This is a genomic window from Geodermatophilus sp. SYSU D01036 (genome assembly GCF_054050435.1).
Genome location: NZ_JBJGZJ010000017.1, coordinates 57,672 through 100,213, shown reverse-complemented (window position 1 = coordinate 100,213; position 42,542 = coordinate 57,672). Strand labels below are relative to the sequence as shown.

General features: G+C 75.6%; 35 protein-coding genes (1 of these 35 only partly in view). 19 read left to right on the top strand and 16 right to left on the bottom strand.

What is annotated here, in order from left to right:
• Positions 1–115: 115 nt before the first annotated feature.
• Positions 116–805 (top strand): hypothetical protein, encoded by a 690-nt coding sequence (locus ACI8AR_RS16800; RefSeq protein ID WP_457052037.1) that lies wholly within the window; start codon positions 116–118, stop codon positions 803–805.
• Positions 806–838: 33 nt separating this feature from the next.
• Here the strand turns inward: ACI8AR_RS16800 and amaB are convergent, their stop codons facing one another.
• The 3 genes from amaB to ACI8AR_RS16785 form a co-directional block, all read right to left on the bottom strand.
• A complete protein-coding gene (amaB, locus tag ACI8AR_RS16795; protein WP_457052036.1) occupies positions 839–2,368 on the bottom strand; it encodes an L-piperidine-6-carboxylate dehydrogenase in 1,530 nt (509 codons plus the stop codon).
• Between the two features lie 135 nt (positions 2,369–2,503).
• Positions 2,504–3,661 (bottom strand): NAD(P)/FAD-dependent oxidoreductase, encoded by a 1,158-nt coding sequence (locus ACI8AR_RS16790; RefSeq protein ID WP_457052035.1) that lies wholly within the window; start codon positions 3,659–3,661, stop codon positions 2,504–2,506.
• Between the two features lie 86 nt (positions 3,662–3,747).
• On the bottom strand, positions 3,748–4,584 hold the full coding sequence (locus ACI8AR_RS16785; RefSeq protein WP_457052034.1) for an HpcH/HpaI aldolase/citrate lyase family protein: 837 nt from the start codon (positions 4,582–4,584) through the stop codon (positions 3,748–3,750).
• 133 nt (positions 4,585–4,717) lie between these two features.
• Here ACI8AR_RS16785 and ACI8AR_RS16780 point away from each other — a divergent pair, with 133 nt between their 5' ends.
• The 3 genes from ACI8AR_RS16780 to ACI8AR_RS16770 all read left to right on the top strand — a co-directional run bounded on the left by ACI8AR_RS16780 (position 4,718) and on the right by ACI8AR_RS16770 (position 7,998).
• Positions 4,718–5,317 (top strand): TetR/AcrR family transcriptional regulator, encoded by a 600-nt coding sequence (locus ACI8AR_RS16780; RefSeq protein ID WP_457052033.1) that lies wholly within the window; start codon positions 4,718–4,720, stop codon positions 5,315–5,317.
• Between the two features lie 6 nt (positions 5,318–5,323).
• Positions 5,324–7,507 carry an MMPL family transporter gene (locus ACI8AR_RS16775; RefSeq protein ID WP_457052032.1) on the top strand — a complete coding sequence of 728 codons (2,184 nt, stop codon included), beginning with the start codon at positions 5,324–5,326 and terminating at the stop codon, positions 7,505–7,507.
• Between the two features lie 62 nt (positions 7,508–7,569).
• Positions 7,570–7,998: a PhzF family phenazine biosynthesis protein gene (locus ACI8AR_RS16770; protein ID WP_457052031.1), complete on the top strand. Its 429-nt coding sequence runs from the start codon at positions 7,570–7,572 to the stop codon at positions 7,996–7,998.
• 6 nt (positions 7,999–8,004) lie between these two features.
• On the opposite strand, the gene ACI8AR_RS16765 is transcribed toward ACI8AR_RS16770, so the two are convergent.
• Both ACI8AR_RS16765 and gdhA read right to left on the bottom strand, forming a co-directional pair.
• Positions 8,005–8,400 carry a VOC family protein gene (locus ACI8AR_RS16765; RefSeq protein ID WP_457052030.1) on the bottom strand — a complete coding sequence of 132 codons (396 nt, stop codon included), beginning with the start codon at positions 8,398–8,400 and terminating at the stop codon, positions 8,005–8,007.
• Positions 8,401–8,521: 121 nt separating this feature from the next.
• Positions 8,522–11,098: an NADP-specific glutamate dehydrogenase gene (gene gdhA / locus ACI8AR_RS16760; RefSeq protein ID WP_457052029.1), complete on the bottom strand. Its 2,577-nt coding sequence runs from the start codon at positions 11,096–11,098 to the stop codon at positions 8,522–8,524.
• A gap of 65 nt (positions 11,099–11,163) precedes the next feature.
• Here gdhA and ACI8AR_RS16755 point away from each other — a divergent pair, with 65 nt between their 5' ends.
• Together ACI8AR_RS16755 and ACI8AR_RS16750 are read left to right on the top strand one after the other, a co-directional pair.
• Positions 11,164–11,754: a helix-turn-helix domain-containing protein gene (locus tag ACI8AR_RS16755; RefSeq protein ID WP_457052028.1), complete on the top strand. Its 591-nt coding sequence runs from the start codon at positions 11,164–11,166 to the stop codon at positions 11,752–11,754.
• Positions 11,751–12,479: a B3/B4 domain-containing protein gene (locus tag ACI8AR_RS16750; RefSeq protein WP_457052027.1), complete on the top strand. Its 729-nt coding sequence runs from the start codon at positions 11,751–11,753 to the stop codon at positions 12,477–12,479. The genes ACI8AR_RS16755 and ACI8AR_RS16750 overlap by 4 nt, the downstream gene beginning before the upstream one ends.
• On the opposite strand, the gene ACI8AR_RS16745 is transcribed toward ACI8AR_RS16750, so the two are convergent.
• Complete coding sequence (locus tag ACI8AR_RS16745; protein ID WP_457052026.1) at positions 12,458–13,651, bottom strand: NAD(P)/FAD-dependent oxidoreductase; 1,194 nt, start codon at positions 13,649–13,651, stop codon at positions 12,458–12,460. The genes ACI8AR_RS16750 and ACI8AR_RS16745 overlap by 22 nt on opposite strands.
• A 59-nt stretch (positions 13,652–13,710) precedes the next feature.
• Positions 13,711–13,932 (bottom strand): hypothetical protein, encoded by a 222-nt coding sequence (locus ACI8AR_RS16740; RefSeq protein ID WP_457052025.1) that lies wholly within the window; start codon positions 13,930–13,932, stop codon positions 13,711–13,713.
• Here ACI8AR_RS16740 and ACI8AR_RS16735 point away from each other — a divergent pair.
• The gene (locus ACI8AR_RS16735; RefSeq protein WP_457052024.1) at positions 13,904–14,221 is read left to right on the top strand and encodes a hypothetical protein; all 318 of its coding nucleotides are present in this window, start codon (positions 13,904–13,906) and stop codon (positions 14,219–14,221) included. The genes ACI8AR_RS16740 and ACI8AR_RS16735 overlap by 29 nt on opposite strands.
• A gap of 133 nt (positions 14,222–14,354) precedes the next feature.
• Positions 14,355–16,355: an alpha/beta-hydrolase family protein gene (locus tag ACI8AR_RS16730; RefSeq protein ID WP_457052023.1), complete on the top strand. Its 2,001-nt coding sequence runs from the start codon at positions 14,355–14,357 to the stop codon at positions 16,353–16,355.
• Between the two features lie 48 nt (positions 16,356–16,403).
• On the opposite strand, the gene ctaD is transcribed toward ACI8AR_RS16730, so the two are convergent.
• The 5 genes from ctaD to ACI8AR_RS16705 form a co-directional block, all read right to left on the bottom strand.
• Positions 16,404–18,161 (bottom strand): aa3-type cytochrome oxidase subunit I, encoded by a 1,758-nt coding sequence (gene ctaD, locus ACI8AR_RS16725; protein ID WP_457052022.1) that lies wholly within the window; start codon positions 18,159–18,161, stop codon positions 16,404–16,406.
• 220 nt (positions 18,162–18,381) lie between these two features.
• On the bottom strand, positions 18,382–18,819 hold the full coding sequence (locus ACI8AR_RS16720; protein WP_456928483.1) for an ATP-binding protein: 438 nt from the start codon (positions 18,817–18,819) through the stop codon (positions 18,382–18,384).
• A gap of 346 nt (positions 18,820–19,165) precedes the next feature.
• Positions 19,166–20,428, bottom strand: coding sequence for a DUF4032 domain-containing protein (locus ACI8AR_RS16715; RefSeq protein WP_457052021.1), 1,263 nt, complete (start codon positions 20,426–20,428; stop codon positions 19,166–19,168).
• 117 nt (positions 20,429–20,545) lie between these two features.
• Complete coding sequence (locus tag ACI8AR_RS16710) at positions 20,546–22,186, bottom strand: FAD-dependent oxidoreductase (RefSeq protein WP_457052020.1); 1,641 nt, start codon at positions 22,184–22,186, stop codon at positions 20,546–20,548.
• A 607-nt stretch (positions 22,187–22,793) separates the two neighbouring features.
• On the bottom strand, positions 22,794–23,531 hold the full coding sequence (locus ACI8AR_RS16705) for a response regulator transcription factor (RefSeq protein ID WP_457052019.1): 738 nt from the start codon (positions 23,529–23,531) through the stop codon (positions 22,794–22,796).
• A gap of 759 nt (positions 23,532–24,290) precedes the next feature.
• Between ACI8AR_RS16705 and ACI8AR_RS16700 the strand changes: the two genes are divergently transcribed.
• From ACI8AR_RS16700 to ACI8AR_RS16685, 4 genes are all read left to right on the top strand, one after another.
• Positions 24,291–24,728 carry a hypothetical protein gene (locus ACI8AR_RS16700; protein ID WP_457052018.1) on the top strand — a complete coding sequence of 146 codons (438 nt, stop codon included), beginning with the start codon at positions 24,291–24,293 and terminating at the stop codon, positions 24,726–24,728.
• A gap of 1,254 nt (positions 24,729–25,982) precedes the next feature.
• Entirely contained in the window at positions 25,983–26,582 is a 600-nt protein-coding gene (locus ACI8AR_RS16695; RefSeq protein WP_457052017.1) for a DUF5994 family protein, read from the top strand.
• Between the two features lie 729 nt (positions 26,583–27,311).
• Entirely contained in the window at positions 27,312–27,575 is a 264-nt protein-coding gene (locus ACI8AR_RS16690) for a hypothetical protein (RefSeq protein ID WP_457052016.1), read from the top strand.
• Between the two features lie 827 nt (positions 27,576–28,402).
• The gene (locus ACI8AR_RS16685) at positions 28,403–28,771 is read left to right on the top strand and encodes a hypothetical protein (protein ID WP_457052015.1); all 369 of its coding nucleotides are present in this window, start codon (positions 28,403–28,405) and stop codon (positions 28,769–28,771) included.
• Between the two features lie 887 nt (positions 28,772–29,658).
• Here the strand turns inward: ACI8AR_RS16685 and ACI8AR_RS16680 are convergent.
• Positions 29,659–30,438 carry an ANTAR domain-containing protein gene (locus ACI8AR_RS16680; protein ID WP_457052014.1) on the bottom strand — a complete coding sequence of 260 codons (780 nt, stop codon included), beginning with the start codon at positions 30,436–30,438 and terminating at the stop codon, positions 29,659–29,661.
• Between the two features lie 522 nt (positions 30,439–30,960).
• Positions 30,961–32,667, bottom strand: a complete 1,707-nt coding sequence (locus ACI8AR_RS16675) for a SpoIIE family protein phosphatase (protein ID WP_457052013.1) — start codon at positions 32,665–32,667, stop codon at positions 30,961–30,963.
• A 378-nt stretch (positions 32,668–33,045) separates the two neighbouring features.
• Here ACI8AR_RS16675 and ACI8AR_RS16670 point away from each other — a divergent pair, with 378 nt between their 5' ends.
• The 7 genes from ACI8AR_RS16670 (at position 33,046) to ACI8AR_RS16640 (ending at position 40,779) form a co-directional block, all read left to right on the top strand.
• A complete protein-coding gene (locus tag ACI8AR_RS16670; RefSeq protein WP_457052012.1) occupies positions 33,046–33,417 on the top strand; it encodes an STAS domain-containing protein in 372 nt (123 codons plus the stop codon).
• Between the two features lie 517 nt (positions 33,418–33,934).
• Positions 33,935–34,093: a hypothetical protein gene (locus ACI8AR_RS16665; protein ID WP_457052011.1), complete on the top strand. Its 159-nt coding sequence runs from the start codon at positions 33,935–33,937 to the stop codon at positions 34,091–34,093.
• 666 nt (positions 34,094–34,759) lie between these two features.
• Positions 34,760–37,519: a LuxR C-terminal-related transcriptional regulator gene (locus ACI8AR_RS16660; protein WP_457052010.1), complete on the top strand. Its 2,760-nt coding sequence runs from the start codon at positions 34,760–34,762 to the stop codon at positions 37,517–37,519.
• Positions 37,520–37,754: 235 nt separating this feature from the next.
• Positions 37,755–38,507 carry a DUF4389 domain-containing protein gene (locus ACI8AR_RS16655; RefSeq protein ID WP_457052009.1) on the top strand — a complete coding sequence of 251 codons (753 nt, stop codon included), beginning with the start codon at positions 37,755–37,757 and terminating at the stop codon, positions 38,505–38,507.
• A gap of 164 nt (positions 38,508–38,671) precedes the next feature.
• Positions 38,672–38,908 (top strand): hypothetical protein, encoded by a 237-nt coding sequence (locus ACI8AR_RS16650; protein WP_457052008.1) that lies wholly within the window; start codon positions 38,672–38,674, stop codon positions 38,906–38,908.
• Positions 38,909–38,952: 44 nt separating this feature from the next.
• The gene (locus tag ACI8AR_RS16645) at positions 38,953–39,714 is read left to right on the top strand and encodes a DUF4386 domain-containing protein (RefSeq protein WP_457052007.1); all 762 of its coding nucleotides are present in this window, start codon (positions 38,953–38,955) and stop codon (positions 39,712–39,714) included.
• A gap of 87 nt (positions 39,715–39,801) precedes the next feature.
• Positions 39,802–40,779, top strand: coding sequence for an NAD(P)-dependent alcohol dehydrogenase (locus tag ACI8AR_RS16640; RefSeq protein WP_457052006.1), 978 nt, complete (start codon positions 39,802–39,804; stop codon positions 40,777–40,779).
• Between the two features lie 165 nt (positions 40,780–40,944).
• On the opposite strand, the gene ACI8AR_RS16635 is transcribed toward ACI8AR_RS16640, so the two are convergent.
• Positions 40,945–41,652 (bottom strand): DUF6544 family protein, encoded by a 708-nt coding sequence (locus ACI8AR_RS16635; protein WP_457052005.1) that lies wholly within the window; start codon positions 41,650–41,652, stop codon positions 40,945–40,947.
• A gap of 94 nt (positions 41,653–41,746) precedes the next feature.
• On the bottom strand, positions 41,747–42,542 hold the 3' portion of the coding sequence (locus ACI8AR_RS16630; RefSeq protein WP_457052004.1) for a hypothetical protein. 122 nt of this gene lie beyond the right edge of the window; 796 of the gene's 918 nt are visible here — the last part of the coding sequence; its start codon lies off the right edge, out of view; it ends in the stop codon at positions 41,747–41,749.

Sequence of the window (42,542 nt, the reverse complement as noted above, 5' to 3'; positions counted from 1 at the left end):
CGCAACAGAGCGAAGATGGCGCCGCCCCCCCCCCCCCCCCCCGCCCCCCCCCCCCCCCCCCCCCCCCCCCCCCCCCCCCCCCCCCCCCCCCCCCCCCCCGACCGGAGGTCCCCAGGTGTGCGGTGCGTGCGGTGCCGGCCCGGCCGAGGACTGGGCCTCCCCCGTCCTCGGCTCCTCCGCGGCGCGGTCGGCGGTGGCCGCGGTGGTCGGGGCCGCCGCTCCCCGCGGCGTCCGCGTGCGGCCGGTCCCCGGTGGGTGGACGGTCGCCCGTCCCACCGGCGGGGCCACCGTGGCCGGCACGGTCACCCGGCTGGTCGAGGCCGTCGCGGCCGATCCCGGCGCGGAGGTCGACCTGCCGCCCGCGCCCGGCGACCACCTGCCGACGTGCGGGCGCCGTCCGGTGACGCTGGTGCACGGCGACACCGTCCCCGGCGCGGTCGACACCGCGGACGCGGACTGGCCGCACCGGGTGACCGGAGCCGGGACCGCGGTCGTGCTGACCGCCCGCGAGCGACCGGAGGCGGTGCTGGACCTGCTCCTGGCCGACCCCCTCCGCCGCTCCGTCCGGGTCACCCGCCTGGTGAGCGCCACGCTCCCGGGGTGGCGCGGCCCGACCGCCCGGCTCCCCGGGATCCCCGCGGCGGTCCCCCGCGACCGGGTGCCCGCGCTCACCGCCCTGCTCGCCCTGCGGCTGGCCGGCCGCGGGCCGCACGAGCGGACCCGCACCCGGGTGGCGGTCGACGGGACACGACTGACCCTCGACGCCCTCGGCCCGCGGGTGCTCGCCCTCCACGGCGAGGGGTGACCCGGGCGGCCGGCCCGGGTCACCCCGCCGCCGTCAGATGGGGAACTCCACCCCCTGCGCGAGCGGCAGCTCACCGGAGAAGTTGATCGTGTTGGTGGCCCGGCGCATGTAGCCCTTCCACGCGTCCGAGCCGGACTCGCGGCCGCCGCCGGTGTGCTTCTCCCCGCCGAACGCGCCGCCGATCTCCGCCCCCGAGGTGCCGATGTTGACGTTGGCGATGCCGCAGTCGGAGCCGTCGGCGGCGAGGAAGCGCTCGGCCTCGGCCTGGTCGGAGGTGAAGATGCTCGACGACAGCCCCTGCGGGACGTCGTTGTTGAGCGCCACCGCCTCCTCCAGCGTGCGGTAGGGCAGCACGTAGAGGATCGGCGCGAACGTCTCCTGCCGGACGATGTCGGTCTGCCCGGGCATCCGGACCAGCGCGGGCTCGGCGTAGTACGCGTCCGGTGCCTCGTCGGCCAGCCGCCGTCCCCCGCCGGCCAGCACCTCCCCGCCCTGCTGCCGGGCGGCCTCGAGCGCGTCCTGCATCGCCTTGAACGCGGCGTCGTGGATGAGCGGCCCGACCAGCGTGCCCGGCTCCAGCGGCGACCCGATCGGCAGCCGGCGGTAGGCGGCCGCGACCCGCTCGGTGAGGGCGTCGACGACGTCGACGTGCGCGATCAGCCGGCGCATCGTGGTGCAGCGCTGCCCGGCGGTGCCGGCGGCGGAGAAGACGATCCCGCGGGTGGCGAGGTCGAGGTCGGCCGACGGCGTGACGATCGCGGCGTTGTTGCCGCCGAGCTCCAGCAGCGACCGGCCGAAGCGGTCGGCCACCCGCGGCCCGACCAGCCGGCCCATCCGCGTCGACCCGGTCGCCGACAGCAGCGCCACCCCCGGCGACTCGACCAGCGCCTCGCCGACGTCGGCACCGCCGAGCACGACCTGGCTCAGCCCCTCCGGCGCGCCGGTCTCCGCGATGGCCCGGTCCAGCAGCGCCGCGGAGGCCAGCGCGGACAGCGGCGCGAGCTCCGAGGGCTTCCAGACGACGGGATCGCCGCAGACCAGCGCGAGCGCGGTGTTCCACGACCAGACGGCGACCGGGAAGTTGAACGCGCTGATGACGCCGACGACGCCGAGCGGGTGCCAGGTCTCCATCAGCCGGTGGCCGGGGCGCTCGGAGCTGATCGTGCGGCCGTACAGCTGCCGGGAGAGGCCGACGGCGAACTCGCAGATGTCGATCATCTCCTGGACCTCGCCGGCCGCCTCGGAGGTGATCTTCCCGACCTCGACGCTGACCAGCGTGGCGAGGTCGGCCTTGTGCTCGCGCAGCAGCTCGCCGAACCGGCGGACCAGCGCGCCGCGCACCGGCGCCGGGACCGTCCGCCAGGTGCGGAACGCCTCGTTCGCGCGCTCGACGGCGGCCGAGACGTCGGCCGCGGTGTCCCGGCGCAGCGCGGCGACCCGCTGCCCGTTCACGGGGGAGGTCACCGGGAAGTCGCCCGCGATCGCGTCGAGGTCGACGCCGCAGCGGCCGGCGGCGTCGGCCGCCAGGCGCGCGAGGTCCTCGGCGGTGGGCAGGGTGGTCACAGGGCACTCCTCAGGGTGGGTGTGGTTGCCATCGTGCAGTCTCCCGCCGGCGGCCCCGTCCAGAGGCTCGCCGCGAGCTTGCGAGCGGTGAGGGGGACGGGGTCCTTCATCGAGCGGTGGGGGGCAGAGGGGTCCTCACACGATGTTGAGCTCGGGGCGGACGCCGGCGCCGGCGAACCGGCGGACGTCGAACCCGGAGACGTCGACGAACGGCTGCGCGCCGACGTACAGGTCACGCACCACCTCCCCGACCGCCGGCCCCATGAGGAAGCCGTGGCCGGAGAAGCCGGTGGCGTACAGGAACCCCTCGACGTCGGCGGCGCGGCCGATGAGGGCGTTGTGGTCCGGCGTCATCTCGTACAGGCCCGCCCACCCGCTGGCGACGCCGACGCCGGCCAGCGCGGGCGCCCGCCGCTCGATCGCCGCGCCCAGCCGCGGCAGCCAGGCGTCGGAGCGGGTGAGCCGGAAGCCGGGGGTCTCGTCGGGGTCGGACATGCCCAGGAGCAGGCCCTCGCCCTCCCGGTGGAAGTAGAACGAGGTGCCGAAGTCGATGGTGAACGGCGTGTGCGGGTCCAGGCCGGGCACCGGCTCGGTGACCAGGATCTGCCGGCGCAGCGGGCTCACCGGCAGGTCGACGCCGGCCCACGCGCCGACCTGCGCCGACCAGGGGCCGGCCGCGCAGACCACGGCCTCGGTCTCGATCGTGCCCGCCGCCGTGGCGACCGCGGCGACCCGCCCGTCGCGGACGTCGATCCCGGTGGCCGGGCAGTGCGGCAGCACGGCGACCCCGGCCCGCCGCGCGGCGGAGGCGTAGCCGAGCACGACCGACTCGGGCGTGCAGTGTCCGTCGGTCGGCGACCACGCGGCGGCCAGCAGCCCGTCCGGGTCGACCATCGGGGACAGCCGCACCGCCTCGGCGACGTCGACCATCCGGCTGGGCACGCCGAGGTCGTTCTGCAGCGCGACCGCCGCCTCGAAGTCCGCGACGGCCGCGGCGTCGTCCAGGAGGAAGAGGTAGCCGACCGGGGCGAAGTCGATCTCCTGGCCGAAGCGGGCCGGGAAGTCGCGGAAGGTCTCCAGGCTGCGGGCGCCGAGGGCGACGTTCACCGGGTCGGAGAACATCGCCCGCACGCCCCCGGCGGCCCGGCAGGTCGAGCCCGACCCGAGGGCGTCCCGCTCGAGCAGGACGACGTCGGGCACCCCGGCCAGGGCGAGCTCGTAGGCGGTGGCCAGCCCGACGACCCCGCCGCCGACGACGACGACCGAGGCCGAGCGGGGCAGCTGCCGGGTCATGGGACCTCCTGCTCAGGACGGGACGGGATCCCCATCCTGGGCCCTGGAGGCCCCCGGCACCACGACCCGGCCGCCGCGTGGCCCGATCAGGCGGGCTGCACCCCGAACGTCTCGGCCAGCCGCTGGATCTTGCGGGCCCGGCCCAGCCGGGGCAGGTCGCTGCCGTCGCGGATGACCTGGCCGCGGGCCTCGAAGTCGGCGAGGAAGTCCAGCGCCCACGCGACGTCGGACGGCGCGGGGCTGATCACCTCGTTGATGACCGGCGCCTGCTCGGGGTCCAGGCACAGCTTGCCGGTGAGGCCGAGGGTCACGGTGACCGCCGACTGCTCGCGCAGCACCGGGTGGCTGGTGCTCACCGTGGGGCCGTCGATCGGGCCGGGCAGGCCGCCGATCCGGCTGGCCACGACCAGCCGGGAGCGCGGGTAGGCCATCGCCAGGTCGTCGGCGCTGGTGCCGGTGTCACGGCGGTAGTCGCCGCTGCCGAAGGCGAGCCGGAAGGCGCCGCGGGCGCGGGCGATGCCCACCGCCTCCTCGATGCCCAGCGCCGACTCCACCAGCGCGAGCACCGGCGTCGAGCCGCCGAGCCGGTCGAAGGTCTCGGTGACGTGCTCGCCGGCCTCGGTCTTGGCCAGCATCACGCCGGCCAGCCCGGGCAGGCCGGCCAGGGCGGCGACGTCGTCCTCCCAGAACGGCGTCGAGTGGTCGTTGATCCGCACCCAGGACGACCGGTCGCCGTCCTGCAGCCAGTCGACGACGCCGGCGCGGGCCTCGCCCTTGCGGGCCGGGTCGACGGCGTCCTCGATGTCGAGCACCACCTGGTCCGCGCGCGAGGCGTACCGCTCCGCGAACAGTTCCGGGCGGGCGCCGTTGACGAGGAGCCACGAGCGCGCGTCCGCCGGGCCGACCCTCCTGCGTGTCGTCATGACGTCATCCTCGCCCCGCGCGGGCGGGGACCCGGGAGCGGCTCCCGGCCAGCGGGACGCTGTGAGCGACCCCACGCCGACCAGATCGGGCGGTCGGCCGACCGGATCGGTCGGGCCGCCGTAGCGTGGGAGCGTGGCCCGCCCGTTCCGGCAGCAGATCGACGAGGGGATCCTCGACCGCGCCGCCGCCCTCTTCGCCCGGCGTGGCTACGCCAAGACGTCGGTGCAGGACGTGGCCGACGCGGTGGGCCTGTCCAAGGCCGGGCTGCTGCACCACTACCCCAGCAAGGACGCGTTGCACGAGGCCGTGCTCGCCCAGGCCGAGAGGCTCGGCGAGCGGGTGCTCGACCAGGTGGCGCACCTGCCGCTGGGCCCGGCGCGCGACCTCCGCGCCGTCGAGGTGCTCGTCGACGTCGCCCTGGCCCACCCCGGCGTCGTCGCCCTGCTCCTGGCGCCGGCCACGCAGGGCGAGCCCGGCGCCGAGGGAGCCCTCACCGAGGGGGCCGGCGCGATGGCGCTGGCCGCCTTCGGCGTCGACCCGGAGACCGCCGAGCCCGAGCGGTGCGTCCGGGTCGTCGGTGCGCTCGGCGCGCTCGCCGTCCTCACCCTCGCCGCCCGCCAGGCGGACCTGACCCCGGCGTGGCGGCCGTACGTCGTCGCGACCTGCTTCGACGCGCTCGGCCACCGCCGCCCGCACGTGACCCCTTCCCACCCCACCCAGGCGGAGGCCTGATCGTCCATGGCAGTCCTGTTGTCCCGTCTCGGGACCTCCTCCGCGCGGCACCGGTTCGCCGTCCTCGCCGTGTGGCTGCTGGTCCTCGTGGCCGGCGGCGTCGGCGCGGTGACCCTCTCCGGGCCGACGTCGACCAGCTTCTCCATCCCCGGCCAGGAGTCCACGACCGCGCTGGAGCGGATCGGCGAGGAGTTCGGCGCGGGGGCCGGCGGCGTGTCCGCGCGGGTCGTGGTCGCCGCGCCCGAGGGCGGCACGCTGACCACGCCGGAGAACGCCGCCGCGGTCACCGGGCTGGCCGGCACGCTCGGGCAGCTGCCCGGAGTCGTGTCCGCGACGAACCCGCTGGACCCGGCCGCCCCGTCGGTGAACCCGCAGCAGACGGTCGGCTACAGCACCGTCACCTACGACGCCGAGGCCGGCGGGGTCACCCCCGAGGAGCAGGACGCGCTGCGCGACGCCGTCGCCGACGCCCGCGACACCGGGCTGACCGTCGAGGTCACCGGGCAGGCGCTGGAGGAGGTGCCGGCCGTCGGCGGCCCGGCCGAGGTCCTCGGCGTCGTCGTCGCGCTGGTCGTCCTGGCCGTCACCTACGGCGCGCTCGCCGTGGCCGGCATGAACCTGCTGACGGCGCTCGTCGGCGTGGGCGTCGGCGTCCTGGGCATCACCATCGCCACCGGCTTCGTCGACCTGTCCTCGACCACGCCGATCCTCGCCGCGATGCTCGGCCTGGCCGTCGGCATCGACTACACGCTGTTCATCGTCACCCGCCACCGGCAGGAGCTGCTGCGCGGCACCGGCGTCCACCGGTCCATCGGGCTGGCCGTCGGCACCGCCGGCTCCGCGGTGGTCACCGCCGGCCTCACCGTCGTCATCGCGCTGGCCGGCCTGTTCGTCGCCGGCATCCCGTTCCTCACCCAGATGGGTCTGGCCGCGGCCGCGACGATCGTCGTCGCCGTGCTGGTGGCCCTCACGCTGGTCCCGGCGGTGCTCGCCCTGCTCGGCCACCGGGTGCTGCCCCGCAGGCGCCGCGCCGCGGCGACCGCCGGGACCGCCGTGCCGGCCCGCGGGCGGGGCTTCCTCGGCGGCTGGGTCGGCACCGTCACCCGGTTCCGCACCGCCTCGCTGCTGCTGGCCGTCGTGGGCCTCGGCGTGATCGCGATCCCGGTCGCCTCCCTGCAGACCACGCTGATCCAAACCCCGGCCGAGGGCACCTCCGCCGCCCGCGCCGACGCGCTGCTGGCCGAGGGCTTCGGCGAGGGCTTCAACGGCCCGATCACCGTGCTGTTCGAGGGCGACCGCGCCGCGGAGGCCGCCGGGCAGGCCGCCGGCGCGGTCAGCGGCCTCGACGACGTCGCGCTGGTCGCGCCGCCGGTCCCCGACGCCGACGACACCGCCGCGCTGCTCACCGTCGTCCCCGAGTCGGGCCCGACCACGCAGGCCACCGAGCAGCTCGTCGCCGACCTGCGCGCGCAGCTGGCCGACCTCGACGGCGTCGACGCCTACGTCACCGGCGCGACGGCGGTCAGCGTCGACGTCGCGCAGAGCCTGGACGAGGCGCTGCCCAAGTACCTGCTGCTCGTCGTCGGGCTGGCGCTGGTGCTGCTCGTGCTGGTCTTCCGGTCGCTGCTGGTGCCGCTGGTCGGCGTCCTGGGCTTCCTGCTGACCATCGGCGCCTCGCTCGGCGCCACCGTGGCGGTGTTCCAGTGGGGCTGGCTGGCCGACGTGGTCAACCTCGACACCACCGGCCCGCTGCTCAGCCTCACCCCGATCCTGGTCATCGGCATCCTGTTCGGCCTGGCGATGGACTACCAGGTGTTCCTGGTGTCGCGGATGCACGAGGCGCACAGCCACGGCACCCCGCCGCTGGAGGCCGTCCGCACCGGGTTCCGGCAGGCCGCGCCGGTCGTCGTCGCCGCCGCGCTGATCATGTTCAGCGTGTTCGCCGGGTTCGTCCCGGCCGGCGAGGCGACGATCAAGTCGATCGCCTTCGCGCTGGCCATCGGCATCCTGGTCGACGCGTTCGTCGTCCGGATGGTGCTGGTGCCCGCCGCGCTGGCGCTGCTCGGGAAGGCCGCCTGGTGGCTGCCGCGCTGGCTGCGCTGGCTGCCGGTGCTCGACGTCGAGGGCGCCGCGCTGGAGCGGCACCCGGGGCCCGCGCGCGAGCCGGCGCCGGCCGGCCACCCGCGCTGACCCAGGACGCCCACGGCCCGTCTCCCCTCCCGGGGAGGCGGGCCGTGCTGTCTCATGGCGGCGTGGTCACGGCTCCGGTCCCCCGTCCCGAGGCCCTGCGGTACGTCGCGTCCAGCGCCGACCCGTCCGGCGGCAACCCCGCCGGGGTCGTGCTGGACGCGACCGGCCTGACCGACGACGAGATGCTCGCGATCGCGGCCGACGTCGGGTTCTCCGAGACCGCGTTCCCGCTGCCCCGCATCGACGGCCTGGACGCCCGGTGCTCCAGCCCGCTGGCCGAGGTGGGCGGCGTCGTCGAGGACCCGGCCACCGGCGCCGCCGCGGCGGCGCTCGGCGGCTACCTGCGGGAGGGCGGGCACGCGCCGGTGCCCGCCCGGCTCACCGTGCTGCCGGGCGCGGACACGGGCCGGCCGAGCACGCTGTCGGTGCACGTGCCGGCCGGGACCGGCGGCATCGAGGTGAGCGGCACCGCCGTCCCGATCCCGGGGTGACCCGCGTCAGGCGCGGCTGTCCTCCTGGTCGATGCACAGGACGTTGCCCTCGCTGTCCGTGAACCAGGCCGCCTTGCCCATGCCGGGGATCGAGGCGATCTCCCCGCTCCACTCGACGCCGGGCATGTCCCCGTACACCTCGAAGGCGACCCCGCGGGACTTGAGCTCCTTCACCTGGGACTCGACGTCGTCGACGTGGAACTGGGCGATGGTGTGCCCGGCCTGCCCGGCGTAGTCGGTCCGGTAGACCGAGAAGCGGGTGCCCCCGCTGGTCTCGTACTCCAGGACCTCGCCCGGGAGCTCGCGCACCGGGGTGAGGCCCAGCTTGTCGGCGTAGAAGGTGCGCGCCCGGTCGATGTCGCTCGCCGGGATGTTCGCCGCGACGCGGCTGTCGTCCAGCATGGCCGGCTCCCGAGGGGTGGGACGGGTCCCCCGTGCTGACGTCCGCGGACGCTAGCCCCGGCGGGCGGCGGGGGGCAACGGAGACCGGGCCGTCACCCTCCCGCCCGGCGCCCTCCCCGCCTCAGACGAGGCCGTGCGCGTGGACGGCCTCGGCCACCTGCAGGAAGCCGGCCACGTTCGCGCCGAGGACCAGGTCGCCCGGGGAGCCGTACTCCTCGGCGGTGGCGTGGCACCGCTCGTGGATGCCGCGCATGATCTCCTCCAGCCGGGCCTCGGTGTGCTCGAAGGTCCAGCGGTCGCGCGAGGCGTTCTGCTGCATCTCCAGGGCGGAGGTGGCCACTCCCCCGGCGTTGGCGGCCTTGCCGGGCGCGAACGCGACCCCGGCCTCGCGGAACACCCGGACCGCGTCGGGCGTGGCCGGCATGTTGGCCCCCTCGACGACGTAGCGGCAGCCGCCGCGGGCGAGGACGGCGGCGGCGTCGCCGTCGAGCTCGTTCTGGGTCGCGCTCGGGATCGCGACGTCGCAGGGCACGTCCCAGACGCTGCCGTCGGCCACGAACGACGCCGAGCCGACCCGCTCGGCGTACTCGCCGATCCGGGCCCGCTCGACCTCCTTGACCTGCTTGAGGACCTCGAGGTCGATGCCCTTCTCGTCGACGACGTAGCCGCTGGAGTCCGAGCAGGCGACCACGGTGCCCCCGAGCTGGTGCACCTTCTCGACCGCGTAGACGGCGACGTTGCCCGACCCGCTGACGGTGACGCGCCGGCCGTCGAACGACTCCCCGGCCGCCTCCATCATCGCCTCGGCGAAGAAGGCCGCCCCGTAGCCGGTGGCCTCGGTGCGGACCAGCGCGCCGCCCCAGCCCAGGCCCTTGCCGGTGATGACCCCCGACTCGTAGCGGTTGGTGATCCGCTTGTACTGGCCGAACAGGTAGCCGATCTCCCGGGAGCCCACGCCGATGTCCCCGGCGGGCACGTCGGTGTACTCGCCGAGGTGCCGGTAGAGCTCCGTCATGAACGACTGGCAGAAGCGCATGACCTCGGCGTCCGACCGGCCCTTGGGGTCGAAGTCCGAGCCGCCCTTGCCGCCGCCGATGGGCATGCCGGTGAGCGCGTTCTTGAACACCTGCTCGAAGCCCAGGAACTTGACGATCCCGAGGTTGACCGACGGGTGGAAGCGCAGCCCGCCCTTGTAGGGACCCAGGGCCGAGTTGAACTCGACGCGGAACCCCCGGTTGATCTGCACCTCACCCGAGTCGTCCTGCCAGGGCACCCGGAAGATGACCTGCCGCTCGGGCTCGCAGATGCGCTCGACGGTCTTCATCTCGGTGTACTCGCTGTGCCGGCTGAGCACCACGGCGAGCGACTCGAGCACCTCGCGGACCGCCTGGTGGAACTCCGGCTCCGCGGGGTTGCGGCGCAGCACCTCCTCGTGGATGCGCTCGACCACCGGCGGGAGGCTGTCGGCCACGGGGATCCCTCCGCTCCTCGGCCGGACCCGTTCCGGATCCGTGGTGCGGTCATGATGCCGGGTCCCGGTCTCGGCCCTCCCCGCCGGTACCCCGCGTCGCCGGGCGGAACCCGGGACCCACCCCGCGGCCTCGAGCGCGGCCGCGAGGTCGGTCCACAGGTCCTCGACGTGCTCGATCCCGACGCTGAGGCGCACCAGCCCGGCCGGCACGTGCTCCTGACCGGGCAGCTTCGCCCGCCGCTCGACCGTCGACTCCACGCCCCCGAGGCTGGTGGCCGAGGCGACGACCCGGACGCGGGCGCAGACCGCGTCGGCCGCGTCGGCGTCGGCGACCTCGAAGGCCAGCACCGTCCCGGAGCCGCGCATCTGCCGGGCGGCGAGGTCGTGGTGCGGGTCGCCGGGCAGGCCCGGGTAGCGCACCCGCAGCACCGCCGGGTGCGCGGCCAGCCGGCGGGCGAGCTCGCCCGCGGACTCCTGCGCCTGGCGCAGCCGGACGGCGAGGGTGCGGGCGCCGCGCAGCGCGAGGAAGGCCTCGAGCGCGCCCGGCGTGGCCCCGGCGACCTCGCGCCGGCGGGCCAGCCGCGCCCGGTCCTCCGGGCGGCGGCACACCACCGCGCCGAGCAGCAGGTCCGAGTGCCCGCCGATCGCCTTGGTCGCGCTGTGGACGGCGAAGTCGGCGCCGAGCCGCAGCGGGTTCTGCAGCAGCGGGGTGGCGAAGGTGTTGTCCACGGCGACGAGCGCGCCGCCGGCGGCGGCCACCGCGGCGACGTCGACGACCTGGAGCAGCGGGTTGCTCGGCGTCTCCAGCCAGACCAGGTCCGCGTCGCCGGCCGCGGCGGCGAGCGCGCCGGCGTCGGCCATGTCGACCGTGCGCACCGCCCAGCGCCCGCCGGCCGCCACGCCGTCCGCGAGCAGGGCGCGCAGGCCGGTGTAGCTGTCCCGCGGCACCACCACCCGCGCCCCCACCGGCAGCAGCTCGAGCACCGCGGCGATCGCCGCCATCCCCGAGGAGAAGGCCACCGCGGTGCCGCCCTCGAGGTCGCCGAGCAGCTCCTCGAACGCCTCCCAGCCGGGCGTGCCGTCGTCGCGGGAGTACTCCCGCCCCGCCGTGCCGGCCGGGGCTGCGCGGAAGTTCGACGCCGGCACGATCGGGACGTTCAGGGGCTGCCCGGGCGCCCCGCTCCCCCGGCCGAGGGCCGCCAGCCGGGTCTCCGCCCGCAGCTCCACGGACACCACCTCCTCCGATGCAGTATGTTGCACTTCGAGAGGCAGCGTACGAGGAGGGAGCGGGGATGGCGCAAGCACCCGGGGTCAACGAGCTGATCGGGCAGCGTGTCCGGCAGCACCGCACCGCCCGCGGCTGGACCCTCGACGAGCTGGCCGACCGCTCCGGCGTCAGCCGCCGGATGGTCATCACCATCGAGCACGGCGAGGGCAACCCGAGCATCGCCACCCTGCTGCGGATCAGCGACGCCCTCGGCGTCGGCCTGCCCGTGCTGGTGGACGTCGAGCGCCCCCGCGCGCTGGCCGTCACCGCGGCCGGACGGGCACCGGTGCTGTGGCGCGGCCCGCACGGCGGCCGGGCGCTGCTGGTCGCCGGCACCGAGCCACCCGACGTCGTCGAGCTGTGGGACTGGACCCTCCACCCGGGCGAGGAGCACGCGAGCGAGCCGCACAGCGCCGGCACCCGGGAGCTGCTGCTGGTCCTCGAGGGCACGGTCGACCTCCGCGTCGGGGACCGCACCGACCGGCTGGCGGCCGGGGACTCCGCGGCCTTCGCCGGCGACGTCCCCCACGGCTACGCCGCCCCCGCCGACGCGCCCGCCCCCGCCCGCTTCGCCCTGACCGTGTTCCAGCCCGACGTTCCCGGAGGACGCAGATGACCGACCCGCAGGAGTGGCTGGCCGCGGCCGCCGTCGACGACGCCGTGCTCGCCCTCCGCCCGGACTACCGGGCGCTGCTGCTCACCGCCGACGGGCTGCAGGGCGGCCCCAGCGACGCGGCCAGCGAGCGCGTCCTCGCCGCCGCCGAGGCCACCGCGCGGGAGCGGCTGGACGGGCGGCGGCCCGAGGAGCTGCCGCACCCGGCCGCCTGGCGGGAGGCCTACCGGGCCTTCGGCGCCAAGCCGCAGCGCACCCGGCCCAGCGTCGAGGCGCTGCTGCGCCGGCTGGACCCGGACGGGCTGCCGCGCATCGACCGGATCACCGACGTCTACAACGCCGTCTCCATCGCCCACCTGCTGCCGCTCGGCGGGGAGGACCGCGCCGCCTACGCCGGGCCGCCGCGGCTGGTGCGCGCCGACGGCAGCGAGCCCTTCGACACCACAGCCGGCGGCGAGCCCGCCGTCGAGCACCCGGAGCCCGGCGAGGTCGTGTGGCGCGACGACGCCGGCGTCACCTGCCGCCGCTGGAACTGGCGCCAGGGCGTGCGCACCCGGATCACCACCGGCACCACCAGCGCCTTCTTCGTCCTCGACGTCCTGGACCCCGTGACCGACGACGACGCGCACGCCGCCGCCGACGCGCTCACCGACGCCCTGCTCGCCCTCGGCCCCGGCGCCGTCGTCCACCGGCGGCTGCTCGGCGGTCAGGCGTCGACGGGGGCGTAGAGCCCGGCCGAGGCACTCGCGCCGCTGACGACCAGGTCCGCCACCACGCGGGAGGCGACCCACGCCTGCACGTGGCCGGTGCCGTTGTAGCCGCCCAGCGCGAGCACCCGCCCCTCGGTGCCGGGCACCGGCCCGCACCGGGGAAGGGGGTCCTCGGCGAAGCCCACGACGCCGGCCCACCGGTGCGTGACCGGCGCGTCGACCCGCAGCTCCTCCCGCAACCACCGGTCCAGCCGCGCCTGCACCGGCGCGGAGACCTCGGCGCGGTCGGTCCAGCCGGCGTCCCCGTCGAGGTCGGAGAAGCCGCCCAGCGCGATCCGGCCGTCCGCGGTCTGGTGCACGTACTCGTGGCCGTACCGGGCGTAGACGGGGAACGGGAGGACCGCCCGCCCGAGCGGTGCCGTGGCGAGCATGTTCAGCCGCCGCGGCCGCACGGCCGCCGCCGTCGGCACCAGCGCCGCGAGGTCGCCGTCCACGGCCACGACCGCCCGGTCGCAGCGCACCGTCCCGGCCGCCGTCCGCACGACGACGCCGTCCCCCTCGGCGGCCGGCGGCGCGACCACCGCGGAGCGCTCGAAGACCCGGGCGCCGCGCGCCTCCAGCGCGGCGGCCAGCGCCCGCAGCCAGCGGACCGGGTGCACCGGGCCGTCGTGCGGGAAGAGCAGCCCGGCCCGCTCCGGCCGGGCGAGCGGGCCGGGGAGGTCGTCCCCGGCGACCGGCGTCCCCGGGAAGCCGTCCTCGGCGAGCGCCGCGGCGTTGGCCCGGACGTCGTCGGCCTCGGCCGCGTCGACGGCGAGCCGGAGCAGCCCGTCGACGCGGAAGTGCGCGCGGGCGCCGACGGCCTCGGCCACCTCGAGCACCTCCCGCTGGGCGGCCAGCGTCGCCGCGTGGACGGCGACCGCCCGCTCGCGCCCCCAGAGCACGCGGGTCTCGTGGTACATCGGCGCTGCGCCGGCGATGAAGAAGCCGCCGTTGCGGCCGCTGGCGCCCGACGCCACCTCGTGCCGGTCGAGCACCACCACGGAGAGGCCGGCGTCGAGCAGCCGCCGGGCGGTCGCCAGCCCGCCGACGCCGGCGCCGACCACGCAGACGTCCGCCCGCGCCTCCCCCTCCAGCGGGGACCGGGGGCGGTACGGCTCGTCCTGCCACAGGGGTACCGGGCTCGCGTCCACGGGCTGATCGTCGTGCACCGCCACCGGCGTGGCCCACAGGGGTGGTGGTCCCGCGGGTCTCATCCGCCGCGGACGACGCGGCGCCCGCCGCCGGAGGGCACGGTCGGCGGCATGTCGAGGTGCGTGTCCGTGCTGGCGCTCGTGGCCCTGGGAGCGGGACTCGTCTCCTGCTCCTCGGCGGACTCGGCGGACTCGGCGGACTCGGCGGCGAGCTCCTCGGCGACGTCCTCGGCGACGTCCTCGAGCGCCGGGGTGTGCGGTCCCGCGGAGGACCTGCGCACCTCCCTGGCGGCGCTGCGGGACGTCCCGGTCGTCGAGCAGGGCACCTCCGCGCTGGAGGAGGCCTGGGCGACGGTGGAGGAGGACTGGGGGCAGTTCGCGGACGCGGCCCGGACCGAGTACGGCGACGACGTCGACGAGGTGCAGGCCGAGGCCGACGCCGTCCGGGAGGCCGTCGACGCGGCGCAGGCCGATCCGTCCGCCGGCACGCTGGGCACGGCGGCCACCGCCGTCGGGGCGTTCGTCCGGGGAGCCGACGCCCTCCTGGAGGAGACGACCTCGGGCTGCTGACCGCGCCGGCCGCGGGACGGACGGGGCGCCCGGGGACGGCGTGCGCGGACGGCGTCGGACCCGAGTGGCGACCCTGCAGGCTCGCACCGGGAGGGTGAGCCGCGATCCACCCCACCCGACCCACCATGCGGTCATGGGACGTGCACGGGCCCGGACGCGACGGACACGAGCGGGACGGCAGGGCCGCGGGGCGACCCCGGCCGCGAGCACCGCACCCGACGTCGGGCTGGCCGTGGCCGCGGCGATGGCCCCCGGGACGTTCGCTCCCTCCCTCTCCTCGCGCAGCGCGGCGGACCAGGGACTGGTGACCGGGCTGGCCACGGGACTGCACTACGTGCTCTCGGCCGGGACGCAGGACGTGCTGGAGGCCACGGCACGCCTGCTCCTCAGGGGGGCACCGTCCGGGTCGGCGCGGAGCGCCGGGACGATCGCGGTCGACTGCGCGGCCGTGCCGCTCGGCCTGGCGGCGCTCCGGGCGTTCCCGCCGCGGGCCGACGACCCGCTCCGCGGCGCCGTGCGCCAGGCGGCCTGGCGGCTGGCTGCCACGGGGTCCGGGAGCGCGCTGCTGGGCGGAGCGCGGCTCGGCGCGCAGGCGCTGGACGACCGCCTGCGGCTGCACGGGCGCCTCGCCTCCGTCCCGCTGGCGGTCCCCCTGGGTCTGGCGGTCGCCTACGTGCTGGACCGGTTGCGGGCAGGTGAGCACGCGGGGAGCATGGCCGGGGCAGAGGCCCCGTCACCGCTGTCGTCCCTCGGGATCGCCACGGGGGTCGTCGGCTCCTTCGCCGGGGTCGCCTACGGCGAGCACGCCCTCGTCGACCTCCTCGCCCGTCGGCTGGGGACGGTCCTGCCCGGACCTCCGGAGATCTGGCGCCCGGTGGGCCACGCGGGTTTCCTCGCCGTCCTGGGGCTGGGCGCCTCCACCGTCTGGCACCGGGCGATGCGGCGGATCGAGGCGAGGACGTCGGTCGACGTCCCGGTGCTCGAGGCGGGCGAGAGCGACCGGTGGGTGCCGGCGACCGTCAGCGGCGGTCCCGGCAGCCTCGTCGCCTGGCGAGGCCTGGGGCGCGACGGCCGGCTGCACGCGCTCGCCTCGGTCCGCCCGCGCCCGGTCGCGGATCTCCCGGACGGCGTGCCGGACCTGTCCGTCGAGACCGTCATGGGCACGCCCGCGCGCGCCGCCCCCGTCCAGGTGTACGTCGGGCTGGACAACGCGCCGACCCCCCGCGCGCGGGTGGACCTCGCGATGGCCGAGCTGGAGCGGACCGGCGCGTTCGACCGGTCGCTGCTGGTCCTGGTCTCGCCGACCGGCACCGGCTACGTGAACTACGTCGCCACGGCCGCGCTGCAGTACCTCGCGCTCGGCGACGTCGCCACCGTGGCCCTGCAGTACTCCCGCCGCCCGTCGCCGCTGTCCCTCGGCATGGTCCCCCGCGCCCGGGAGCAGAACCGGTTGCTGTGGCTGCGGGTCCTCCAGCGGCTGCGCGACCGTCCCGGCCGCCGTCCGCGCGTCGTGGTCTTCGGCGAGAGCCTCGGCGCGCACACCAGCCAGGACGTGTTCCTGCACTGGGGCACGCTCGGCCTCGACGCGATGGGGATCGACCGGGCGCTGTGGATCGGCACGCCGTACGGGAGCGGGTGGATGCGCCAGGTCACCCGCGGGGACCGCCTCGACGTCGACCCCGACGCCGTCGCCGTCGTCAACGACCACGCCCAGTACGCCGCGCTGGTCGAACGACGTGGCGGCCCGCCCCGCTTCGTCCTGCTCAGCCACGACAACGACGGCGTGACGAGGTTCGGCCCGGATCTGCTCTGGTACCCCCCGGACTGGCTGGGCGCCGCGCGACCCCGCCCCGAGCCGGTCGCCGCCGGCAGTCCCCGCGGCGTCCCCCCGGCGATGCGGTGGCGTCCGCTGACGACGTTCTTCCAGAGCCTCGTGGACATGAAGAACGCGCAGACGTCCGGGCCCTTCGGGGCGACGCAGCACGACTACCGCGCGGACCTCCCCCGCTTCCTCTCCGACGTGTTCGGGCTGCCCGCGTCCGAGGAGCAGCTCCTGCGGATCGAGCAGACGCTGCAGGTGCGCGAGACGGTGCGCGAGCGGATGTTCGCCGTCGTCCCCGGAGCCGTCGACTGACCGGCCGGACGGCGGGCCCTGGACCGGCGCGCCGTCCGGGCCGGCGGGTCAGGTGAAGTCGGGGTCGTTGGGACCCTGACGCGGGCCGGTGCCCTCGACCAGCTCGCTGACCCCGCCGTAGGGCTCGCGCCGCTTGCCGACGTGCGCCTCGGCGTGCAGCCGCTCCACCAGGTGCGGGTAGTGCGCCTCGAACGCCGGGCGCTCGGAGCGGATCCGCGGGATCTCGGTGAAGTTGTGCCGCGGCGGCGGCGAGGACGTCGCCCACTCCAGCGAGTTGCCGTACCCCCAGGGGTCGTCGCGCAGCGCGGGCCGGCCGTACCGCCACGACTTCGTCACGTTGTAGAGGAACGGGATGATGGAGGCGCCGAGGACGAAGGAGAAGATCGTCGAGACGGTGTTCAGCGCGGTGAACCCGTCGGTGGGCAGGTAGTCGACGTACCGGCGCGGCATGCCCTCGGTGCCCAGCCAGTGCTGGACCAGGAACGTGCCGTGGAAGCCGATGAAGGTCATCCAGAACTGCAGCTTGCCCAGCCGCTCGTCCATCATCCGGCCGCACAGCTTGGGGAACCAGAACGCGATGCCGGCGTTGGCCGCGAACACCACGGTGCCGAAGACGACGTAGTGGAAGTGCGCGACGACGAAGTAGCTGTCGTTGACGTGCCAGTCCAGCGGCGGGCTGGCCAGCAGCACCCCGGTGAGCCCGCCCAGCAGGAACGTCACCAGGAAGCCGATCGACCAGAGCATCGGTGTCTCGAACGTCAGCTGGCCGCGCCACATCGTGCCGATCCAGTTGAAGAACTTGATGCCGGTCGGCACGGCGATGAGGTAGGTCAGGAACGCGAAGAACGGCAGCAGCACCGCACCGGTGGCGTACATGTGGTGCGCCCACACCGTGATCGACAGCCCGCCGATGAGCAGCGTCGCGCCGACCATCCCCTTGTAGCCGAACAGCGGCTTGCGCGAGAACACCGGGATGACCTCGGTGATGATGCCGAAGAACGGCAGCGCGATGATGTAGACCTCGGGGTGGCCGAAGAACCAGAACAGGTGCTGCCACAGCATCGGGCCGCCGTTCTCGTCCGAGTAGACGACGGCGCCGAGGTGGCGGTCGGCCAGCAGCGCGAACAGCGCCGCGGTGAGGATCGGGAACGCGAACAGCACGAGGACGCTGGTGACCAGCGTGTTCCAGGTGAAGATCGGCATCCGGAACAGGGTCATGCCCGGCGCCCGCAGGCAGGCGATCGTCGTGGTGAAGTTGACCGCCCCGAGGATGGTGCCCAGACCGCTGACCGCCAGGCCCGCGATCCACAGGTTCCCCCCCATCCCCGGGGAGTGCGTGCCGTCGGACAGCGGGGTGTAGGCGTACCAGCCGAAGTCCGCGGCGCCGGTGGGGGTGAAGAAGCCCGAGACCGCGATGACACTGCCGAACAGGAACAGCCAGTACGAGAAGGCGTTCAGCCGCGGGAAGGCGACGTCCGGCGAGCCGATCTGCAGCGGCATGACCAGGTTGCCGAAGGCGAAGAACAGCGGCGTCGCGAAGAACAGCAGCATGATCGTGCCGTGCATCGTGAACAGCTGGTTGTACTGCTCGGGCGACAGGAACTGCAGCCCGGGCCGGCCCAGCTCACCGCGGATCAGCATGGCCATGAAGCCACCCACGATGAACCAGGCGAACGACGTGACCAGGTACATCAGGCCGATCGTCTTGTGGTCCGTGGTCCGCAGCAGGTTGCTGAGCCGGGACCCCCGGGCGGGCGGCGGCTGGGCATACGGGCGACTGACGATGGGCGCCGGGGCGATGGTCATGGTCCGCCTCCGTCATCACCGTGTCTGGCGCTGACTGCGGATCACGGTAGGAGGCCCGGACGACCGGGGCAATGCACCTCGCGCTGCGGGCGGACACCCACTGCGGGACCCGTCGGCCGACGTCGCCACCCGCGCTCCCGCGGCGCGACGGACGCACGTCGCCACACCCCGTGAGACGACAGCGACCACCCCGCCGGCCGAGCACCATCCCCGCTCGGGCTCAGGCCGCGGCGACGCACGCCCACACGTGCTTGCGGCCGTCGTCGACCATCCAGCCGTGCGTGCGGCACAGCCGGGCCACGAGGTGCAGGCCCAGCCCCCCGTCGACCGGGTCACGGTCGACGGTCGGCACCGGAGGACACTCGACCGCGGCATCGGTGACGTCGACGAGCCAACCGCCGCTCGCAGCCACGACGCAGACGGTCACCGGCGGCCGCCCGTGGCGCAGGCCGTTGGAGGTCAGCTCCTCGAAGACCAGGAGCAGCTCGTCGGCGTCCACCGGCGCGCGGTCTCGCAGCCCCGCCGTGCGCACCGTGGCCTGGAGATCGTTCCGGCTCACCGTGAGGTCCATGGGCGTGCACAGCTCCCGCCGCCAGACCGCGAGGGCGACGTCGGGCACGGTCGGGAGCGGTCGCTGGGTCCAAGGCACCTGGTCCATCGGTCACCCTCTGCTCGGGGAGGAGCCGAGCCCCGCACCAGGTGGAACGCGTCCACTCGAGGCCTCGGCGGTCGTGCGGGGCGCAGGGGCCGTACTCCTTGCGTCCGTTGCCGTTCTGGAATCCAGAGCGTAGGTCTGCGGTGGTCGCGGTCGCCTGCCGGTCTCGCGTTCCCCCGGCGAGGCGTGACCGGCGGTCACGGGGTGTACCGGGAGATGGCATCCGCGGGGCGACGGGAGCCCCGGACGGCGCGGGACGGGGAGCGGGGACCTCACTGACGGCTGACACCGGCCTCCGGCCGCCGGTCCGCGCCGTCGACCGCGGGTCTGGAGGACGGTGGGACCGGCCCTACGCGGAGTCGCTCGTCGGGGCCCGAGGTCCCGGGTCGGCGCTCGGGGGTGGCGGCGTCACCAGGTCGCCGGGCACTGCCGGCAGCACCCGGTCGACGTAGTCCCGCACCGCGGCCTGCATCCCGACGTCCCGGCCGGCCGCCTCGGACAGGAACCACCGGTGCTCGAGGACCTCGTGGAAGACCTCGGCGGTGTCCAGCCGGCTGCGCAGGTGCGCGGGGATGGCGGCGATCGTCGGCTGGTAGCTCTCGGTCAGCCAGCGGATGGCGGCCGCGGTCTCGGAGACCGGGCCTCCTCCCACCTGCTCGAGCGCGGCCCGGTAGCTCACGATGTCGGCGAGGAGGCGGCGTGCCTGCTTCTCCTGGACGTCCAGCCCGGTCCGGCTGAACAGCGCCCGCCGGCAGTCCCCGGGTTCGGCGACGCGGGTGGTGAGGCGCAGCCGGCTCCCGCCGGCCGGGTCCTCGACGAGCTCCACCTCGCCGACGTCGAACCCCAGGTCCTGGAGCCTGCGGATGCGCCCGGCGACGCGGAGCTGCTGCTCCTCGCGCGACACCACCTCCTCGCTGGTCAGCTGGGTCCACAGCTGCTCGTACCGCGCCACCAGGTCGGCCGCCGCCAGTGCCGGGTCGAGGTCCCCGGCCAGGGAGCCGCTCTCCCGCAGGTCCGTCAGTTCGCTGACCACCCGCGCATAGGCGACGTCCGTGTCGTGGTCCCGCTGGCTCTGGGTGAGCCGCTCGTGCACCTCCCCCGTCTCGGCGTCCACGAGGTAGGCGGCCAGCGTCCCGGCATCGAACCGGAACAGGGTGTTGGCCAGGGAGCAGTCGCCCCACACGATGCCGGCCAGGTGCAGTCGGACCAGCAACTCGACCTGCGCGTTCATCACCCGGTCGATCAGGTGCGCGCCCCGGGGGTTGGCGAACAGCGCGAGGAAGGACGACGAGTAGTCCAGGAAGCGGGTGACGAGCACCGCCTGCTGGTCGCCGGGCCGGTCGACGACGGCGCCGACGACCTCGACCGCCGGGATGCCGAGCTCGTGCAGCCGGCGCAGCACCTCGTACTCGCGGCGAGCGGGTCGCTCGGGCAGCTCCTTGAGCGCGAACACGCCTCCGGCCTCGGCCACGAACCGGACGACGTGACGGGAGCGCCCGTGCTGCGGGATCTCGACGATCCGGTCGTCGGTCCACTGCGAGAGCGGGACGTCCCAGGGCAGGGTCAGCAGATCGGCCGCCGCCTCGGCGGGAGGACTGAACACGAAGCGCATCCCGGACCTCCGGTTCCCGGACCCGGTCCTCCCGAGGTTAGCGCGCGGCTCCCCGGCTGCCGCACGACCGCACCGGCCTCCGAGACGTCGACGGCAGGCCGACCCCGGGTGAGGCCCTCACCCGCGGCCGAGGTGGTCGTGGACCATGCGGATGGCGATCGCGCCCTCACCGACGGCGGAGGCCACCCGCTTGACCGACCCGTGCCGGACGTCGCCGACGGCGAACACGCCGGGCACGCTGGTCTCGAACGCGTGGCTCCCACCACCGGCGGAGCTGCCACGCCGGTCGGCTCCGGTCAGGACGTAGCCCGCGTCGTCCCGGTGGATCGCGTCGGGCAGCCACTGCGTGTGCGGCTCGGCGCCGATCAGCACGAACAGGCCCGCGGCCGGCACCGTCGCGGTGTCCCCGCCACCGCGATCGCGCACGACCAGGTGGGTCAGCCGCCCCTCACCGCCCCCGCCGACCGCCTCGGCGCCGTGGCGGACGACGACGTTGGCCGCCGCCTCGATCTCGCGGACCAGGTAGTCGGACATGGTCGCGGCCAGCGAGGCGCCGCGCACGAGGAGCGTCACCCGCCGGGCGTAGCGGGCCAGGTGCAGCGCGGCCTGACCCGCCGAGTTGGCCCCGCCGACGACGTACACCTCCTCCCCCGCCATCGCCTGCGCCTCGGGAGCCGCGGCGCCGTAGAAGACCCCCGCCCCGACGAGCGCGTCGAGGGACGGGATCCCGAGCCGCCGGTAGGTCACCCCGGTCGCGAGGACGACGGCGCGGCTGGTGACGGTGCTGCCGTCACCCAGCGAGACGACGAGCCCGGCGCCCGAGGCCTCCAGGCCGACCGCGCGCGGTCCGTAGACGAACTCCGCGCCCAGCAGCCAGGCCTGCTCGTAGGCCCGCTGGGCCAGGTCGGCGCCGGGGATGCCGCGGGGGAAGCCCAGGTAGTTGCGGATCAGCGAGCTGGTGCCGGCCTGACCCCCCATCGCCTCGGTCTCCAGCACGACCGTGCGCAGCCCCTCGGAGGCGCCGTAGACCGCCGCGGCCAGCCCCGCGGGGCCCGCGCCGACGACCGTGACGTCGTAGGGCCGCGCATCCGGCCGGGTCCGGACGCCGAGCGCGTCGGCGATCTGCACACCGGACGGGTCCTCGAGGACCCGTCCGTCGAAGAGGACGACCACCGGCAGCCGGGCGGCCGGCCGGCCCACCTCCCGCAGCAGCGCCCGGCCCTCCTCCGAGGTCACGTCGAGGAAGCCGTAGGCCACGCTGTTGCGGCTGAGCAGGTCCCGGATCTCGTGCGACCGCGCCGCCCAGCGCTCCCCGACCACCCGGGCCGCCAGGAACCGCGGACGGTTCGGCAGCGCCCACTGGTACAGGAACTGGCCGACCGCCTGGTGGAAGTGCTCGTCCCCGGGCTGCCAGGGCTTGGTGACCCAGTCGATCTGCCGCAGCACCGACACCGGCAGCACGGGCGCGATCGACCGGTCGTTCCAGGTGATCAGGACCGACCGCTTCGCCGCCGGGTGCAGCGCCCGCACCCGGTCGAGGAACTCGATGCCGGTCATCCCGGGCATCCACTGGTCGGCGAGGACCAGCGCCACCTCCCCGCCCGCCGCCCGCACCCGCGCCAGGTCGCCGAGTGCCTCCTCCGCGGAGGTGAGGCAGCGGACGTCGTAGTCGGTGCCGTACCGCTTGGTCAGCTCCTCCTGCACCGGACGCAGCGTGGCCGGGTCGTCGTCCACCGCCATCAGCACGGGCCTGTCCATCGCACCCCCTCCGCCGGTGCCCGAGCAGTGTGCCGGAGGGCGGTCCCCCCGTGGGGTGGGCGCTCAGCCGCCGCGTCAGGAGAGCTGCGTCTCCGCCCGGTGGTCACCGCTCTGCGCGGCGCCGTCGTCCGGACCGGGCGTCGGTCAGGTGCCCGCCCGGCCGCGGTCGCGTCCCCAGGGCGCGGCCCGGCCGCGCTCCGGCGCCTGCGCCGACCCCGTCCGACGTGGACCGGCCACGGCCGTCGACGGGACCCCTGCTCGGGGATCCGCGCGCCGTCTCCGGGTCGCTGCGCCCCTCGCCTCCGACCGGGCGGGACGCCGACCTGCGGTGGTGCTCCCTCGATCGGGTCGAACCGACGACTCCGGGATCGGCCGGTGGTACTCGACCCTCGGGGCCTGGTCCGTTCCGGATCAGGCCCGAGCAGGGGCTTCGCGGGGTTCGTCGGCCACCACGGCCCGTTCCACACCCTTGTCGACCGCCGGTTCCTGGGGGGTGAGACGGGGCCGAGGATCCGGTGCGCAGCGAGCAGCGCGGCCGACCGACCGGCACGGCGCCCAGTAGCCCGGCCGTGGCGCCCACCTGCCGGTCGACCGGCCCGGGAACCGCTCAGTCGGTCGGATCCCCCGCCGGGCCCTGTTGCGGGGCGCGCGACCCCAGCGGCGGGAGGCCGGCCGCAGCGGACGGACCGGGCCCCTCCCCCAGGAGGTCGCGCAGGTGCGTCGCGAGGATCGCGACCTGGGTGCGCCGCTGCATGCCCAGCTTGCTCAGCAGGTGGCCGGTGTAGTTCTTCACCGTCTTCTCGGTCACTCCCAGCCGCTCCCCGATCTGACGGTTGGTGAGCCCCTCACCGATCAGCCACAGCATCTGCCGCTCCCGCAGGGTGAGGCCACCGAGCGGCTCGGGCGCTCCTCCTCGGGAGCCACCGGCGATCGAGGCGGTCACCTCTCGACCGAAGACCGTGCCGCCGGCCGCCACCGTCCGCACCGCCGCCACCAGCGCGGCGGCGCGCACGTGCTTGACCAGGTACCCGGCGACCCCGGCCTGCATGGCCGCGGCCACCGTGTCCGGGTCACTGTCCATGCTCAACACCAGGCAGCGCAGGCCGGGCACCGCCCCCCGCAGCGACGCACAGGCGTGCGCGCCGTCGCCGTCGGGCAGGCGCATGCCCACCACGGCGACATCCGGCCGGACCGCGGACCCGCGCGCCAGCGCCTCGGCCGCCGAGGCGGCCTCGGCGACCACCGTGATCCCCGCGGCGCCGTCCAGGGCGTGCCTCACCCCGCGACGGACGACCTCCTGCTCGTCGAGCACGAGCACTCGTACCGCAGCCGGGGATGACTGCATCGTGGGCACCTTCGCATGACGGCGTGAGATGCAGCCTCGTCCGGCTCGCAGCGCGGCGCCACCAGGCTTCGCGGGCCCGGTGCCGCTGCAGCGCGGGGAGACCTGCACGCCCCCGCTCCACACGGGGACGGAGCCGCGCGACGAGGTCCGCCGTGCGGCTGTCTCGACCACGACCCGCCCGCCCCGGGCGCTGTCGGCCCCGGCGCAGGAACGGGACGGCGAGCCGCTCCCGGGCACGCGCGGCTCGTCGGTCAGAACGCTCCCGACCGCGGCGAGCTGCCACTCCACCGTGCCGAAGCGGCCCTCCGGCGCGGGCCGGGCTGTCCTGCGTCGCGTGGCACGAGCCCTCGGTGGACGACGTCGTCCGCGGGGGCCCGAGCCCGACCGTGCCGAGGTCCGGTCCCGCGTCGGGCCGCCAGGACCGGTCGACCCGGTGCGGCCGCCTGTCGGACCACCCCACCCATGCGGTTGCTCGCACGGGCACCCGAGGCCCGCGGCTGCCCGCGCCCCCGTGTCGTCCCCCTCCGCCTGCCGCAGGGCCGCGTCGAGAGTCCTCGACCACCGGCAGCGGGGCGGCCTGGCCCAGCGCTCGAACGAGGGAGCCCGGCCCTCCTCACACCGGCTCGGGCGTGGTCGTGGAGCTGCGAGGCCTGGCTCGCACCCTCTGGACAACGGCACGAACGAGGTGAACCGTGCCCCGTACGCGGTGCCGCCCCCTCCCCTCGAGCCGAGACCCGGGCGCCGCGAGGAGGGGCGCCGGTGACTCCCGCTGAAGCGGCCATGCTGCGAGCACGCGAGCTCGCCGTGCACGCACACCACGGCCAGGTCGACCAGGCCGGACACGACTACTACACGGCGCACGTCGCCGATGTGGTCCGACGCGTCGGCAGCGATCCGGTACTGCGCACCATCGCCTACCTGCACGACATCGTCGAGGACACCCGCGTCTCTCTCGCCGATCTCGCCGCACACCGCTTCAGCGCCCCGGTGCTCGCCGCCGTCGACGCCCTCACCCACCGCCCGCCCGAGGCGCGGGTGACCTACTACGCCCGGGTCCGCGCCGATCCGCTGGCACTTCCGGTCAAGCTCGCCGACATCGCCTCCACCATCGCCCCGGATCGTCTGGCGCTGCTCGACGCCGAGACCCGAGCGCGGCTCAGCCGCGAGTACGCAGCGGCCCTCGACGCGCTGCAGTAGACCCGGAACCACCTGCGGGGTCCTGTGCAGCCGTTGGTCGCGGAGCTGGTGCCCAGCGCGTCCGCGAGGCTCAGCGCGGTGACGTCGTTCGACGGGATCGAGTAGAGGTCCGGCGCCCCGATGCCGCGCAGCTCGTCCTGCAGCGGCAGCGAGGTGGTCCCGCGGATCGGCGTCCGGATCGCCGGCCCGTCGTAGAACACCGGCCGGCGAGACCGGATGGTGGCCTCGTCCGCCGCCGGGGGACGGTCCTCGGCGGCGCGGACGGGCACGGCCCCTCCCCGCGGTGGACCGCGGCCGCTCGGCGATCGACGCCGCGGGGCTGCTCGCGCCCAGCGGCAGAGCCGCCGGGCGGCGAAGAAGCTGATGTCGGAGTCCTCGATCGGGAGCACCCGGGCACACGCCGGACCGGCCGCTGGGGCAGCATCTCCGGACCGGACAGCTCCAGCGCCGAGGCGACGACCGCGACGCGGAACTCGCCGATGAGGGTCACGAGGTCCAGCCGGACGCGCACCCCACAGCCGCGGGTGGGGGGTGCGGGGGCCGGCTCCTCTCGTCCGCGCCGGCCAGCATGCGCGCTCGCGCGCACTTCCGCGCCACGGGATTCCTGCCCCGGCCCGTGGGTGACGGCGAGCGGATCCCGCACTCGTGGTCCGGGGGACGGGCGTGCGGCGTCTCCTCTCATCGGCCCGTCGACGACCTCCTCCCACCGGGGCCGACGCTCGCCGATGCGGCACGGCCGCGCCCACGCCGGGCGGCACCCGCCGAGTAGCGTCGGAGCCGACACGAGGGGGCACCATCGCCACACACCGTGGACGCTGCGCCGAGGCTCACCTCGGGTGCCCCTGCCGGGGCGACGAGACGATCCACGAGGAACGGTCCCGCGAGATCACCGAGGCCCGCGCCCGCTCGCCGGAGTCCGTCGACTGCCCCGAGTGCGGAGGTCCCACCACGCCGCTGGCCCTCGTCACGTGGGGCAACTGCCGGGCCTGCCGCACGGCGCAGTCCCGCCGGACACACCCGCTTCGCTGGTGACCGGCGCCGGCGGCTCGCGGGACCGCGATCACCCGTCCCCGCCCGACGTGCGGGCCGGCCGGCTCCCCCGCAGCGGGCGCGGCTCGGGTCGCCGGAGCGGTGTAGCTTCCTGGGTGACGCCACTCCGGCGCCCAGCCCCTCCGCTGGCGGGGGGAGATCGGCGGTCCCTCACATGGGACTCACCACGCTCCAGACGTCCCCCCACCCGACCGTGGTCCGGTCGTGACGACCATCCGGGTGACCCGGCGTCCCCGGACTCCGGCTGTCGACACCGCGGAGGCGGCGTCCCGGTTCCCGTCAGCGCCACCCGGACGCGCCGGGGCCGGTGCCGTCCGCCTGGCCCTGATCGACCCGCCGGCTCCGCGGACCACGCTGGACGGGGCGTGGTGGCCGCGCACGTCGGACCTGACCGCCGAGCTGCCCCCGCTCCTCGAGGAACTCCATCGCCGGGGCGTCCGGATCACGCGCGTGACCTACCACCCCGACTCCTGGCTGCCGACGACACGGCGGCTGCAGACCGGTGGCAGGACCGTCCGCCTGGGCTGGTTCCGCCAGATCGACCGGCACCTGCTGAACCTCACCGGCGACCTGCGCCGCGCCCGGTTGGACCTCCTCGTGGTGCCCCCGTCGACGACGGCGGGAGTCGCGCAGCGTGCCTTCGACGCGGCCACCGACCGGGCCAACCGGGACGAACCCACCGCGCTGCTCGACGGTCTCGGCACGGGTGACCTGCCGGTACCGCCTCCGCGAGCGGCCGCTGCCCCTCTCGACGACGGGGCGGCCGCGGCCTGGGACACCGACGGCGGCCATCCGGCTCGCTGACGCCCGCCGTCCGCCGTCCGGGGCGCCGGCGCACGCCCCATCCGCAGCCCCACGCCGTCCCTCCGGGGTCGCCGAACAGGAGATGGTCATGACCGACAAGTCGCCGCGACAGTCCATGTCGAAGAAGTCCGGCAAGTCGATCAAGGAGAAGCGCTCGGAGCGCAAGGCCAAGGTCGACAGCAGGTCCCAGATGGAGCAACTGACCACCGACAAGAAGCACTGACCTCGCGGCACCGGGCGGACCCCCACCCGGGGCCCGGTGGTCCCGGGGTCCGACCACGCGGGTCGGATGGAGGGCGTCCTCCTCCGCCGGGGCCACCACCGGTGGACCGCCCGGGCCGGGGCGGCCCCGACCGGCCGGCCACCGGCGCAGCCGTGGAGTCCGCACGGCGCGGCCGGCGGACGGCCCTGGGCCGCCTTCGGCGCGGTGTGGGTGGCCTTCGCGCTGATCGGTGCGGCCTGGTGGCAGCTGCCCACCGCGGCCGCCCTCGGCGTCCTGTCCACCCGGGTCGCCTTCCTCGGCCACGACGCCGGCCATCGACGGGTGGACACCGTCGGCGCGCTCTCCACACGCGCGGGGACCGCGGCCGCCGGCGGGACGCCGCGCATCGTCGCCGCCGACCCGGGTCTCTGTCCGACGCGGCCGTGTCACGGACTGCCCACGGACCAGGACGCCGCGCGGGCCGCCTGCACCGCCCGGCCAGGGGCCGACGGTTCTACGGTGCGGGGGTGCGAAGCGCGGACGACCTCGCGGAGCTGACGCGGCAGACGCGGGCAGCACGGGCCGCGCTGCGGCGCCGCATCGCCGACAGCCATGCCCGCGTCGCCGCCGCACAGCGCGCGACCGCGGAACTGATGCACCTCGCCGCCGACAGGCTGCCCGACCCCCCACGTGTGCACGAGCGGGCAGACCGGCTCGCGCAGGACGCCGACCGGCACCTGCGCCGGGCCGCGCAGGTCTGTTCCGCGGCCCAGGCCGAGGACGGCGGCTGAGGGTCTCCGCCCCGACTCACGACGCAGCCCCCACGTACCCGGAGGAGGGAGGTGCGGTACCTGGGCTCGTCCGGTCGGTGACCGCTGCCGGCGGTCCGGCCGGCCACGCAGGCGTGGCCGCGCAGGACCGCGAGCGCCGACGGCGTCAGCGCGCAGAGCCCCGAGGAGGCGGGTGGCGACGGCCATCGCAGGGCTGCGGACCTCCGGGTCCGCGGTGCCGCGCGGTCGGTCCCCGGCTGGGACGAGCCGTGAGCACTCAGCCCGAGCGCCGCGTCGCGCCTGTCCCGCACTCCCCCGCGGCGAGCCACCAGCCGGCTGCTGGAACCGCGTCAGGACCTGATCGGCCGGTGTGCACCCGGCCGTGCAGTCGAACTCGACCGGCACCCCGTCCAGCCACCCGACGGCCGCGGTGAGACCGCAGCACGGACAGGTCTCCCCCGTGGTGCGTTCGCTGGTCATGTCTCTCCCGGCCGGTTCGTGCAGACCGGCGGAGGGGTGGCCATCGACCCCGGTCTCGAGTCAGCCCTGGTGAGCGGAGCCGCCCCATCCGCACCCGGAACAGCTCGACCCCGCCCCGGAGGCCCACAGGGAGAGGACGCGAAGTCGAGCGCAACCCCGCAGGCGGCCGGCTGCCGGGGTCCCCGGGGATCGAGTGCCGTCGGGTTCCGGCGTGCGAACGCGTGCCGACGGGCGCCGCAGCGGCCTCACGGCACGCACCTGCGACGCCCCTGCACCGCCCGGGTCGCACCGTTGCGATCGAACCCGGGCCAGGGGCGATCGACCAGTCGAGCTGGACACCGTCCGGCGACGGCGCCAGGCTGAGCGCCGTGACCGGAGGTCGCGCGCCGTTCGCCCACGACGCCGTCCTGGCGATGGGGTCCGACGGCGACGAGCGCGCTCCCGGCGGAGCCATCACCGTCGCGCTGTGCGGCGGCTGGTCGCACGACGGCCCCTGTCCCCTCGCCTCACACCACACCTCGGCCGAGCGGCAGGGGGACCGCGTGCGGTTGCGCGTCCTCTTCGCCGCACCTCCTGCCGAGGAGGGCCGGGTGCGGACGCTGATCCGCGCGGCGCTGCTCGCCGGCGAAGCGCACGGGCCGGACGGCGCCACCGCATCCTGGCGGTTGGTCGGCGAGGAGCCGGGCGTGGTCCGGGACGAGGAGCGCGCGCACCTCGGCCGGCTGCTCGCCGGCTGACCGTCCCCTGCCCGACGGGTCAACGGCTGCGGCCCGCTGCACGTGGCCTGCTGGGGAGCCAGCAGCACCGCGTCGATGCCGTCGAGGGCGGTCCCGAACACGCCCTGGCGGTCCCGGGTGAGGGCCAGCGGGGTCTGCACACCGGGCCGCTCGGCGGTGGTGACCGAGCCGGTGGCGAAGTCGTACGTCACCCGCAGCGTCGTCGCGCCCTCGCGGCGTCCCCGGCCGTGGCCGCAGTCGCCGACGGCGGTCCACCACAGCGACTCCGCCCCGCAGATGCTGGCGTTGTCCTCCATGTCCACCAGGTCGTCGCCGACCACGACGTACCACCCGCTGGGGGACTCCGGCACCCCCGCGGGTGGTGCCGATCCGGCAGGGCAGGTCGACATCCAGCCCGCCGGGATGTTCGGCCGCCAGGCGCGCACCGGCCGGGTCAGCCACAGCGCCTCGGGCGACGGCAGGAACCCGGTCGGCGAGCGGTACGCCCGCCCGTCGTACCGACAGGTCTGCGAGCACTCGACGCCGGCCGCGCCCGCGGGCGCTGCGGGGATGGCCAGGCAGGCGCGGCGGCAGATCGGCTCGTCCTCGAGGAAGCCGACGACCGAGTCGAGGAAGAGGAACTGCTCGGTGCGGATCTCGGGTTGTCGAACCGCCGCTGCTCGCCGGTCCGTGGATCGACCAGCAGCCTGTAGTGGGTCTCGTCGTCCTCGTCCCAGACCGCTCATGTTCCTGCGGATCTCGCGCCGACTGATGAGGTCGGCTCAGCGTCACCGGCCCGCCTCGATGGGCAGGGCGGCCCCGCCACCCTGGGTTTCGAGTGGCGGGACCTGACCGCGACGAGCCTCCCGGGAGGCCGCCGCGGCTGCATGGGGGCCTGCGCGTCGAGGCTATGGGGCCTGCTGCCCGACCGCCTGGTCAGCGGCTCGGCGCCGTCCGGTCCGGACGAGGGGCAGTTCGCCGGTGAGGACCAGGTGCTCCGCGATGTCGCGCACCTTGACGTTCTTGTTCATCGACACCGTGACCAGGGCTTCGAAGGCCTGGTCAGGAGTCAACTTGTGGCGCTCGATGAGGATCCCCTTGGCCTGCTCGATCACCGCCCGGGACTCCAGCGCCTTCTGCAGGTTGTCGGCCGTCTCCCGAGCCGCGCGGTAGGCCTGGACGGTGCCGGCCGCGACCGCCGCATACGGGGCGATCCCGCTGGCCACCATCCGGCTGGCCTCGTCGAAGGCGTCCGGCATGCGGGCGTAGATGTTCAGCGATCCCGCGACCTGCTCCTCTCCGGCGAGGACCAGCGGAACGGCCAGCACGCTCAGGACGCCCTGTTCGGCGACGTACCGCGTGTAGTCCGGCCACCGGGTGTCGGCGCGGGTGTCGCCGACCTCGGTCGGGAGGCCGCGGCGGGCGGCGTGCAGGCACGGCCCGGCCCCGTGGTCGTACTGGACCTCGTCGAGGCCGAGGGCCAGGGGCCCGGTGTCGACGACGGTGCTCGGCTGGTCCTCGATCATCAGCGTGACCGATGCCTCGGGGTCGCCGGGCATGACCCGCTTGGTGAGGTCGGCCATCGACTGCAGCAGGCTCTCCATGGACAGTTCGCGCAGCGACACACGGCCCAGGTGCTCCAGCGCCTCGGCGGCATCCGTGGATCGTTGCTGCTCACTGCGGGCCACGCGGGCCTCCGGTCCGATCGATACCGGGGGCGACCTCGGCGGCGAACCCCTAGGTGGGCTCCGCAATGCGCTACGCCGCTGGGTGACGCAGCACCGACGCCGGGCTGCACCGGGCGTCCGGGTGAGCCTACGCGCCCGCACGGTGCGCCGGCGCCCGTGACCGCGGCCCGCCAACCGCTGGGCGGCCGCGCCCCAGGCCCATCGACGCCCCGAGGGCCGGCGCGCCGGCGAGGTCGCGGCTCCCCACGGGCCTCCGCGCCGCGACGACACGGCACGACCGGGACAACTGGGGGTTCAGTGGGGCGCCCCGGGGCTTGCCGGACCGCTACAGGCCGTTCATCCGCCGGCTCATCGCCGAGCGCCGGATCGACCACGTCGAGCTGGGCAGCTACGTCCGCGTGCAGCGGTCGGTCCTGGACGCCTTCATCGAGTCCGGCCGGGTCTGCCGGACACCGGACGCCGCTGACCGGCCGAGCGCCCGCACGCCCCACGGGCGCCCGAGGGCCCAGCGTGGCCGGTGGGCTACCGGGCTCCTGGGTCGCAGCGGACGGCGAGGACGGCGACGTCGTCGTCGGCGCGACCGGTGAGGATGCGGTCCAGCAGCCGGTCGCACAGCTGCTCGAGGGGCAGGCCGCGGAGCTCGGCGAGGGCCTCGGCGAGGCGGGTGAGGCCCTCGTCGATGCCGGTGTGCCCGTGCTCGACGAGGCCGTCGGTGACCAGCAGCACGGTGTCGCCCGGCCGCAGGGTCACGGTGTGGTCGGTGCGCGGGGCGGGTTCACCGGCGCCGAGGAGGCGCTCGGGTGGGCGGTGCAGCACCCGCACCGCGCCGACGGGGTGGGCCAGCAGCGGCGGCGGGTGGCCGGCGGAGGTCCAGCGCAGCGTGCGCAGGCCGGCGCGGGCCTGCGCGGGCGGCTGCTCGACCCGGGCGAGCAGCGCGGTGGCCAGCGTGCCGAAGCCCAGGCCGGTGAGCACCCGGTCGACCCGGGTGAGGGTGTGCGCCGGACTGTCGGGATGGTCGTAGGCCAGCGTGCGGACGGTGCTGCGCAGCTGGGACATGGCGGCGGTGGCCTCGACGCTGTGCCCGACGACGTCGCCGATCACCAGCACGGTCGCGCCGTCGGGTGGGAGGAAGGCGTCGTAGAAGTCGCCGCCGACCAGGGCATGGCTGCTGGCCGGCCGGTAGCGGACGGCGATCTGCAGGCGGTCCGGCTGCGGCGGCGGGGAGAGCAGACTGCGCTGCAGGGTCTCGGCCACCCGCTGCTGGCGGCGGTAGAGGCGGGCGTTGTCCAGCGCGAGCGCGCCGCGGCGGGCCACCTCGACGGCGGTGGCGATCTCCAGTTCGGTGTGGGGCGGGCGGTCGCCGGCGACCAGCAGGGCCAGGGCGCCGAAGGTGTCGCCGCGGGCGCGCAGCGGCACGATCGTGCACGAGGTGACGTCCAGTCGGCGCCAGGCCGCGCGCACCGCCTCGGTCGGTAGGGAGGGGGCGACCTGCTGCTGGTCGATCGTGGTGACCTGCACCGGCTCGCCGGACAGCAGAGCCTGGACCATCGCCTCGTCGTCGCCGGTGCCACGGATCCGGCCGCGCATGTAGGTGTCCAGGTCCGCGCGCCGGTTCGGGTCCCGGTGGGCCCAGGCCTCCTCGGCCTCGCCGCCGTCCTCGCCGAGCAGCGCGACGACCGCCCAGTCGCCCAGCCGCGGAAGGACCACCTCGGCGAGCCGGCCGGCCGCCTGCCCGACGTCCAGGCTGTTGATCAGCGTCTCGGAGACCTCGGCGAGGAACCGCAGCCGCGTGTGGTCGGCGTCGGCGGGGCCGTCGAGGTCGCCTGCCGCGTCGGGATCACCGCCGGCGCGTCCCTCGGCGGAGGCGGGGGGCTGCTGGTGGGCGTCCTCCCGGATGGAGAGCTGCAGCAGGTCCTCGACCGGCTCGGCGGTGACCGACAGCCACCGGCCGGTCGGCACGTAGAAGCCGCGCCAGGTGGTGGGGGTCCCGGCGGTGCGCGCGTGGAGCAGGAAGCCGTGCAGTGCGGTGCCGGCGAGCTCGGGCAGGGCGATCCACAGGTTGCGGCCGGCTAGCGGCTCGGTGGGGCGGCCGAGCAGGCCCGCGGCGGCCGGGTTCGCGTAGCGCAGCGTCCAGTCGGCGTCGAAGACGGCCATCCCGGCGGGGAGCCGGTCCAGGACCGTGACCAGCCACGCCGGCGCCGTCGGGCCTGTGGCGGGCTGCCTCACCATGATCCCCGGTGGTCCATCGGTCGACGCCCCTCGGGCACGGGACGGGTGCCGAGCCTATCGGCGTGGGCCGCGCCGACACTCGCACCACGGCACCGGGAGCACGGGAGTACCGGACATCCGTCCGTGAGCCGCACGGGCGGCGACCGGAGGGCCGGTGGGTGCGGGACAGGGTGTGGAGCCGGCGACCGGTGCCGGGGCGGGCCCCATCAGGTGCCGCGGGGCCGGGTCCGCGTCGAGGGAAGCGGACCCCGGCTTCCCGCTCCAGTTGCCACTGCCGTGTTGTGCGCCACCATCCTGACGTCGGTACGCCCAGCCCGAGCACTGGCCACGGACGTCCGCAGGCGGCACCCGGTTCTCCTGCGCCGACCGGGGGGATCCATGCCGTTCCAGCACACCAGCACTCGCCTGCATGAGGCCGGCCTGCCGTCGTTGGCCGTGCAGGTGGATCTGGTCGCCGGTCGCCTGAGCGTGGCCGGCAGGCTCGGGCGCCGCAGCACGCACCTGCTCGCCGCGGCGGTCACCACCCTGTTGGTCGCCGGCCCACAGCAGTGGCACCTGGACCTCGCGGCGGTCACCGCGGTCGACACCGCAAGCCTCCGCGCGCTCGGCGCCGCCTACCGCCGCGCGGTACGGCACGACCGGCGGCTGATCGTGCACCGGCCGGCCCCGGACGTGGAGCGGGCGCTGCGCCGGTTGTGCCTGGACCGGCACGTGTTGGCTCCCGAGCCCACGACCGCACCCGCCGCCTGACCGTCGGCGTCTCTCCGGTCCGCCGCCGGCGACCTGTCCCGGTCGACGAGGAGCACCCACGTACACGGCGCGGCAGGCCCCGACCGGTGCGGGGACGCCGCGGTCGGCGTACGACGGCCGCGAAGGCGTGGACCCGGGTGCCGGCTCCGGCGCCTGCCCCGCAGTCGTACCGGACATTCGCTCTCCTGAGCGCCGCCGGGGTCGGCAGCGCCCCCGCGACGGCCCGATGCCTCTGACAGACCTCCCGCGGCCGGCCGGTGGCCGGCACGGCGAGGCCGGCGGTGTCAGCGTCGACGGGTACCCGCAGTGGACCTGTGCGGTCAGCACCGGCGGCCCATCCGTGGCACAACGGCGCCCACCTGGTCTGGCGTACCGACCCGGCCCACAGTGCCTCCCAGCAGGCGGTGGCGTGCATCGCGGAGGAGGTCCTGTGCCCGAGTCCGGCTGCGCGCGGCGATCGCCGCCGGACGTGCGGTCCGATGCGGTCACGGTCGGTCGGTGGCGGCCGGCGACGCCGGTGGAGCTGACCACCGCCCGGCTGCAGCTGAGCGCCGCGCTGCACGACGGCGCCCCTCCGTCGGGAGCCGACGAGAACGCGTCGGAACGACTGGTGCTGGCGTTCGAGGAGCCGGTCTCGAACGCGGTGCGCCACGCCCCCCGGTCGAGGTGCCGGTGACCCCGTTGCCGGGGATCGCAAGACGGTGTGGGCTCGCATCGACATCGTCCGCGCCGCGCCACCGCCGATCCCGCATCCCCGCGGCGACGGTGGCGGGCGCCGGAGGAGCGACGGATCGGCGCCGCTCCGGTGAGCCTGCGGCGTCCTGCGTCGGGCACCGCAGGGACCCCGGAGGCCAGACGTGACCGGACTGCCGGCGCGCCGCTCAGGACGGCTCGGCGGCCGCTCCCACCAACCCGCCGTCCGCCCGGCTCCTGAACACCTCCCCTGGGCCAACACCTCCCCTGCGCCACTTCCGCGCGGCACGTAGGTGCCGGGGTCGGATGCGCTCGAGGGGCGATGCGATGGGCCACGCGGCGGACCCCGAACCCCCGGCGGCCGTCGCGAGGCCGTCGGGACCTCGGCGAAGCGGGCAGGGCGGGTCGACACGACCGAGGAGGCGCCGGCTCGGGCCGCCGTCCCCTCGTGGGCTCAGCTCGCGAGACGCTGCCGGCAGGCGCCGGACGCGGCCGCCCCCGCCGGTGGCCCCGCGCAGTCGACACGGCGGAGTTCATCGACACCTGCCGGCCGTGCTGACACCATGCGTGTCCGGGAGCCCACCGGGTTCGCCGGCGGCGCGCCGGGTTCACGGCAGGCGACCCCGGCCGCTCAGGGGAGATGGTCACGGTGGGGCCACTGCTGGAGACGAAGCTCCACCGCCCACGGCGACGGCGCGGACTGATCGCGCGCCCCCGGCTGTGCGAGCGCCTGGACCGCGGGACGGAGTCGGCGCTGACGCTGGTCTCGGCGCCGGCCGGGTTCGGGAAGACGACGGTGCTGACGGAGTGGCTCACGGCCGAACCGGCCGGGGGCCGGTCGGTGGCGTGGCTGTCGCTGGACGAGCGGGACAACGACCCGGCGCTGTTCTGGACGTACCTGATCACCGCGCTGCAGACCGCGGTCCCCGAGGTCGGGACCGGCGCCCTGGCCCTCCTGCAGTCGCCGCAGTCGTCCCTGGACGCGGTCCTCGCGACTCTGCTCAACGAGATCTCCGCCGTCCCCGACGACATCGTGCTGGTGCTCGACGACTACCACGTCATCGAGGCGCGCGGGGTGCAGGACGGGATGTCGTTCCTGCTGGAGCACCAGCCCGCCCAGCTCCACCTGGTGATCGCCGGCCGCGCCGACCCGGCGCTGCCGTTGGCGCGGATGCGTGCCCGTGGTGAGCTCACCGAGCTGCGCGCCGCCGATCTGCGCTTCACCCCGGAGGAGGCCGCGCAGTACCTCACCGTCGCGATGGGACTGGGGCTGACGGCCGACGAGGTCGCGGCCCTGGACGAGCGCACCGAGGGGTGGATCGCCGCGCTGCAGCTGGCGGCGCTGTCGATGCAGGGCCGCGACGACGTTCCCGGCTTCATCGCCGGCTTCGCCGGAGACGACCGCTACGTCGTCGACTACCTGGTCGAGGAGGTCCTGCAGCGCCAGCCCGAGCAGGTCCGCAGCTTCCTCCTGCGGACGTCGATCCTGACCCGGCTGACCGGCCCGCTGTGCGACGCGGTCACCGGCACCGCCGGCGGTAAGACCGTGCTGGAGGCGCTCGACCGCGGGAACCTGTTCCTGGTCCCCCTCGACGACCGGCGCCGCTGGTACCGCTACCACCACCTGTTCGCCGACGTCCTCCAGGTGCGCCTGCAGGACGAGCAGCCGGACGCCGTCGCCGGGCTGCACCGGCGGGCCGGTGAGTGGTATGAGCGCAGCGGGGACCGCGCCGAGGCCGTCCACCACGCGCTGGCCGGCGGGGCCGTTCCGCGCGCGGCGGAGCTGGTGGAGCTGGCGCTGCCGGCGCTGCAGCGGGGCCGGCAGGAGGCCACCATGCGCCGCTGGCTGGAGGCGCTGCCGGACGACGTGCTCCGGGTCCGGCCGGTGCTCAGCGTCGGGTACGCCGCAGCGCTCATGGTCAGCGGCCACGTCGATGGCGTCGAGGAGCGCCTGCGGGACGCGGAACGGTGGCTGACCCCGACCGCGGACGGCGGCCCGGACCGCCCGGACTCCGCCGACGGGATGGTGGTCGTGGACGAGGCGGGGTTCCGCCGGCTGCCCAGTGCCATCGCCCTCTACCGCGCGGGCCAGGCCCTGCTGTCCGGCGACGTGGGCGGCACCGAGGCGCATGCCCGGCGGGCCCTCGACCTCGCCTCCGACGACGACCAGCTCGGCCGCGGCGGGGCGGCCGGCCTGCTCGGCCTCGCGTACTGGACGCGGGGGGAGCTGGACGCGGGGCACCGTTGGTACGCCGAGGCGGCGGCCGGCCTGGAGAGGGCCGGTCACCTGTCCGACGTGACCGGCTGCGCCCTCGCGCTGGCCGACATCCGGCTGGCACAGGGGCGGCTCGGCGCGGCATTGAGCACCTACCAGCGGGCGCTGGACCTGGTGACGCCGGCGACCGGTCCGGTGCTCCGGGGCGCCGCGGACATGCACGTCGGCATCGCCGGGGTGCTCACCGAACGCGGCGACACCGAGGCCGCGCACCGGCACCTCGTGCTGAGTCGGGAGCTGGGCGAGCACGCCGGCCTGCCGCAGAACCCCTACCGCTGGCGCGTCGCCCTGGCCCGCCTCCGCGAGGCCGACGGGGACGTCGACGGGGCGCTCGCCCTCCTCGACGAGGCGCAGCGCCGCTACGCCGGGGACTACTTCCCCGAGGTGCGGCCGGTCCCGGCGCTGCGGGCGCGGGTGCTCGCTCGGCAGGGCCGGTGGGCCGAGGCGCTGGCCTGGGCGGAGGAGCGGGAGCTGTCGTGCGGGAACGCCCCGACCTACCTGCGGGAGTTCGAGCACCTCACCCTGGCCCGGGCGCTCGTGGCCCGTGCCGCGGCGGAGGGCGACGAGCGGTCGGTCGCCGGAGCCGTGCAGCTGCTGGAGCGGCTCCGGCGCGCAGCGGAGGAGGGCGGCCGGACCGGCAGCCTCCTCGACGTGCTGGTCGTGCGGGCGCTCGCCGAGCAGGCGCGCGGCGACCTGTCCGCCGCGCTGCGGGCGCTGCGCCGCGCGCTGGCGCTGGCCGAGCCGCAGGGCCACGTCCGCGCCTTCACCGACGAGGGCGCCCCGATGGCCCTCCTGCTGCGGGCGGCCGCCGCACAGGGCGCCGGCGCTGGCCGTGCCCGGCGGCTCCTGACCTCCCTGGACACGAGGGGGGACCGCGCGCCGGTCCCGGCGCCGTTGGTCGATCCGCTGAGCGCGCGCGAAGTCGACGTCCTGCGGTTGCTGGGCAGCGACCTCGACGGGCCGGACATCGCCCGCGAGCTGTTCGTGTCGATCAACACGGTCCGGACCCACACCAAGAACATCTACGCCAAGCTGGGCGTGACCAACCGTCGCGCGGCGGTCCGCCGGGGCGAGGAGCTCGACCTCGTGTCGCGGCGTCACGACCGCCGCGGAAGCGCCGTCGCCGACCGGTAGGCCCGCAGGACCGTCGAGCTCGCTCCCGCGGGCGGCTCCGGCCGCGCACCGCGTTCCGCCCGGTCCCGGATCACCACCCGGATCACCAACCATGGTGATCCGCGCTCCCCCAGGCCCTCCCTACGGTCCTCCGCACCGGCGCACGCCGGACCGTCGGCCACGACGCCCCGGGTGTGCTCCGGCGGCGACCGCCCCGCCTCCCACGGGAACGGTGCCCGCCCTGTGAGGAGGAGACGTGACGGAGAACCGAGCGCCCTATCCGGTCCGCGTCGACGCGTCGGAGGACGCGCCGTCCCGAGGACTGTGGCTGGTCAAGTGGCTGCTGCTCGTCCCGCACCTCGTCGTGCTGGCCTTCCTGTGGGTGGCCTTCTCCGTGGTCGGCGTGATCGCGTTCTTCGCGATCCTCGTCACCGCGCGCTATCCGCGGGCACTGTTCGACTTCAACGTCGGCGTGCTGCGCTGGTCCTGGCGGGTCCACTACTACGGCTACTGGGCGCTCGGCACCGACCGCTATCCGCCGTTCACCCTGGCCGAGGTGCCGGACTACCCCGCCCACCTCGACGTCGCCTACCCCGAGCGGCTCTCCCGCGGCCTGGTGCTGATCAAGTGGTGGCTGCTGGCCCTCCCGCACTACCTGATCGTGTCGATCTTCGTGGGCGGCGGGATCTGGCTGGCCACCCGGAGCGGGAACGCCGACAGCAGCTGGGCGGCCGGCGTCAGCCTGCTCTCCCTGCTGGTGTGCATCGCCGCGGTCGTCCTGCTGTTCACCGGCCGCTATCCCCGGCCGCTGTACGACCTCGTCCTGGGCGTGGACCGCTGGGTGCTGCGGGTGGCCGCCTACACCGCGCTGATGACCGACCGCTATCCGCCGTTCCGGCTCGACCAGGGCGGCACCGACCCCGGCTCGATGCCCGCGATCCCCGTGCCGCCCGCCCCCGTCGGCATGCCGGCGACCACGCCTCCGGCCCCGGCCGCGCCGGCGCGTTGACCACCCACCGACCCGATCGGCAGGCCCGAACGGTCGGGCGGGCCGGTTCCGGCTCCCTCGCTCGTGGACCCGGGAGGTGCCGGGGACGCCGCCCGCAGGACCGCGCGGAGCGCCGGGTGACCTCTCGGCGACCGCCCCCGGGTGGCACCGGACAGGGGGACTCGATGACGAAGCAGACCACCGGCCGCTCGTCCGACTCGAGCCGCTACGAGATCCGCCTCGGCGGCCACCTCGAGCCCCGATGGGCCGCCTGGTTCGACGGAGTGACCCTCACCCACGCCGACGACGGCAGCACCGTCCTCACCAGTGCGGCGCTCGACCAGGCCGCCCTGCACGGGGTGCTGACGAAGGTGCGCGACCTCGGCCTGCCGCTGCTCGCGGTCGCGCAGCTCGACCCCTGACCGGCCGCACCCCTCCACCCCACCGACCCGAGAAGGGACTCGCCATGAGCAGCACCGTGGACACTCCCGCAGCGACCCGACCGCCGATCGACCGGATGCGCAGGACCTCCCTGGCCGCCGGGATCCTCTACCTGGCCACGTTCGTGTCGATGCCCACCCTCGCCCTGTACCAAGACGTGCGCGGGGAGGCCGACTTCGTGCTGGGCGTCGGCAGCGACACCGGCGTGCTCGTGGCGGCTTTCACCGAGGTCGTCGTCGCCCTGGCCGGCATCGGCACCGCCGTGGTGCTGTTCCCGGTCGCCCGGCGGGTCAGCGAGACGGCCGCGCTCGGCTTCGTGGCCTCCCGGGTCGTCGAGGGCGCGCTGATCATCGTCGGCGTCGTCAGCGTTCTCACGCTGCTCACCCTGCGCACCGACGTCGCCGGCACCGCCGACGCCGACCCGGCCGCGCTGGTCACCACCGGCCACACCCTGAGCGCGGTCTACGACTGGACCTTCCTGCTCTCGCAGAGCCTGATGCCGGTCTTCAACGCGCTGTGCCTGGGCTACGTGCTGTACCGGTCGGGTCTGGTGCCGCGGATCCTCCCTGCGCTGGGGCTGATCGGCGCGCCGCTGCTGCTGGCCTCCGACATCGCGATCTTCTTCGGCGTCTACGACCGCGCGGCCCCGCTCGCCGTGCTCACCGTCGTCCCCATCGCGGTCTGGGAGTTCTCCCTCGGCGTCTACCTGACCGTCAAGGGCTTCAAGCCCGCGGCGATCACCACGCTCCTCGCCGGAGACCGAGGCTCCGAGCGGTCACCGGCCTGAGCGCCCAGCACCCCCGGCCCCGACCGCCCGGCCCGGGTCGGCCGGGGCCGGCACCCCACCGTCCGACGAGGAACACGAGGAGCGGCGATGAAGGCGATCGTCCAGGAGCGGTTCGGCCCCCCGGACGTCCTGCGGTTCGTGGACACCGACCTCCCCCGGATCGGCCCCGACGACGTACTCGTCCGGGTCCGTGCCGCGGCGGTCAACCCCTACGACTGGCACATGGTGCGGGGCGACCCCTACATCGCCCGGCTGATCGGCGGCGTCGGGCTGACCCGGCCCGAGCAGCGGGTGGCCGGAGTCGACGGGGCCGGAGACGTGGCGGCGGTCGGCACAAACGTGCGGGGGCTACGCCCCGGCGACGAGGTGCTCGGCTGGTTCGACGGCGCCTTCGCCGACTACGCCCGCGCGGCCGCAGACCGGGTGGTGCCCAAGCCGGCGGGACTGACGTTCGAGCAGGCGGCGGCCCTGCCGCTGGCCGGGCAGACCGCCCTGCGCGCGATCCGCGACGTCGGCGAGGTGCGGGCCGGACAGCGGGTGTTGGTCAACGGCGCCGCCGGCGGCGTCGGCAGCTTCGCCGTCCAGATCGCGGCCGCGCTGGGTGCGGAGGTCACCGGGGTGTGCAGCACCCGCAACGTCGACCTCGTTCGCTCGATCGGCGCCGCGCACGTCGTCGACTACACCGTGGCCGACTTCACCGACGGGCGCACGCGCTACGACGTGATCCTCGACAACGTCGGCGGCCGGCCGCTGACCCGGCTGCGTCGAGCGCTGACCCCCACCGGGACCCTGGTGTTCAACGCCGGCGGCTCACCCGGCCACCTGCTCGGCCCGATCGCGACGATCCTCCGGGTGGCCGTGCTCAACGGTGTCGCCCGACAGCGGCTGCGGCCGCTGCCGAGCACCTGGGCGCAGGAGCACCTGCAGGCTGTCATCGAGCTCACCGAGGCCGGACGGGTCGCCCCGGTCCTCGACCGGACCTTCGCGCTGGCCGACACGGCGGCCGCCCTACGGCACGTGGAAGGCGGCCACGCGCGCGGCAAGGTCGTCCTCGCCGTCAGCTGAACGGCGCCCTGCACGGCGACCGCCGCCGGCTCCCGGGCGATCGCCGACGCGGGACCGACCGACCGGGAAGCCGGACGCCCCGGCGGCAAGGGCGCGAGAAGGTCCGCGGTGCCACCGCGGGTCGGTCGCGGCCCGGCGGCGAGGACGCTCGGGCCAGCCCGTGGATCAGGTCCGTGGCGCCAGGTCGAGAGCGAGTGCCTGAAGGGTCATCTCGCCGTAGCGGAACTCGCCGTCGGGCAGGTGCCACACCGCCGCTCCGCCGGTGGGCCGGGGCCGCCCGTCGACGACGGTCCAACCGGCCGGCGGGGTGGTCCACGGCGCCCGCACCGGCCCACCGGGCAGGTCGGCCCAGCGGTCCGTGGTGCGGAAGTCCCTCGGCCGGCCGTCGCCGTCGATGATCACCTCCGCGCCCACCGTCCGGCCGGCGTCGGTCACCGATACCTGGAAGCTGTCGTCGCCGACCGCGTCCCAGGTGGTACGGGGGTGCAGCAGCATCCCCGGCGCCAGCAGTACGGCGTCGTTGAGCCAGGTGGTCAGCTCGCTGGTGTCGAACTCCGGCCCGGACCCGTCGGCGACGGTGATCAGTCCCAATGCCTTGCCCAGCATCCGGCCCGTGCCGGCGCGGTAGGTGTCCCAGCCCCACATCGGCACCGCCCGCGCGACCAGCAGCCGCATGCGGAACAACCGGGCCACCTCCAGGCCAGAGTTGTACTGCCAGGCGTCCAGCGGCAACCACGGCTGGTCGGGCCCGCGGCGGAAGCGGCCGGTGAAGTGCGCCCGCAGCGACCAGGTCCGCGGCCGGCCGATCACACCCATCCCCCGCAGGTACCGGGCCGCGACCGGCGGCAGCGGCGCGAGGTCGGCCTCGCTCACCGGAGCGGTTGACGCCGGCCGGTCCGGCAGCCCGGCGGCGGCGACGCCGCGGCGGAACGCCCGCGGCGGGCGTGTTCTGCGGGTCCCGGCACGCTCAGACGGGGACGCCGACACCGACGCCCCCCGTGGTCGGGGCGGGCGCGCTCGTGGGCACGGCCCGCAGCAGACGGACGAGCAGCCGGGCGCCGATGGCGCCCAGGACGCCGAATCCGGCGATCGGGCCGATGACCTGAGCGGGTGTGAAGGAGATGCCGGCGGCCACCTGCAGCGCGGTGGCCAGCGAGATCGACGGCAGCAGCAGCACGATGGTCACCAGCAGCGGCGTGGCCAGCAGGTAGCCCAGCGGCTCACGGCGTCGGACCATCAGACCGGCCAGTGCCGACGCCGGAGTGATGACCGCGAGGTCGAGCGAGTACGTGACGGTCGTGGTGTAGACGTCGAGCAGTTCCGGCGCCGTGCCCTGCAGCAGGGCGGTGACCAACGGCTGCAGCCAGACCACGGCGGTGACGGCCGCCGCGGCGAGCAGGAACCGCGACAGGGACCGGTGCGGCACGCCGGGATCCGCGGCGGCGGCGGCCAGGGCGGCGCGATCGGTCGCACGGAAGGCGGCGATGAACCCGAACAGCGACGCCGACAGCAGGGTGACGTAGGCCAGGTACAGCGGGTTGTACGCCACCCCCAGGGCGTAGTTCGCGTAGACGTACAGCAGGTAGCCCAGCGACCCGGTCAGCAGCAGCGTCCCGCGCGGGGACCCGTCGCGGTGCTGCAGCCAGGCGCGCACCACCAGTGGGACGCCGAACGCGAGCACGACCGCGTCCACGGCGGTGTTGTTGGCGGCGGTGAACACGGTGTCGAAGCGGTACAGCCCGTCCCCGGCCAGCTCCGCCGCC

Bases quoted from the DNA above. Each gene is read 5' to 3' on its own strand.
- ACI8AR_RS16730 (WP_457052023.1), top strand. From the start codon at position 14,355: ATGGGACGTGCACGGGCCCGGACGCGACGGACACGAGCGGGACGGCAG.
- ctaD (WP_457052022.1), bottom strand. From the start codon at position 18,161: ATGACCATCGCCCCGGCGCCCATCGTCAGTCGCCCGTATGCCCAGCCG.
- ACI8AR_RS16640 (WP_457052006.1), top strand. From the start codon at position 39,802: ATGAAGGCGATCGTCCAGGAGCGGTTCGGCCCCCCGGACGTCCTGCGG.
- ACI8AR_RS16675 (WP_457052013.1), bottom strand. From the start codon at position 32,667: ATGGTGAGGCAGCCCGCCACAGGCCCGACGGCGCCGGCGTGGCTGGTC.
- ACI8AR_RS16710 (WP_457052020.1), bottom strand. From the start codon at position 22,186: ATGGACAGGCCCGTGCTGATGGCGGTGGACGACGACCCGGCCACGCTG.
- ACI8AR_RS16645 (WP_457052007.1), top strand. From the start codon at position 38,953: ATGAGCAGCACCGTGGACACTCCCGCAGCGACCCGACCGCCGATCGAC.
- ACI8AR_RS16790 (WP_457052035.1), bottom strand. From the start codon at position 3,661: ATGACCCGGCAGCTGCCCCGCTCGGCCTCGGTCGTCGTCGTCGGCGGC.
- ACI8AR_RS16755 (WP_457052028.1), top strand. From the start codon at position 11,164: ATGGCGCAAGCACCCGGGGTCAACGAGCTGATCGGGCAGCGTGTCCGG.
- ACI8AR_RS16715 (WP_457052021.1), bottom strand. From the start codon at position 20,428: ATGCGCTTCGTGTTCAGTCCTCCCGCCGAGGCGGCGGCCGATCTGCTG.
- ACI8AR_RS16750 (WP_457052027.1), top strand. From the start codon at position 11,751: ATGACCGACCCGCAGGAGTGGCTGGCCGCGGCCGCCGTCGACGACGCC.
- ACI8AR_RS16765 (WP_457052030.1), bottom strand. From the start codon at position 8,400: ATGCTGGACGACAGCCGCGTCGCGGCGAACATCCCGGCGAGCGACATC.
- ACI8AR_RS16785 (WP_457052034.1), bottom strand. From the start codon at position 4,584: ATGACGACACGCAGGAGGGTCGGCCCGGCGGACGCGCGCTCGTGGCTC.
- ACI8AR_RS16705 (WP_457052019.1), bottom strand. From the start codon at position 23,531: ATGCAGTCATCCCCGGCTGCGGTACGAGTGCTCGTGCTCGACGAGCAG.
- ACI8AR_RS16650 (WP_457052008.1), top strand. From the start codon at position 38,672: ATGACGAAGCAGACCACCGGCCGCTCGTCCGACTCGAGCCGCTACGAG.
- ACI8AR_RS16720 (WP_456928483.1), bottom strand. From the start codon at position 18,819: ATGGACCAGGTGCCTTGGACCCAGCGACCGCTCCCGACCGTGCCCGAC.
- ACI8AR_RS16775 (WP_457052032.1), top strand. From the start codon at position 5,324: ATGGCAGTCCTGTTGTCCCGTCTCGGGACCTCCTCCGCGCGGCACCGG.
- ACI8AR_RS16670 (WP_457052012.1), top strand. From the start codon at position 33,046: ATGCCGTTCCAGCACACCAGCACTCGCCTGCATGAGGCCGGCCTGCCG.